A 56,029-nucleotide genomic window follows, 5' to 3' on the forward strand; every position below is an offset into this window, starting at 1 on the left:
AACGCTTCCAGCCACCAAAGCTGTGGTAGGCCACCGGTACCGGCAGTGGAACATTGACCCCGACCATCCCCACTTCAATCTCGTCACAGAACAGACGCGCCGCTTCGCCATCGCGGGTAAAGATGCAGGTGCCGTTGCCATATTCGTGATCGTTGATCAGTTGCATGGCCTGCTCAAGGCTGTCCACGCGCACGATGCACAGCACCGGCCCGAAAATCTCTTCTTTATAGATACGCATCTCTGGCGTTACGCGATCGAACAGGCAGCCACCCATGAAGAAGCCCTGTTCATGCCCGGCAACCTGAAGGTTGCGCCCGTCCACCACCAGAGTCGCGCCCGCCTGCACACCGTCCTCTATATAGCCGCCGACCTTGTCGCGATGCTGCCCGGTGACCAGCGGCCCCATATCCAGGCCACAGGTCGTGCCCGCGCCGATCTTCAGGCTCTGGATTTGCGGAACCAGTTTGGCCACCAATGCATCAGCGATCTGATCGCCAACGCATACCGCGACCGAAATCGCCATGCAACGCTCGCCGCAGGACCCGTAGGCAGCGCCCATCAAGGCACTCACGGCGTTGTCCAGATCGGCATCCGGCATCAACACCGCATGATTCTTGGCACCACCGAGCGCTTGAACGCGCTTGCCCCGCGCTGCGCCTTCCTTATAGATGTACTCGGCAATCGGTGTGGAACCGACGAAGCTCAGTGCCTTGACCTCCGGCGCTTCGATCAGCGCATCGACCGCGACCTTGTCACCGTGAACCACATTGAGCACACCCTTCGGCAGCCCCGCTTCATGCAGCAGCTCGGCAATCAACAATGTGGAGCTGGGATCGCGTTCCGAAGGTTTGAGGATGAAGCAGTTGCCACACGCAATGGCCAGCGGGTACATCCACAGCGGCACCATGGCCGGGAAGTTGAACGGGGTAATACCGGCAACGATACCCAGCGGCTGAAAGTCAGACCACGCATCGATGTTCGGCCCGACGTTGCGGCTGTATTCACCCTTGAGCACTTCAGGCGCAGCGCAAGCGTATTCCACGTTTTCAATACCACGCTTCAGCTCGCCCGCCGCATCTTCCAGGGTCTTGCCGTGCTCTTCACTGATCAATTGGGCAATACGTGACTCATTCTGCTCAAGCAGTTGCTTGAAACGGAACATCACCTGAGCACGCTTGGCCGGCGGCGTATTGCGCCACGCCGGAAAGGCAGCCTTGGCCGAGTCGATTGCCTTCTGGACTGTTTCGCGATCGGCCAGCGCCACGGTGTGGATAACCTGCCCGGTCGACGGGTTGAAGACATTGGCGCTACGACCTTCAGCAGAAACGAACTCGCCGTGGATCAGGTGTTGAATGCTGCTCATGGAAAACTCCGGATAAAGGCAACGGGCGTGAATCAGCTCACACCCGATGCGATAAAGGCACGTATATAAGAAGAGAGCCTGCCAGCGCGGTCAGTCGATCAGGTTGAGGGTTTCGCCGACGGCATCGAACAATCGATCCAGATCCTGCGCCTGGCTGTTGAAGGTCGGTCCGAATTGCAGGGTGTCACCGCCGAAGCGCACGTAGAAACCGGCTTTCCACAGCTTCATGCCTGCCTCGAAGGGCCGCACGATGGCGTCGCCGTCACGCGGTGCGAGCTGGATGGCACCTGCCAGACCGTAATTGCGGATATCGACCACGTTTTTCGCGCCCTTGATACCGTGCAGCGCACGTTCAAAATGCGGCGCGACGGCTGCGGCCTGCTGCACCAGGTTCTCCCGCTGCAGCAGTTCAAGCGCCGCCAGCCCGGCCGCACAGGCTACGGGGTGAGCGGAATAGGTGTAGCCGTGAGAGAATTCGACGGCGTACTCCGGCGTTGGCTGATTCATGAACGTTTGATAGATCTCGCTGCTGGCGATTACCGCGCCCATGGGGATGGCGCCATTGGTGATCTGCTTGGCGATGCACATCAGGTCAGGCGTGACACCGAAACTGTCGGCGCCAAACATCGAGCCCGTACGACCGAAGCCGGTAATGACTTCGTCGAAGATCAGCAGGATATTGTGCTGATCACAAATTTCACGCAGGCGCTTGAGATAGCCCTGCGGAGGAACGATCACACCGGCCGAGCCCGCCATGGGTTCGACGATTACCGCAGCGATGTTCGACGCATCATGCAACTCGATCAACTTGAGCATCTCGTCAGCCAGCGCGATACCGCCCGCCTCGGGCATGCCCTTCGAGTACGCATTGCTGGCCAGCAGGGTGTGCGGCAAGTGGTCGACGTCCATCAACTGGCCGAACATCTTGCGATTGCCATTCACTCCGCCCAGGCTGGTGCCCGCCACGTTCACACCGTGATAGCCGCGTGCCCGACCGATCATCTTGGTCTTGGTCGCCTGGCCTTTCAGCCGCCAGTAGGCACGCACCATCTTCACCGCCGTATCCGCGCACTCGGAACCCGAGTTGGTATAGAAGACGTGGTTGAGATTGCCCGGCGTCAGGTCGGTAATCTGTTCTGCCAGCTGGAACGACAAGGGATGCCCGAACTGAAAGCCCGGCGAGTAATCCAGCACACCCAGCTGCCGGGACACGGCTTCCTGAATTTCCTTGCGCGTGTGCCCAGCCCCGCATGTCCATAGACCTGAGAGTGCATCGTAGATCTTGCGCCCCTTGTCGTCTGTCAGATAGCTGCCATGCGCGGCCACGACCATGCGCGGGTCGCGCTGGAAATTTCGATTCGCGGTGTAGGGCATCCAGTGAGCATCAAGCTTCAACTGATGGGTGACAGGCACATCGGACACTTCGAACATATTCATGGGAGCAAGCCTCGCAGGCGCTAAACGAAAGGTCATTGCAGCCAAGGTGCCACGCGGCTAAAGTTCATGAAACCCGCCTTTTATGATCTTTGGTTTGGTAATCACTAAACAATGAATATCCGTCGTTCCGATCCGGTGTCGCAGGTCAGTGATTTTGATATCCGCTTGCTGCGCCTATTCAAAAGCGTCGTCGAGGCGGGTGGCTTTTCTGCGGCTGAAAGCGTGCTTGGCATTGGCCGATCAGCGATCAGCCAGCAGATGAGTGATCTGGAGCAACGCCTCGGCCTGCGCCTGTGCCAGCGAGGCCGCGCCGGCTTTTCACTGACCGACGAAGGGCGCGAGGTCTATCAGTCGTCATTGCAATTGCTAAGCGCGCTGGAAAGTTTCAGGACAGAGGTCAACGGCCTGCACCAGAACCTGCGCGGCGAGCTGAACATCGGCCTGACCGACAACCTGGTCACCCTCCCCCACATGCGCATCACCCATGCCCTGGCCCGGCTGAAAGAGCGCGGGCCGGGCGTGCACATCAACATCCGCATGATCGCCCCCGCCGAAGTCGAGCGCGGTGTACTCGACGGCGGCCTGCATGTCGGCGTCGTGCCGCAGGCCAGTGCCTTGCCGGGGCTTGAGTATCATCCGTTGTACAGCGAGCGTTCGCTGCTCTATTGCGCGGTCGGGCATCCCCTGTTTTACGCCGAGAATGCCACGCTGGATGACGCACGTCTCGCACAGCAGGAAGCCATTGCCCCGACCTTTCGCCTGCCCAACGAGATCCAGGACCACTATCAGGCACTGACCTGCACGGCCAGCGCGTCCGACCGGGAGGGCATCGCCTTCCTGATTCTGACCGGCCGCTACATAGGCTACCTGCCCGATCATTACGCCAATGCCTGGGTGCAGGAAGGCAGGCTACGCGCATTGAAACCGGATTCGAAGTTCTACGACCTCAATCTGGTGACCGTCACCCGCAAGGGCCGACGCCCTCATTTGGTGCTGGAGAGCTTTCTGGAAACACTTGCCGCTACCCGATGACACATTTCTGCCCTGCACCTGGCCGGTTCGCCGACGCTGCAGAGCGCGTTGAAAGCGCTATCCGGCTGATATTTATTGAAATAAATGGACTCAAATAAAAATAAGCTGAGCAACTGGACAGTTTTTTGCAGTAGTCCCGAACAACGACACGCCAGCACATGGCATTTCCCCGTCCGAGAACTCGCCATGCAGCCTGAAACACTCGACAACGATGATCTGATCTACGGCCTGAACGACCGCCCCAAACCCTGGACGGCGATATTGGCCGCGTTCCAGCACGTTCTCGCCAGCTTCGTGGGGATCATCACCCCGCCCCTGATCATCGGCTCGACCCTTAGCCTGACACAGTACATGCCGTACCTGATCAGCATGGCCTTGATGGTCTCGGGCACCGGCACCTTCATCCAGGCACGCCGCCCGTTCGGTATCGGCGCGGGCATGATCTGCCTGCAAGGCACCAGCTTCGCCTTCCTGGGCGCAGTGTTGTCCGCAGGTTTTCTGGTCAAGCAGCGCGGCGGCAGCCCGGAGGACATCATGGCGATGATCTTCGGCGTGTGCTTTTTCGGTGCCTTGGTGCAGATCGCGCTGAGTCGCTGCATTGGCCAGTTGCGAAGGGTCATCACGCCACTGGTGACCGGTATTGTCATCACGCTGATTGGTGTAAGCCTGATCAAGGTAGGCGTGACAGACCTGGGCGGCGGCTTCAACGCACCGGACTTCGGCGCCCCGGTGAACCTGGCGCTGGGCGCGTTCGTGCTGGCCGTGATCATTGTGCTCAATCGCTCGAATACGCCCTGGGTGCGTTTGTCAGCCATCATCATCGGCCTGGCGGTGGGCAGTCTGGCCGCATGGTTCAGCGGCAAACTGGTGCCGCAACCCCTTCACGACCTGCCGTTGATCAGCGTACCGGTGCCGTTCCGCTTCGGCTTCAATTTCGACTGGAGCGCTTTCCTGCCTGTCGCGCTGATTTATCTGATCAGCAGTATCGAGACGGTCGGCGACCTGACCGCCAACTGCATGCTCGCGCGCCAGCCCATCAGCGGCCCGAGTTACCTGGCGCGCCTCAAGGGCGGTGTACTGGGTGATGGCGTGAGCTGCATGATCGCCGCGACCTTCAGCGCATTTCCCAATACCACCTTTGCGCAGAACAACGGCGTGATCCAGTTGACCGGCGTTGCCAGTCGCTATGTCGGGCTGTACATCGGCGCGGTGCTGTTCGTGCTCGGGCTGTTTCCGCACATTGGTGCCATCGTCCAGCAGATCCCCAAGCCGGTGCTCGGCGGCGCAACGCTGGTCATGTTCGGCAGCGTCGCGGCCGCCGGGGTACGCATTCTGGCCCAGTCACCGCTGGACCGACGCAGCATGCTGATCATTGCCACCTCATTGGGTGTCGGTCTGGGTATTGCGGCGCAACCTGCGCTGCTGCATCAGTTGCCGAAACTGGTGCAGAACCTGTTCGATTCGGCCATCACCAGCGGCGGTATCACGGCCATTGTCATGTGCCTGCTGATTCCGGAAGGCAAAGTCGCCGCCGTTCCGACCGCCGATGCAGCGGAACCCAAACCTGTGGAGCAACCACGATAACTTTACTTGCCGCGCCCGCACCGACGCTTGCGAGATGCTCGCCGGTGCGCTATCTGTTCATTCGTCGCGCCCTACGACCTGTCCGGAATTGCCCATGACCCTTGAAGTCCCCGCACACAGCGCTCACGTCACCAAGCCTGCAAGCCGTATTCGTCAGAAGAACGAAGAAGCGATCATCCAGGCAGCCGAAGATGAATTTGCCCGCCACGGTTTCAAGGGCACCAGCATGAACACCATCGCGATCAAGGCCGGGCTGCCGAAAGCCAATCTGCATTACTACTTCACCAACAAACTCGGCCTGTATGTCGCAGTGCTCAGCAACATCATCGATTTGTGGGACAGCACCTTCAACCACCTCAGCGTCGAAGACGATCCGGCAGAGGCGCTGGCCCGCTATATTCGCGCCAAGATGGAATTCTCGCGCCGCCAGCCACAGGCTTCGCGGATCTTCGCCATGGAGATCATCAGCGGCGGCGAATGCATGAGCGAGTATTTCAGCCAGGATTACCGCCTGTGGTTCCAGGGCCGGGCAGCGGTCTTTCAAGCCTGGATCGACGCCGGCAAGATGGACCCCGTCGACCCGGTGCACCTGATCTTTCTGCTATGGGGCAGCACCCAGCACTATGCCGACTTCGCCTCGCAGATCTGTCGCGTCACCGGTCGTTCTCGACTGACTCGCCAGGACATGGATCAGGCCAGCAACAATCTCATTCGAATCATTCTCAAAGGTTGTGGGCTCACCCCGCCAGCCTTGTAGAATCGTCGCCCTGACGTCAGCTGGACACACGCATGCCTTTTACCCTGATCGGCCCTTGCGAGTTTCGTGAAGAAATCCGCAAGAGCCGCTTCATCACCCTCGCCGCCCCCATCGCCAGCCCGGCCGACGCACAGGCGTTCATCGAGCAGCACAGTGACCTGAACGCCACCCACAATTGCTGGGCCTGGAAGCTCGGTGGCCAGTATCGCAGCAACGATGACGGCGAACCGGGCGGCACTGCAGGCAGGCCGATTCTGGCCGCCATCGAAGCGCAGGAGTTCGATCAGGTCGTGGTGCTGGTGATCCGCTGGTACGGCGGCATTCAACTGGGGACCGGCGGCCTGGCCCGCGCCTATGGCGGCGGTGCCAACAAATGCCTGCAGCAGGCCGAGCGTCTGCCGCTGATCCAGCGCGCGTCGTTCCACCTTGAATGCAGCTTCAGCGAGCTGGCGCTGGTCAAGCTGCGTCTCGGCGAACTGAACGGTCTGGTGGAAAGCGAAAACTTCATGGCCAACGGTGTGCAGATGTCCATCGCCATCGGCCCCGAGCACACCGACACCCTGCAGCGCCAACTGGCCGATCTGAGTCGCGGCAGAATCCTTCTGCACGCAGCGCCGGAGCAATAGCCGGAGCCTCTGAGCCACATGTCACAATTGCCCACATCTACTGTGCATCCGGCTGTGGATAAGCTGAGCACACTCCAACGCGAGCCTTGCCGGGCTTGCGTTTCAGGCGAATGATCGTTTTTTGAGCAATTGCCGGGCGTGGATCCATAAAGAGTGCAAAAACAGCCTGTTAGCGCTTCTTAGTGCCTTTGGATGTTAACCGCCGCCGCATTATTCTCACTCAACCGGCTTGCGCACAGTATCTGTGGAAGAACCTGTGGATAACAGGTGCAAGGGTCGCGCATTGCTTCAGCGCACCGCCCTCGACGTCCGCTGTACATTTTTTGTTCAAATCAAAGGGCCACATTGGCCCGCGCCAGGCAAGCACGCCCCGAACTGGTGCTGAAACGAGCGCCGTCGATAGGCGAAGACCGGTGACAGAGCCGAAAACTCCGTGCCTGGCCTTGATTCAGCGCACCGGACGCGAATCCTGACTCCTTGGCCAGGATTTTGCTTTATCCACACGCGACCCACTTCTGCCTCAGAGCCTTTCATGTCAAACCACGCGATAGCTGCGCGCCTGCAACTGCGCCACATCACCAAACGGTATCCCGGCTGCCTGGCCAACGACGCTGTCGACCTGACGATTCAGCCCGGAGAGATTCACGCCCTGCTGGGTGAAAACGGTGCGGGCAAAAGCACGCTGATGAAGATCATCTACGGCGTGACGCAGCCCGACACCGGGACGATCATCTGGCAAGGCCAGGCGCAGACCATGCGCAATCCGGCACAGGCCAGAAGCCTGGGCATCGGCATGGTGTTCCAGCATTTTTCGCTGTTCGAAACCCTCAGCGTCGCGCAAAACATCGCGCTGGCGATGGGCGCAGCGGCGGGCACGCCCAAGCAACTCGAACCGCGCATCCGCGAGGTCTCACAACGCTACGGCATGGCAGTGGAACCCCAGAGGCTAGTCCACAGCCTGTCGATTGGTGAGCGGCAGAAAGTCGAGATCATTCGCTGCCTGATGCAGGACATTCGCCTGTTGATCCTCGACGAGCCCACGTCGGTGTTGACGCCTCAGGAAGCCGATGAGCTGTTCGTGACTCTGCGGCATCTGGCCCGAGAAGGCTGCAGCATTCTGTTCATCAGTCACAAGCTGGGCGAAGTGCGCGCGCTGTGTCACAGCGCGACTGTACTGCGCAACGGCCGGGTCTCCGGGCACTGCATTCCCGCTGAATGCTCCGATCTGGAACTGGCGCGCTTGATGGTCGGTGATGCCGAAGGGCTGACCGCGCAGTATGAGAAAGTCAGCGGCAGCACGGCCTTTTTGCGCATCGACAAACTGTCCTGGCACAACCCGGACCCGTTCGGCTGCTCACTCAAAGACCTCAGCCTGGACGTACGCAGCGGCGAAATCGTCGGTATCGCGGGCGTGGCCGGGAATGGTCAGGATGAGTTGCTGGCGCTGCTCAGCGGCGAACAGACCTTGCCCCATGCCCAGGCGGCGACCCTGCGTTTTGAGGATGCCCCGGTCGGCAACCTGCGGCCCGATGCGCGGCGCAAGCGTGGCCTGGCATTCGTCCCGGCCGAGCGCCTGGGGCATGGCGCAGTGCCGGAACTCAGTCTTGCCGACAACGCGCTGCTTACCGCCTTTCAGCAAGGGCTGGTGAACAATGGCCTGATCCAGCGCAGCAAGGTGCGCGCACTGGCTGACGAAATCATTCGACGCTTTGCGGTCAAGACCCCGGATGCCCAGGCCCCGGCGCGCAGTCTGTCGGGCGGCAACCTGCAGAAATTCATCCTCGGTCGGGAAATCCTGCAAAAGCCGAAACTGTTGATTGCCGCGCATCCCACCTGGGGCGTGGATGTCGGCGCTGCGGCGGCGATCCATCGGGCGCTGATTGCCTTGCGCGACGCGGGGGCCGCCATTCTGGTGATCTCCGAAGACCTGGACGAGTTGTTCCAGATCAGCGACCGACTCGCCGCCCTGAGTGGCGGACAGCTTTCCGACCTGATCCCCACTGAACAGACCAGCACCGTGCAAATCGGCGGCTGGATGGCGGGACAGTTCGATCATTCTCAAACCCAAGCCCACGTGCCTGGTTAACGGAGCAAAACATGCTGCTTTCTCTGGAACCGCGCGGCCAGCAATCGCGCGCGATGTTGTGGTGCTCCCCTTTACTGGCTGCGGTGCTGACCCTGGTCTGCGGTTCACTGCTGTTCATCGGCCTGGGCCTGAACCCTTGGGTGACGCTGCACACCTTGCTGATCGCGCCGGTCAGCGACTGGTACGGCCTGTCGGAATTGATGGTCAAGACCCTGCCGATTCTGCTCTGCGCGCTGGGCCTGGCGGTCGCCTATCAGGCGCGTATCTGGAACATCGGGGCGGAAGGCCAGTTGCTGCTCGGCGCATTGGCGGGCAGTGCCGTGGCGGTGAATATCATCGAGATGGAGAGTCGTTGGTCACTGGTCATGGTGCTGCTGGCCGGCACCCTCGCCGGCGCGGCCTGGGCGGGCGTGACCGCCTGGCTGCGCACGCACTTCAACGCCAATGAAATCCTCACCAGCATCATGCTCAACTACATCGCCCTCAACTTGCTGCTGTACTTCGTCCACGGGCCGCTGAAGGACCCGGCCGGCATGAACTTCCCGGAGTCAGCGACCTTCGGCGACGCCAGCCGTCTGCCGCTGTTGATGGAGGATGGCCGCGCGCACATCGGCGTGTACTTCGCTCTGTTTGCGCTGGTCGCGGTGTGGGTGCTGCTGCAACGCAGTTTCGTCGGTTTTCAGATCAAGGTGCTGGGCCTGGACAAGCGTGCTGCCGGGTTTGTCGGCTTTCGAGAAAAACGCCTGGTCTGGCTCGCACTGTTGATCAGTGGCGCGCTGGCCGGGCTGGCCGGCGTATCGGAAGTGACCGGGCCGATCGGTCAACTGGTGCCGCAGGTCTCGCCAGGTTACGGCTATGCCGCGATCACCGTGGCCTTTCTCGGCCGCCTCAACCCCATCGGCATTCTGTTCTCCAGCCTGTTGATCGCCCTGCTGTATCTGGGCGGAGAAAGCGCGCAAATGACCTTGAACCTGCCGTTGGCAATCACGCAGTTGTTTCAGGGGATGATGCTGTTTTTCCTGCTGGCCTGTGATGTGCTGATTCTCTATCGCCCACGTTTGAAACTGCACTGGGCCAAGCGCCAGATGACAGCCGTCACAGGAGCCGCATGATGGATATCGACCTGTTGAGCAACATTTTCTACGCCATGGTCCGCTGCGGAACCCCCTTGCTGCTGGTGGCGCTGGGCGAACTTATCTGCGAAAAAAGCGGCGTCATCAACCTGGGTCAGGAAGGCATGATGCTGTTTGGCGCAGTGATCGGTTTCATCGTCGCCCTGAACACCGGCAACCTCTGGCTGGGTGTGCTGCTGGCGATGCTTGCAGGCATGCTGCTGTCGGCACTGTTTGCCCTGGTGGCACTGGTGTTCAACGCCAATCAGGTCGCGACCGGGCTGGCGCTGACCATCTTCGGCGTTGGCCTTTCCAGCTTTGTCGGGGCCGCCTGGGTCGGCAAACCGTTGAGCGGTTTCGAACCGGTGGCCATCCCGCTGCTCAGTGACATTCCGCTGATCGGCCGCATGCTGTTTGCCCAGGACTTGCTGGTCTACCTGTCCTTCGCCTTGTTCGCTTTGGTCGCCTGGGCGCTGCTGAAAAGCCGCGTCGGGCTGATCATTCAGGCCGTCGGCGAAAACCCTGACGCCGCCAGCGCCATGGGCTTGCCGGTATTGCGCGTGCGCACCCTTGCGGTGCTGTTCGGCGGCGCAATGGCCGGGCTGGCCGGGGCTTATCTGTCACTCGCCTACACGCCGATGTGGGCAGAAAACATGAGCGCCGGACGCGGCTGGATTGCCCTGGCACTGGTGGTTTTCGCCAGCTGGCGTGTGTGGCGCCTGCTGCTGGGTGCCTACCTGTTCGGTCTGGCCAGCATTCTGCATCTGGTCGCGCAGGGCATAGGCCTGGCCATCCCGTCCAACCTGCTGGCGATGCTGCCTTATGTGGCCACCATCATCGTGCTTGTCCTGCTCTCCCGCGACGCCTTGCGCACCCGGCTGTATGCGCCGGTATCGCTGGGCCAGCCGTGGCGGGCGGGGCATTGAGGGAGCTCGCGGCGCAGATGGTTGACGCAGAGCGTCATGAACGGCATTCCCACGCTGGAGCGTGCGGAACGATAATCCTGAAACTATCAGGCATGCCGTTCTAGTGATTCCCCTGAACGTTTTCGGCTCGCGAAGATTCCAACAGGTCATGGGCAGGAGTACGCTGCAAGGTCGAAACTTTCGAGAGGCCTTGCTGGCACTGCCATGGAGTCTGTCTCTCAATCTGCCAAGGAATCATTCATGACCACTACCAAGAAAACCGCCCTCATTATCGGTGCTTCGCGTGGCCTCGGGCTCGGGCTGGTGCAGCGCTTGACCGAACAGGGCTGGCAGGTCACCGCCACCGTACGTGATCCGCAAAACGCTGAAAACCTGAAAGCGGTCGAGGGCGTGCGCATCGAAGCGGTGGATCTGGACGAAACGGCCTCGCTTGAAGTGCTGGTCCAGAAGCTGCGCGGTGAAGTGTTCGACGTGCTGTTCGTCAATGCCGGCATCAGTGGCGCGGCACACCAGAGCGCTGCGAAGTCGACCGCTGCCGAACTCGGGCAGTTGTTCCTGACCAACGCGGTGGCACCGATTCGTCTGGCCGAACGCTTCGTCGATCAACTTCGTCCCGGCACGGGCGTCCTGGCGTTCATGAGTTCGTGGCTGGGCAGCGTCACTTGCCCGGACGGCGCAAACCTTGCGTTGTACAAGGCCAGCAAGGCTGCACTCAATTCGATGACCAATACCTTTGTCACCGAGCTGGGCGAGAGCCGTCCTACCGTTTTGTCTATGCATCCGGGCTGGGTGAAGACCGACATGGGCGGCGAAAATGCCGCCATCGACGTGATGACCAGCACCACTGGGCTTGTCGAACAGCTCAATGCCTACGCCGGCAAGGGCGGCCATCACTTCATCGACTACCAGGGCAAGACGATTGCATGGTAATCGACTGCTCGACTAGAATCGCCGTCCTTCGCCGGGGCGCACCCGACCCCGGCGACCCTGGATCAGCAGACAGGGCAACACTGAGCTGGCTAACCTGAACCTGTCTTTCAGAGGAGCCGGCCCATGCCTGCGATCCGTATCTGGTTGAAAAATCCCCTTGCCGTGTTCACTGCCAATGACCTGGACGCCCGTGGCGGTCTGGTGATCGAAGGCGGCGTCATCACTGAAGTGCTGGCCGCCAGGCAGCTCCCGTCAAAGCCCTGCACTCAGACGTTCGATGCCCGTGAGCATGTGTTGCTGCCGGGGTTGATCAACACGCACCATCACTTCTATCAAACCCTCACGCGGGCCTGGGCACCAGTGGTCAATCAGCCTTTGTTCCCTTGGCTGAAAACCCTGTACCCGGTATGGGCGCGCCTGACGCCGGAGAAGCTCGCGGTCGCCAGCAAGGTGGCGCTGGCCGAGTTGCTGCTGTCCGGGTGCACAACCGCTGCCGACCACCACTATCTGTTTCCCGATGGGCTTGAACACGCTATCGATGTTCAGGTGCAGAGCGTTCGGGAGCTGGGCATGCGCGCGATGCTGACGCGCGGTTCGATGAGCCTGGGCGAAGCGGATGGAGGCTTGCCGCCGCAGCAAACCGTGCAGCAGGGCGAGGTGATTCTGGCCGACAGCCAGCGTTTGATCGAGACCTACCATGAGCGTGGTGACGGCGCGCAGATTCAGATCGCCCTAGCGCCCTGCTCACCGTTTTCGGTCACGCCGCAGATCATGGCCGAGAGTGCGGCCATGGCCGAAAAACTCGACGTACGCCTGCACACCCACCTGGCCGAAACCCTCGACGAAGAAGACTTCTGCCTGCAACGCTTCGGCCTGCGCACCGTGGATTATCTGGACAGTGTCGGCTGGTTGGGACCGCGTACCTGGCTGGCCCATGGCATCCACTTCAACCCCGACGAAATCGCCCGTCTCGGCGCAGCAGGTACGGGTGTCTGCCACTGCCCGAGCTCGAACATGCGCCTGGCCTCCGGCATCTGTCCGACCCTGGACCTGCTCGCCGCTGGCGCGCCGTTGGGGCTTGGGGTCGATGGTTCGGCGTCCAACGACGCATCGAACATGATCCTGGAAACCCGCCAGGCGCTTTACCTGCAACGCCTGCGCTACGGCGCCGAAAAAATCACTCCGCAGCTCGTGCTGGGCTGGGCCACCAAGGGGTCGGCGCAATTGCTGGGACGCACAGACCTCGGTGAACTGGCGGTGGGCAAACAGGCTGATCTGGCGTTGTTCAAGCTGGACGAACTGCGCTTTTCCGGCAGCCATGATCCGCTGTCAGCGCTGCTGCTGTGCGGCGCGGACCGTGCCGATCGGGTGATGATCGCAGGACAATGGCGAGTGATCGACGGCCAGGTCGAAGGCCTGGACATCAAGCAGTTGATTGCCGATCACAGCCAGGCCGCGCGGGAGTTGATTCGGGGCTGAACGTGCGGGGAGATAATCTCAACTATCGTGCGACGCTCCGCGTCGGCATGCCGTTCAGGACGCTCTGCGTCCTCTTGCGACGCAGAGCGTGGGAGCGATAGGCAATAGGCCCTAAAGCCCCAGACACGAGAGCATGATGAACGTCGCGAACAGCACGAAGTGGGTCATGCCTTCGATGGCATTGGTTTCGCCATCGTTGAGGTTGATGGCGGACACCAGCAGGGTGATGAAGATCATCACGGTCTGCACCGGAGTCATGGCCATCTGGAAAGGCTGGCCACTGTAAAGCGCCATGGCTTCCATGACCGGAACGGTCAGGATCACGGTCGACAGCGACGCACCCAGGGCGATGTTGACCACCGACTGCATGCGGTTGGCCAGCGCGGCACGCAGGGCCGTGAGGATCTCCGGCGCGGCAGAGATGGCGGCGACCAGGATGGCGGTCATCACCGGCGGTGCACCGGTGCCTTCCAGGCCCAGGTCAACCGTCTTCGACATCACTTCGGCCAGCGCGCCGATCACCACCACGCCGACAACCAGTGTGGCAATTGAGCGGGTCAGATTGACCGGTTCTGCATGCTCTTCAGCCGTATTGGGACCCTGGCTCTGACGCTTCTTCTTTTCCGGATAGCTGTAGCTGAAAAAGTAACTGTGCGGCCCGACCTGCATGCGCAGGAACAGGGTGTAGAGCAGGATCATCGCGCCGATGGTAAACGCCGAATAGATCTTCCAGTCACCCTTGGGAATGAACTCGGGTACGACCATCGACACGCCCATCGCGGTGAGGATCATCACGCTGTAGGTGCGCGCCGAATCATCGTTGTAAGACTGCTCGCCGTGCTTGATACCGCCCATCAGCGCCGCAAGACCGAGGATGCCGTTGATGTCGAGCATCACCGCCGAATAAATCGTGTCCCGCACCAGCGTTGGCGACGGCTCGTTGCTCATCATGATCGCCAGGATCACCACTTCGACCGTCACCGCCGACAGCGTGAGGATCATCGTGCCGTAAGGATCGCCGACCTTTTCCGCCAGCATCTCGGCATGGTGGGCAACGCGCATCGAGGCGCAGATGATGAACGCGACCAGCGCCAGCCCGGACACCAGCGCCACGACCTGACCGTTGCCTACCAGCACGTGCTCCAGTGGATAAGCGACGAACATGGCAATGATTGCCAGCAACAGAAACTTTTCTTGCTTGAGCAATGCGCCCATTTTTATTCCCCAAACCTTGCGACATCGCCGCGGATGTACATGAAGGTGGCCAACAGTGAAGCGTGTCAGAGTAGCTTGTGTGACAAAAGGTTTCATAAAATAGCCCGAATGCGAACCGCACCCACGCGTAAATGACTTTTGATCCCGTCGCCACGATGTGAAATAGTGCCCGCCGTTTTCAACAATAGTGCCTGCCGTTTTCTTCGCGGCCTTCAGGGCGCGCCTGTTTTTCCTGATTCCGTTTTGTTAGAAAGGACCTTTGCCATGCGTGCTTTTCGACTTCCGAATCTGCTGGCTTGCGGCCTGCTGACCCTGATGGCGAGTGCAGCCCAGGCCGCGCCTATCGACATCGATGACGGCCAACACAAAGTTCACCTGCCTGACACCCCCAAGCGCGTGGTGGTACTGGAGTTTTCGTTTCTCGACGGACTGGCTTCGGTCGGTGTGACGCCGGTCGGTGCCGCCGACGATGGCGATGCCAACCGCGTACTGCCCAAGGTGCGCAAGGCCGTCGGCGAATGGCAGTCTGTGGGCCTGCGCTCGCAACCCAATATAGAAGTGATCGCGCGGCTCAAGCCGGACCTGATCATTGCCGACCTCGGTCGCCATCAGGCGCTGTACAACGACCTCGCCAGCCTGGCACCGACGCTGATGCTGCCGTCACGCGGCGAGGATTATCAGGGCAGTCTGAAATCTGCCGAGCTGATCGGCGTGGCGCTCGGCAAAGGCCCAGAGATGCAGGCGCGGATCGCGGAGAACCGCCAGCACCTGAAGACTGTTGCCGAGCAGATTCCGGCCAACACCAACGTGCTGTTCGGCGTCGCCCGCGAAGACAGCTTCTCGGTACATGGCCCGCACTCTTATGCGGGCAGCGTGTTGCAGGCGATCGGTCTGAAGGTCCCGGAAGTACGCAAAGACGCCGCGCCCACCGAATTCGTCAGCCTGGAGCAGTTGCTGGCATTGGACCCGAACTGGTTGCTGGTCGGTCATTATCGTCGCCCGAGCATCGTCGACAGCTGGAGCAAGCAGCCGCTGTGGCAGGTGCTTGGCGCAGTACGTAACAAGCAGGTGGCCGAAGTTGACGGCGACAGCTGGGCGCGCAATCGCGGGATCATGGCGTCCGAGCAGATCGCCGACGATGCGCTTGCCGTACTCAAGGGCGGCAAGGCCGTGCTGAACCCGTAAATGCGCCGCTGGCTGATGGCGGGCGTGATCACCGCGACCTGCCTGGGACTGTTCTGGGTGTCGCTGTTCGCCCTGTCTTCGTTCAGCATTCGTCAGGTGGATGCCTGGAACGGGCTGATCACGCAGGGCCGCGAGGGCGGCAATATCGCTTATATCGTTGCGCAATTGCGCGTGCCACGCGCCTTGTGCGCGGCGCTGGTCGGTGCCTGCCTCGGCGTGGCCGGGGCCTTGATGCAGGGCATCACCCGCAACCGTCTGGCCTCCCCGTCATTGTTTGGCGTCACGGCGGGCGCAGCGTTGGGGCTGGCGCTGTTTTCCACAGGTCTGGTCGCTCTGCCCTTCCCCGGTGGCGCTCTTTTAATGACCTGCCTCGGCGGTGCACTGGCATGGATCACCGTGTTCAGTCTTGGAGGTGCATGGTCACCCGCCACGGCTCAGGGCCGACTGGTGCTGGCGGGTGTCGCCGTCGCCGCGCTGTGCGCAGCCTTGACCCGTCTCACCGTAATTCTTGTCGAAGCGCAGGCGCAAAGTGTCCTCAACTGGCTGGCTGGATCGCTGGCCAATGTCGGCGCGGCGCAATTGCAACTGCTCTGGCCGTGCACGCTGATCGGCGTGGTGCTGGCGATTGCCTGTGCGCCGCGCTTGAACCTGATCAACCTCGGTGAAGACGCTGCGCGTTCGCTGGGCGTGCGCATCGGTGCGTTACGCCTGCTGGTATTCGTGCTCAGTCTGCTGCTGGTTGGCGCCAGTGTCTGTGCAGTCGGGCCGATCGCCTTTGTCGGCCTGATCGCGCCGAACATCGCTCGCCAGTGGCTGGGCAATGACTACCGCTGGCTGATCCCGATCAGCGCCGGACTGGGTGCGGCTATCGTGCTGGCCTCGGACCTGATCAGCCGCGCCGTGGCATTCCCCGTGGAAACGCCGGCCGGCGTGGTCACGGCGTTGATTGGCGCGCCGTTCTTTCTGTTTCTGGCGAGGCGTGCGCTATGAACCACCCGCGCTCGAGGCTGTTGTTGCTGATGACTCTGCTGGCACTCGCCCTGCTGCTGAGCCTCAGTGCTGGCACCGTGTGGCTGACACCCGGCGCCGTGCTCGATCACCTGATCGCCCACGACAGCAAGGACTTCGAAGTCTGGAATCACCGCCTGCCACGCGGCCTGATCGCAATCATGACCGGCTGCGCCTTCGGCCTGGCGGGCGCCATTGTTCAAGGCGTGATTCGCAACCCGCTGGCCTCGCCGGAAATCCTCGGCGTCACCCAGGGTGCCGGGCTGGCGCTGACCATTGCGATTATCGGCCTGCCACAGTTACCGGTATCGGCGCTGCCGTTTGTGGCGTGTCTGGGCGGCGCGGCGGGTGCGCTGCTGCTGGCGCTGTACAACACCGGCGTGCAGTTTTCCGGGGTGCGTTTCGCGCTGTCCGGGGTGGCGATTGCGGTGACGCTGTCGAGCATCACCGAGTTCCTGATCCTGTCCAACCCGCTGGATATCAACACCGCCCTGCTGGCGCTGACCGGCAGTTTGTGGAGCCGCAACTGGCACCACGTCTTGCTGGCCACGCCGCTTCTGCTGCTGATCCCGCTCAGTCTGCTGCTGGCCAAACCACTGAACCTGATCGGCCTGGGTGACGAGGCGGCGCAGAGCATGGGCACCGGCCTCACGCGTACGCGCTGGCTGTCGATGGGCAGTGCCGTGCTGTTGACCAGCCTGGGGGTGGGCATTATAGGCCCGGTGAGCTTCGTCGGCCTGGTCGCACCACACATGGCCCGTCGTCTGGTCGGCGGTCATCATCAGTACCTGCTGCCCGCCTCGATGGTGCTGGGTGCGTTATTGCTGGTGCTGGCAGACACGCTGGGACGCACGCTGATCGCGCCCAGCGAAATTCCGGCCGGGATTCTCACGGCGGTGATCGGCGCTCCGTATTTCCTCTGGCTGCTGGCCCGATTCAAAGGTTGATCCCATGACTATTCTGAAGGCGCAGCAACTCGACATCGGCTACGGCGCAACGCGCATCGTGCAAGACCTGTCGTTCAGCCCGCCGCCTGCGCAGGTCACTGCGCTGATCGGCCCCAATGGCTGCGGCAAATCCACCCTGCTCAAGGCCTTCGCCCGAATTCTCACCCCGCAATCGGGCAGTCTCAGTCTGGATGGCACGGCCTACCGTCAGCTGTCGGCCAACGAGCTGGCGCGCAAGGTGGCTTTTCTGCCGCAAGTGCTGCCGATTCCGGAAGGCGTCAGCGTGCGCCAGCTGGTGGCGTACGGCCGCAGTCCGCACAACAGTCTGTGGGGTCGCCTGAGTGGCGCCGATCAACGCAGTGTCGATCAAGCCTTGCAGCGCATGGAGCTGGACACACTGGCCGAGCGTCCGCTGTCGGATCTGTCCGGCGGGCAACGACAGCGCGCCTGGCTGGCGATGATCCTTGCGCAGGACGCGGCCATCGTCCTGCTCGACGAGCCGACCACCTATCTGGACATCAGCCATCAGGTCGAGCTGCTGGACCTGATGCGTGAACTGAGTGCCGAAGGCAAGACGGTGATTACCGTGCTGCATGACATCAATCAGGCCTGCCGCTACGCCGACCACCTGGCGGTCATGCAGGGTGGACGTCTGGTGACCTGCGGCGCGCCGGGCGATGTACTGACGGCCGAGCTGGTCTGCCAGGTGTTCGATGTGCAGGTGCAGATCATGCGCGAACCCGTGGCAGGCACGCCGATGTGTATCGTCGAGCGCAGCACGCGCTGCACCAGTTAGCGGCGTAACCTGCAGCGTCTGCACCTTCCCGCTGCATGGTGAAACAGGCAGGCAAGCGGCAAAGCGCGCCAGCATCGTAAGTTGTCCTGTTGGTCAGTTATTTGCATTGTCGGGGTATGCACTCCAACAAGACCGCAAGGAGCTAGACCCGATGCACCTGACCAACCCACGTCGTCCTCTGAAAAAACTGCTGTGTGCCATGGCCGCCGTTGTCGGCATCGGCTCCAGCCTGCTCGCCTCGGCAGCCGATCCGCTGAAAGTCGGATTCGTCTACATCGGCCCCATCGGCGACCACGGCTGGACCTATCAGCATGAACAGGGCCGTCAGGCGATGGTCAAGGCGCTGGGTGACAAGGTGACCAGCAGCTACGTGGAAAACGTGCCGGAGGGCGCGGACGCCGAGCGGGTTATCCGCAACATGGCCAAGGGTGGTTATGACCTGATCTTCAGTACCTCGTTCGGCTACATGAACCCCACTCTGAAAGTCGCCAAGCAGTTCCCCAAGGTGAAGTTCGAGCACGCGACCGGCTACAAGCAGGACAAGAACATGGGCACTTATCTGGCCCGTACCTATGAGGGTCGCTACGTGAGCGGCTACATCGCTGCGAAGATGACCAAGACCAAGAAGATCGGTTATGTCGCTTCGTTCCCGATTCCTGAAGTGCTGCGCGACATCGACGCCATCCAGCTGGCGCTGAACAAATACAACCCGGGCACCGAGATCAAGGTGGTGTGGGTCAACTCCTGGTTCGATCCGGGCAAGGAAGCCGATGCGGCCAATGCGTTGATCGATCAGGGCGTGGACGTGGTGTTCCAGCACACCGACAGCCCTGCGCCGATCCAGACCGCCGAGCGTCGCGGCGTGTATGCCGTCGGTTATGCCTCGGACATGGCTCACTTCGGACCGAAAGCAGTGCTGACCTCTATCGTAAACAACTGGGGCCCGCACTACATTCAGGCCGCCGAAGGCGCCATCGCAGGGACCTGGAAACCACAGGATTACTGGGGCGGCCTGAAGGAAGGAACGGTCGAATTGCCGATCAGCGACGTGGTGCCTGCTGACGTGAAGGCCGAAGCGCAGAAGATCATTGCCAGTATTGAAAGCGGCGAATTCCACCCGTTCACCGGCCCGATCAAGGACCAGAACGGCACCGTGAAAATTGCTGACGGTGTGGTCGCGACCAACGCCGAGCTGGCATCGATGAACTACTACGTCGAAGGCATCAAGGCCGAGCTGCCCAAGTAATCAGTCCGCCACTTGCCTGACCATCGTGCCTGCTGCGCCAGGCACGATCATCGACACCCGACACTTCCTTTCAGGACCGGTTAATGGACCAGCTTCCCGTCATCGACATCGCCCCGCTCTACGGCACGGACACTCAGGCCTGGCAGGATGTTGCCGGGCAAATCGACAGTGCCTGTCGGGCATGGGGCTTCTTTTACATCAAGGGCCACCCGATCAGCGCGCAACGCATCGAGCAGGTGCAATCGGCGGCAAAGGACTTCTTCGCCCGGCCGGCAACTGAAAAGCTCATGATCGATATCACCCAAAGCACCCATCATCGCGGCTACGGCGCCATCGCCACCGAACAACTGGACCCCAGCCTGCCGAGTGACCTCAAGGAAACCTTCGACATGGGCCTGCACCTGGATGCCCGTCATCCCGACGTGCTGGCGGGCAAACCGCTGCGTGGGCCAAACCGGCATCCGGACATTCCCGGCTGGGAAGCGCTGATGGAGCAACACTATCTGGACATGCAGGCGCTGGCGCAAACCCTGCTGCGCGCCATGACCCTGGCACTGGGCATCGAGCGCGATTTCTTCGATCAGCGCTTCAAGGACCCGGTCAGCGTACTGCGCATGACTCATTACCCGCCGCGTGATACGGCGACCTCGGCCGAGCAACAAGGCGCAGGCGCGCATACCGATTATGGCTGCATCACTCTGCTGTATCAGGACACGGCGGGCGGCTTGCAGGTGCGTGATGTGCGTGGCGAATGGATCGACGCGCCACCGCTTGACGGCACCTTCGTGGTCAATCTGGGCGATATGATGGCGCGCTGGAGCAACGATCGTTACCTGTCCACGCCGCATCGGGTCATCAGCCCGCTCGGGGTCGATCGCTACTCCATGCCGTTCTTCGCCGAACCGCACCCCGACACGCGCATCGAATGCCTGCCCGGTTGCCAGAGCGACGATCATCCGGCCCGCTATCCGGTGACCACCTGCGCCGAATTTCTGCTGTCGCGCTTCGCGGACACCTACGCTTATCGCCGCGAACAGGAGGCAAGTTGAACGTTCGGTCAGGTTTTACCCTGCGCAGCGACGTGCATCTGTAGAATGTCCGGGATCTGCACCTGATGAGAAAAGAATATGTACGACTGGTTGAACGCCCTGCCCAAGGCAGAACTGCACTTGCACCTCGAAGGCTCGCTGGAACCCGAGTTGCTGTTCGCCCTGGCCGAGCGCAACAGGATTGCCCTGCCGTGGGATGACGTCGAAACCCTGCGCAAGGCGTATGCCTTCAACAACCTGCAGGAATTCCTCGATCTGTATTACCGGGGCGCAGACGTATTGCGCACCGAACAGGACTTCTACGACCTGACGTGGGCCTACCTGCTGCGCTGCAAGGCACAGAACGTTATCCACACCGAACCGTTCTTCGATCCGCAAACCCACACCGACCGTGGCATCCCGTTCGAAGTGGTACTGGCCGGGATTACCGGTGCGCTGAAAGATGGCAAGTCGAAGCTGGGCGTCGACAGCGGCCTGATCCTGAGTTTCCTGCGCCACCTGTCCCAGGAAGAAGCCGAAAAAACCCTCGATCAGGCGCTGCCGTTCCGTGATGCGTTCGTTGCCGTGGGCCTCGACAGCTCGGAGATGGGCCATCCGCCGAGCAAGTTCCAGCGTGTGTTCGATCGCGCGCGCAACGAAGGCTTCCTGACTGTGGCTCACGCCGGGGAAGAAGGTCCGCCGGAATACATCTGGGAAGCACTGGACCTGCTGAAGATAGAGCGCATCGACCACGGTGTTCGCGCCATCGAAGACGAGCGGCTGATGCAACGCATCATCGACGAACAGATCCCGCTGACCGTCTGCCCGCTGTCCAACACCAAGCTTTGTGTGTTCGACGACATGGCCCAGCACAACATCCTCGACATGCTCGAGCGTGGTGTGAAGGTCACCGTCAACTCGGACGACCCGGCCTACTTCGGTGGCTACGTGACCGAGAACTTCCACGCGCTGTACACCCACCTGGGCATGACCGAAGATCAGGCCAAACGCCTGGCGCAAAACAGCCTGGATGCACGACTGGTCAAGCCCTAAAGAGGGAATGAGCGGGTGACACCCATCGCTGCTCATGCTCTGCGTCGCAGAGGACGCAGAGCGTCAGGAACTGCATACCAACGCGGAGCATTGGCACGATAGTGGTGGGGCAGGCGCCTCCATCGTTCCTCACGCTCCGCGTGGGAATGCCTTTCGCGACGCTCGGCGTCGCAAGAGGACGCGGCGCGTCCGGAACTGCGTGCCGACGCGGACCGGTGGTACGTTAGTGGTGGAGCGCGCCACACCTGCCGCTCCCGTCAGGCCGCCGCTGCGATCTAGCTGATTTCCCGCTGCCCACTGGATGAGACCTGCAAGGTGCTGGACTCTTCAGTGGTGCGCAGCCAGCCCATCTGAATGAAAAGCTGCAACAACCCCGCCCCCAGCGCGCCGCCCAGATGCGGGTTGCTATCGTTCCATTTCGGACAGACACACACCGTTTCGCGCTTGCGTTGCGCCAGTGCGGGAATGTAGATACCGCGTTCGGCAAATCTGGCCACACCCTTGCTGGTAACTTCGACGCGCTTCTCCTGCTGTTCTATCCAGCCCGCCTCCAGCAGGCGCTGATAAAGCTCGGCAGCCATCTCGCCACCCAGATGATCGGAGCAGACTCTTGCGCGGCGCAGCGGCAAGGGCGGCGCAGGCTGGGCAAAGCGACGATTGATCTGTTCAGCACTGGCCAGCGAAGCACAGGCCAAGGCCTCGACCGCCGCCCCCACTTCCGGCGCAGCGAGGCGAAAGAAGCGCTTGCGGCCGCGGACCTCCTGTTTCAACAGACCACCACTGGTCAGCCGCGCCAGATGGGCGCCGGCAGAAGAAGTCGAGAGTCCCGCCAGGATTGCCAATTCGTCGGCAGGGCGAGCAGTACCATCCATCAGTGCCCAGATCATTGCGCTGCGCTTGGGGTCAGCCAGCAAGGTTGCGATCTGGCTGATGCAAGGTCCGTATTCCATGTGTTCACTCCCTGTTGAAACATTCATCTATGGTGATGACTGGGTGAAAGCAATCACGCCTCGATAGAGTTGAACGTGGCTCTTATAGGTAATGACAAGTATAAACTCTATGCCCTCCGCCCCCGTTGGGTGAAAAACGCCTCTTACACACGGCGGGTACACCACGACGCAAAAAATCGCCCAAGTATGGCGTGCTCCATCAACATCAAGTTATTCCCGCGACTACACCGCAACCCCTCTATTCAAGGGGTTTGCAGCGACACTTCAAAAGAGGATTAAAAAGACAAGCGTAATGGCTATGACAAAAATGCCAAATCCACTCAACAACAGTCAGTTTCAACTTTGTTCCGGCAGCGAAACTTCGCGTTATTGAACGGCCTTCGAAAATTATATTTTCCGACATTTCCGAAGGCCATTTCCTACTGGGGCGCGGCGATTAAAACACGCTGGCGGACGACAGACTTACAGCATGTTGCTTACACCGTGACCTGAGCATTTCCAGTAACAGAATGACAGGCTTGCTGAGTTGCGCCCGATGCGCGCACAACAGGTTCAATGGCGCACGCTCCCCGATCAGGTCGGGCATCAACACTTTCAGGTGCCCGGCCCGCACATCAGCGGCCACGTCCAGCCAGGATTTGTATGCCACACCTTCGCCCGCAACGGTCCTGGCTGCTGGCCAGCAAACGCCGCCCCTCCTCAAGGCTGCCCAGCGCAGCACGCGCGTATTCCAGAAACCCCTCGCCTTCGGCAGTCAGGCGCAGGCTGCGCGTCGAACGGGCCAGCAAGCGCGCGCCCAACTGCCGTTCGATACGCTTGAGCGCCGCGCTGGCAACCGCCGCAGACAGGTCCATGACCCGCGCTGCGGCAGAAAGGCTGCCCAGATCCGCTGCACGTACGAACAACTGCAAGTCATCAAAACGCAGCATCAAGGCCCCGTATTATCAAAATAAAATTGAAAGAGCCTGCCGTTTTAGCGGGTTTTATCTTTGCTGGAAATAGCCAATGATCTCTTCATCATTTTCTTTCGGAGAGGCCCCTGACATGAAAGCCATTGCGTACTATCAGTCCCTGCCCATCAGCAACGTGAAATCATTACAGGATATCGAGCTGCCCGAGCCGGTGGCTGGCGATCGCGATCTGCTGGTCGAGGTCAAGGCTATCTCCGTCAACCCGGTGGACACCAAGATCCGCCAGAACGTCCAGCCTGAGGACGGTGCAGGCAAGGTGCTGGGCTGGGACGTGGCCGGAGTGGTCAAAGCCGTCGGCAGCCAGGTCACGCTGTTCAAGCCGGGCGACAAAGTGTTCTATGCAGGCTCTCTGACCCGGCCAGGTGCCAATAGCGAGTTGCACGTGGTGGATGAACGCATCGTTGGCCACATGCCCAAGACCCTGAGCTTCGCCCATGCGGCGGCGCTGCCGTTGACAGCCATCACCGCCTGGGAACTGCTGTTCGAGCGACTGCAGATCCCGCAGCAAAAAGGTGAAGGCGCACACAGCCTGCTGATCGTCGGTGCTGCCGGTGGCGTGGGTTCGATCCTCACCCAACTGGCGCGCAAACTGACCTCGCTGAAAGTCATCGGCACCGCCTCGCGGCCCGAGACCGAAAGCTGGGTCAGCGAACTGGGCGCGCACCATGTGCTGGATCACAGCAAGCCGCTGAGCGAAGAACTCAAGCGCGTCGGCCTGAACCACGTGACTCATGTGGCCAGCCTGACCCAGACCGAACAGCATCTGGATCAGCTCGTCGAGGCACTCAAGCCACAAGGCAAGCTCGCGCTGATCGACGACCCCAAATCGCTGGATGTGTCGAAACTCAAGCGCAAGAGCTTGTCGCTGCATTGGGAGTTCATGTACACCCGGTCGATGTTTGAAACCGAGGACATGATCGAGCAGCACAACCTGCTCAACCGGGTTGCCGAGCTGATCGACGCCGGTACGCTGAAAACTACCTTTGGCGAGCACTTCGGCACCATCAATACCGAAAACCTGCGCCGCGCTCATGCCCTGCTGGAAAGCGGCAAGGCCAAGGGCAAGGTCGTACTGGAAGGTTTCTGAGCCACAGAGGCCTGAGCCGTGTGAAGTCGATGGTATCAGTCACGCCCGGCGCGACTGACACCACCGCTTTGGCGATCAGGCGGTCTGGAGCGATGCTTCGCGCCGTGCCTGCGCACGGCGCGTCAGCACCGAGATGCCCACAGTCAGCACGCCGCACAGGCTGATGACCAGCGCCATTGGTGTGGCCGTGCCATCATGCAGCAAGCCCACCAGACTGGCGGCGACGGCGGCAACGCTGAATTGCAGGCATCCCAGCAACGCCGACGCACTGCCCGCGCGCGCCCACTGGCCATTCATGGCGCAGGTCGATGCATTGGGGATGATGCACCCAAGACTCGCCACACAAATGAACAGCGGCACCAGCAGCGGCCAAAGCGCTTCGGTGCGCAGCAAGCTGATCGCCAGCAACACCAGCCCCGCAGCCAGGTAGATCCAGACCGTGCGCGACAGCAAAAACGCCGGACCGGTCTTGCGCAGAATACGCGCATTGATCTGCGCCACCAGAATGAAGCCCGCCGCATTCATCCCGAACAGCCAGCCGTAATGCTCGGCAGGCACGCCGTACAGCTTGATGAACACAAACGGCGAGCCCGCGACGTAGGCGAACATCCCGGCCATGGCGATGCCACCGGTCAGCGCATGACCAATGAACACGCCGTCCTTGAACAGATTGAGGTACTGGCCCAGCGCGCCGCTCAACGGCTGGCGCGGCGTGGTGGCCGGCATGCTTTCCGGCAACCCCAGTGCGACGGCCGCCAGACAGGCACCGCTGAACAGGGCCAGGCTGACGAAGATCGATTGCCAGCCAAAGGTGCTGACCAGCACGCCGCCCAGCATGGGAGCCAGAATCGGTGCCAGGCCCATGACCAACATCAGTTGCGAGAAGACCTTGGCCGACTCGACAGCGTTGCACTTGTCGCTGACGATGGCGCGCGACAAGACCATTCCGGCACAGCCACCCAGCGCCTGCACGAAGCGTGCAGCGATCAGCCATTCAAGACTCGGCGCAAAGGCGCAGGCGACCGAGGCCAGCATGAACAGGGTCACGCCGACCAGCAGCGGAATGCGCCGACCGAACCGGTCAGCCACCGGACCATAGGCCAGTTGTCCCAGGGAAAGCCCCAGAAAGTAGGCCGCCAGGGTCAGCTGTACGTGTTTTTCATCGGTCCCGAAATACGAGGCCATGGCCGGAAAGCCAGGAAGATAGAAGTCGATGGCCAGAGGGCCGAAGGCGCTCAATGAGCCAAGGATAAGAATCGTTCGTAGATTCATCGGGTGTCCATTAACGGATGCAGAGCAACGGGCTAGTTTACCCGGCTTACCTTGCAGAGAACGACGGACGGGGGAATTAATTCAAAATTTTTCAATGTTTACAGACCGGGAGACCGCATTGATCTCCCGGGTCTGGATCATGCCGGCTGCGCCTGATAACCCTCTTCGCCGATCAGGCTGACAATCCGCTCGGGCGACAAACTGCTTTGCACCTTGACCTGCTTACTGGCCAGTTCGACCTGAACATCGGCGCTCGGATCGTCATGCTTGATGGCCTCGGTCACCGCGCGAACACAGTGCCCGCAGGTCATGCCTTGAACGTTGAATAACTGCATGGTGTCACTCCTTCAGTGATGAACAGTGAGCATCTTCAACCTTGTCATCATGGCAAGGTCAAGTTTCTGTCATTGCTGCCGGGCTGGCATTCGGCGTAATCGTGAGCCAAGCTGAGTGATCGACACCTATACCGTCAGCCACATTTACATCAGGAGTATCAGCGATGCGCTGGTCAGCAGTCAGCCTCTTCAGCATTCTCGGTTTCCTGGCTATCACCCCTGCCACTCAGGCGGCTCAGGACTACGGCATCCTGATCATTTCCCGCGAGCGCCTGGAAGTCGCGACTTCCTGCGAGATCGGCATCTACGTTCAGGACCGCCTGGCCGGCAGGCTGTTTCAGGAAGACTCGGTGTCCTTCAACCTGCCGGCAGGTGAAGTCTCGGTGCGGCTGAGCACCCTGCGCGGCAATGTCGTGGGCTGTGAACCCGGCATGGAAGCGCCGCGCAGCACCAAGATTCAGCTGCGCTCCGGGGATATCCTCAAGTACCGCATTGCGACCGACCTCAACGGGCTGTACCTCAAGAAAGCCGACCTCAACTATTGATTCGCGCTTGACCTTGCCCATATGGCAAGGTTGATCCTTGCAGGCAGCCAGCCTCAGGGAGTGATTCACATGCAAGACACCACCACCTTCGACCTGCCGATCAGCGGCATGACCTGCGCCAGTTGCGCAGGTCGGGTCGAGCGTGCCTTGGCCAAAGTGCCGGGGGTCAACAGCGTAACGGTCAACCTGGCCAATGAACGCGCCCATGTAGACACCGCAGCGCACACCGATCCGCAAACCCTGATCGACGCCGTCAGCCGCGCCGGTTATGGCGCCACCCTGAGCCAGGATCGTCACGCCGAAGCCGATCAAAAAGCCCGTCACTTGCATAACGAGCGCTGGGCCTTGCTGCTGGCCATCGCGCTGGCGCTGCCGCTGATCCTGCCGATGCTGCTGACCCCGCTGGGCGTGCACTGGATGCTGCCCGCGTGGGTGCAGTTTGCGCTGGCGACGCCGGTGCAGTTCATCCTTGGCGCACGCTTTTACGTGGCCGCCTGGAAAGCCGTGCGCGCAGGTGCCGGCAATATGGACCTGCTGGTCGCCATCGGTACCAGCGCCGGCTACGGCCTGAGCGTCTATCAATGGCTGCACGCTGCGCCTGGCACAACGCCGCATTTGTATTTCGAAGCATCGGCGGTGGTAATCGCGCTGGTGCTGCTGGGCAAATACCTGGAAAGCCGCGCCAAGCGCCAGACCGCCAGTGCTATCCGTGCCCTTGAAGCACTGCGCCCGGAGCGCGCCCTGCGGGTGGTCGACGGCCTCGAACAGGACGTCGCTATCAGCGCGCTGCAGCTTGATGATCGGGTGCTGGTCAAACCCGGCGAACGCTTTCCGGTGGACGGCGAAGTGGTCGAAGGCCGCAGCCATGCCGACGAAGCGCTGATCACCGGTGAAAGCCTGCCGGTGGTCAAGCAACCGGGCGACAAGGTCACCGGCGGGGCAATCAATGGCGAAGGCCAATTGCTGATCAGGACCACAGCGCTGGGCGCAGAAACGGTGCTGGCGCGCATCATTCGTCTGGTCGAGGACGCCCAGGCAGGCAAGGCTCCGATCCAGAAACTGGTGGATAAAGTCAGCCAGGTGTTCGTGCCGACCGTACTGGTGATTGCCTTGCTCACGCTGGTCGGCTGGCTGCTGGTCGGTGCCTCGCTTGAAGTCGCGCTGATCAATGCCGTCGCTGTACTGGTGATCGCCTGCCCTTGCTCGCTGGGCCTTGCGACGCCGACAGCGATCATGGCCGGGACCGGCGTGGCTGCGCGCTATGGCATTCTGATCAGGGACGCCGAAGCGCTGGAACGGGCTCACGAGGTCGATGCCGTGGTGTTCGACAAAACCGGCACGCTGACCTCGGGCACGCCGCGTATCACCAACATGAGCGCGGTGCTGGGCAATGAAGAACACCTTCTGCAACTGGCGGGGGCGCTGCAACGCGGCAGTGAACACCCCTTGGCCAAAGCAGTGCTGGATGTGTGTCATGAATGGCAACTCAAGCCTGATGCCGCGCAAAACAGCCGCGTCCTGAGTGGTCGGGGCATCGCTGGCAGCGTTCAGGGCCGTGAACTGGCGCTGGGCAATCGACGTTTGCTGGAGGAAAGCGGCCTGCCGATGGGCGATCTGGCCGAGTCCGCGCGCATCTGGGAAGCCGAGGGGCGCACGCTGTCCTGGCTGATCGAGCAGGCTCCAGAGCCAAAGGTGATCGGCATGTTTGCCTTTGGTGACACGCTCAAGCCCGGAACCGATCAGGCGATCAAAGCGCTGAATGCGCGGGGCATCACCAGCCATCTGCTGACTGGCGATAACCGTGGCAGCGCCCAAGTGGTTGCCAGGACATTGGGGATACACGACGTGCATGCCGAAGTGCTGCCTGTCGACAAGGCGGCCACCGTCACTCAACTGAAAAGCCACCATGTGGTCGCGATGGTCGGTGACGGCATCAACGATGCTCCGGCGCTGGCGGCGGCGGATGTCGGTATCGCGATGGGCGGCGGGACCGATGTCGCCATGCATGCAGCGGGCATCACCCTGATGCGCGGCGATCCGCGACTGGTTCCGGCCGCCCTCGACATTAGCCGAAGGACCTACGCGAAAATCCGCCAGAACCTGTTCTGGGCGTTCGTCTACAACCTTATCGGCATTCCGCTCGCGGCGCTGGGCTATCTCAATCCGGTACTGGCGGGCGCGGCCATGGCGCTGTCGAGTGTCAGCGTGGTGAGCAATGCGCTGCTGCTGAAAACCTGGAAACCCCGCGACCTGGAGGACGCACCATGAATATCGGTCAAGCGGCGAAAAACAGTGGCTTGAGCGCCAAGATGATCCGCTATTACGAATCCATCGGCCTGTTGCAGGCGGCGCATCGCAGCGACAGCGGCTATCGCGTGTACAGCGCGGACGATCTGCACACGCTGGCGTTCATCAAGCGCTCAAGAGACCTGGGGGTTTTCGCTGGAAGAAGTCGGCAAACTGCTGACCCTCTGGCAGGACCGCCAGCGGGCCAGCGCCGACGTCAAGGCACTGGCCCGGCAACACATTGCCGAGCTGAACAAGAAGATCGAAGAACTGGCGAGCCTGCGCGATACGCTTCAGGAACTGGTGGAACATTGCCAAGGCGACGACCGCCCCGACTGCCCGATCCTCAAGGACCTGGCGTCGGGCGGGTGCTGCTAGCCACACCGCAAGGGCCCTTACTGCATCCGCACGCACTCCCGAGAGAGCGAGCTTGCCCGCGAAAGGGCCCATACAGACTCCAAAAACAGCGCGCCTGATTCATCGTCTTCGCGAGCAAGCGAAGCGTCGCCCGGCTCGCTCCCACAAAAGCTTTACTGCATCCACGACGGCGGTGGTTCTTCGGTGGACCTAATCAGTACAGCGCCTGCCGTACTCACCCCGTGGGAGCGAGCTTGCTCGCGAAAGGGCCCGTACAGGCTCCGAAAACTACGCGCCTGATCCATCGCCTTCGCGAGCAAGCGAAGGTCGCCCGGCTCGCTCCCACAAGGGTCTTACTGCATCCACGGCGGTGGTGGTTCTTCGGTGGATTTGCTTGGTGGCGCATCGTCTGCCGCGCGAGCTGCCTGGCGACGGGCTTCGTCGAGGCGGGCGGCTTCGATTTCGCGCAGTACGCCGCCCACATCGGCTTCGTCCTCCGGCTCATCGAATTCGCCGGTCAGCACCGTGGCGGGCGACAAGGTGCCTGCCTCGTAGTACGACCACATTTCCTTGGCGTACTTGGTCTTTCTGAGCTCCGGCGCGAAGCGGCCGAAGTACAGCGCCATGTTGCCGACGTCGCGCTCCAGCATGCTGAACGCGTGGTTGTTGCCCGCGGCATCGACCGCTTGCGGCAAGTCGATGATGACCGGGCCGGACGGCGCCAGCAGCACGTTGAACTCGGACAGGTCACCATGCACCAGACCGGCACACAACATCAGCACGATCTGCTCGATCAGGAATGCGTGATACTCGCGCGCCTGATCCGGCTCCAGCACGACGTCGTTCAGACGCGGCGCTGCATCGCCGTACTCGTCGGCCACCAGTTCCATGAGCAGCACGCCTTCCAGGAAGTCGTACGGCTTGGGCACCCGGACACCTGCGCTGGCCAGACGAAACAGCGCAGCCACTTCGGCATTCTGCCAGGCGTCTTCGGTTTCCTTGCGCCCGAACTTCGAGCCCTTGGCCATGGCGCGGGCCTGTCGGCTGTTGCGTACCTTGCGGCCTTCCTGATACTCGGCCGCCTGACGGAAACTGCGTTTGTTAGCCTCCTTGTAAACCTTGGCACACCGCAGCTCATTGCCGCAACGCACCACATAAACAGCTGCCTCTTTACCACTCATCGAGCGGGCGCAGCACCTCGTCGACCAGACCGTCTTCGATCAGGGGTTCAATGCGTTTAGGAGTTTTCATCAGCTTTTATTGTGGGTCCTTTGTTGCCAGATACGCGATTGTTGCCGTTATACGGCAATCCTCCGCCAGCGAGTAGGGGTAACCCCCTGTGGATTGAAAGGTTTTTTAAGAAAAAACCACGCAATCCCCCGGTTTAAAGCACCTTTCGTGCCGTACAGCAGGTCGAAGATATTCCGGGACAAAACATGTAAAAGCAGAAAAACCCGCGTTAGATGCACTCATTAGTGCACAAGGCATCCCGGCCTTACTTGAACAAGTCGCCAGGGGTGTGACCGAACAACCCCTTGAACGCAGCGATGAATGCTGACGTCGAGTCATAACCGCAGGCCAGCGCGGTATGCGTCACACTGGCGCCCTCTTCCAGTGCAGAAAGCGAAGACAGTAACCGTGCCCGCTGCCGCCAGCCGCGAAAGCTCAATCCGGTTTCCCGCTGAAACATTCGCATCAGGGTTTTCTCGGAGGTCCCGAGACGGGCAGCCCAGTCATGCAGGGTGATCAACCGACCCGGCTCCTCGATCAACTCGTTGCACAGCCCCAGCAAGACGCGGATGACGCGGCAACGGCAGTGAAAAGCCGACTTCGGGCAACTGCGCCAGTTGATCCAGCAGGACCTGCACCAGCCGCGCCTCATGGCTGTCCTGCTCGGGATAATCCACAGGGCAGCAGGCAGAAGCTCTTGATCAGCTCACGGGCCAGTGGCGTGACTTCCAGCACCCTGCAGCGCTGCGGTGCCCACCCCGAATCTGCCGTGCGAATGTACAGGCTGCGCATTTCGGCGCGCATGGAGGTCACCACCTCATGCTCAAGCCCGGCAGGCACCCAGACGCCCCACTGCGGCGGCGCAAAGAAACTGCCCTCGGCGGTATGCACCCCCAGAACCCCACTGATGGCATAGGAAAACTGCACCCAGTCGTGGCGATGGGGCGGCGTCCACGAACCGGCAGTGAGGCTTTCAGCACGGGCATACAGCGGGCGCGGCAGGCCGGCCAATGCCGGTATCTGCCGTTCGCCCGTAGGCTGCCGCTGATTGATCTGTCCGTTACTCGGCATCTTATGGCCTTATGTCGCAAGACGGCTATGGCGCAACAGAGTAGCCTGCACGCATCTCTGTGTACAAACGTTCTACGGACCCCGCATGCAATCACTCAAACACTTCAAACGCGTCGCTACCGACTGGTTCCTCTGGGGCATGGTTCTGGCGACGGTGCTCGCCTACTTCTTCCCGCGCTTCGGCGCTACCGGCGGCAGCATGCACGCTGAATACGTCATCAAGGTCGGCGTGTTCGTGGTGTTCTTTCTGCATGGGGTAAACCTGTCCAGCGAGCAGATCAAGAAAGGCCTGACCAACTGGCGCCTGCACGTGATGATCCAGGTCTTCACCTTCGTGGTGTTCCCGCTGATCTGGCTGGCGTGCCAAAAGCTGCTGGGCTCGTATGTGCCGGCGCTGCTGATGCTGGGTTTTCTCTACCTGTGCGCCCTGCCCTCGACCATTTCGTCTTCGGTGGCACTGACCGGCAGCGCAGGCGGCAATGTCCCGGCAGCGATTCTCAACGCCAGCATGTCCAGCGTCATCGGGATTTTCATCACCCCGTGGCTGGTCAGCCTGGTGGTCGGCACCGGTGCTGGCGGAATCGATCTGGGCGATACGCTGCTCGACCTGTGCGCCATGCTCCTGCTGCCACTGGTGCTTGGCCAGCTAATGCGGCCGTTGCTGGGCAAGTTTTTCGCCCGTCACAAGAAGTACACCAACCTGATCGACAAGCTGGTGATTCTGCTGCTGGTGTACGCGGCGTTCTGCAACTCGATGATCTCCGGCATGTGGCAAAGCCAGGGCAACAGCGTGATCCTGACGGCGTTCGTCGGCACCGCGCTGCTGCTGGCGGTGATCCTGTTGATGACCACCCGCACGGCGCGGGTACTCAAGTTCGATCATGCCGACAAGGTCGCGGCGGTGTTCTGCGCCACCAAGAAATCCCTCGCCGCGGGCGCGCCGATGGCTGCACTGATTTTCGGCAGCAACCCGGGGCTTGGCCTGATTCTGTTGCCGATCATGATCTACCACCCGATGCAGTTGATCGTGTGCTCGATCATCGCCGAGAGCTACGCCAGTCGCCATCGCCAAGAGCTTTCGGCCGCCGCGCTGGAAGAGGCTCGCGCCGCGTGAATGCGGCTTACATCAGCGCGTCATCATCCAGTGTGACGCGCGCATAGAAGACGATCGCCACGGTAGGGATCAGTGCGGAATAACCCGGCCGCAGCGCAGTGCCGAAGTGCGTCAGCAAGCGTTGCACCGGGGCCTGGCGAATCGCGCCCAGCAAGCCCTTGACCGCGCCGGGCGCCTCGTCGGGCTGCGCGGTCTTGAAAAACGCTGCCACGGTCAGGCGCTCGGCCAGTGCATCGACATGCGCGGCATAGATATCCCAGCTCATCGCGCGGACACTGGCGCGCGGCATCTGCACCAGCGGGTGCGCGCTGTTGAACGCATGGCGAAAGAACGTTCTGAGCAGCAGCTCTTCCACTTCAACCACCGTCGCACATTGGTGCAGCGCGTCGCCCAGACCGTATTGCCGCGCCAGCATGCCCAACACTCACGTATAGGGCACGCCGCGACGCCGGGCGGCATTGATCAGAAAATGCCCGGCGACCAGCTGGAATTCACGCACGAATGCGTACGTACGGTCGGCTACAGTGGCCTTGAGGCGCGTCCAGCGACTGCTGCGCAAGTGCTTGATGGCCGCCTCCAGCACGTAGTCAGGCGAACGGGCCAGAACGCTGTGCAACCAGACGTCCTGCAAAACCGGGTCGCGGGTCATGGTCGGTAGCACCGCAACGCCGGTTTCCAGCCCTTCACAGCCACTGAAGCGGGTCGCAATCAGCACTTCCTGCAAGCGCTGCCAGTAATGGTGATGGCGATAACCCTGCATGCGCACGTTCTCGAAGTGCTCGACCGGCGTGCGTCCCAGGCTCTTCTCGCCCAGGTTCAGCAAGAGCACATGATCTTCCGTGGAATACGCATTGATCAGCCGTCCGCTGATTCTCTGCTTGAGCAGCTCGGCCTCGGCGGCATCGATACGAACGGCAGCGGCCATCAGCAATACATCGCCCACCACCAGCCCGTGCTCGGGTGTCTGCTGCAGGTCCTTGAGCGCGCTGACCAGCAGCCGGCCGCCCAGTGAATGCCCGATCAGATTGACCCGCCTGACGTCGGGATGGTGCTCGAACAGGTAGCGATCCAGCTGTGCAAACAGCACCTTGCCCATGTCGCGGGCACGGTTGCGGATGCGCGCGAAGTGAACGACCCGGTCCCCCGCCAACGCCGCCGCGCCCGCGAGCGGGTGCACACGGGCAGCAGCCATGAGCAGGCCACGGGAACGGTTGTCCATCTGGGTGAAATGGCTGGATGGCCAGAACGCCAGAATGTTCACGCTCTGGCGCAATGCACCGGGGATGCTGTTGGCCAACAGGCGTCGGTCATCCAGATCATGCCCTGACGAATAGCCGTGAATGAAGACGTTGGCGACCTCGCCCGATGTCTTGGGCAGGGTCAGAAATTTGAAGTGATTTTCCACGTTGTCCTGTCACACATGGGCGGTTTACACGCTCAATTTCTGGCGATGAAGCGCTTGGCGATCAGTACGATCAGTCGCAGGCAGAACATGATACCGGTCACCGCGATGACCCATTTGGCCACCAGCAGGAAGTAAACCTCCGTTTCATCGGAGACCAGCCCCACCAGCAAGCCCATCCCGCCGATCAGCAAACCGATCAGCATCAGCCCGATATAGGGCCTCAGCCAGCGAGTCCGCGCGCCTTTGTCGAACAGATAGAGCACGGTGCCGATCAGAATCAGAAGTACCGATACCCCAATGATGAACCCCATGCCTTACCTCAACGTTACAGGCCAACAATGCTGATTGATCATCCCGCGCACGGATGCGACGCAGAGCGTCACGGCATGCATTCCCACGCTGGAGCGTGAGGAACGATAGGTGCCCGGAAGAACACTTATCGTGCCAGTGCTCTGCGTAGTTCAGTTGTGGATTATGCCCATGACCCCAGCCATTTGCCTAACGCTCCAGAATTGCCGTCACGCCCTGGCCGCCTGCGGCACAGATCGAGATCAGGCCACGTCCGCTGCCTGCCGCATCCAGCAGCTTGGCCAGGTTGGCGACGATGCGGCCTCCGGTTGCGGCGAACGGGTGGCCGGCAGCCAGTGAGCTGCCCTTGACGTTCAGTTTGCTGCGATCAATAGACCCCAACGGCGCATCCAGCCCCAGACGGGTCTTGCAGTAATCGGCGTCTTCCCAGGCCTTGAGGGTGCACAGCACCTGCGCGGCGAAGGCTTCGTGAATTTCGTAGTAATCGAAGTCCTGAAGGGTCAGGCCATTGCGGGCCAGCAGACGCGGAACGGCGTAGACCGGTGCCATCAGCAGCCCTTCTGCTCCGTTGACGAAGTCCACCGCCGCAGCTTCGCCATCGCGCCAATAGGCCAGCACCGGCAGGTCCCGCTCGCGAGCCCATTCCTCGCTGGCCAGCAACACCACCGATGCGCCATCGGTCAGCGGTGTCGAATTGCCCGCCGACAAGGTGCCCTTGGCGCTGCGCTCGAACGCGGGCTTGAGGCTGGCCAGTTTTTCAAGCGTCAGGTCCGGACGCAGGTTGTTGTCACGGATCAGCCCCAGATACGGCGTCATCAGATCATCCTGCCAGCCCTCGGCGTAGGCTGCCGCCATTTTCAGATGGCTCTCGAGCGCCAGTTGATCCTGCGGCCCGCGCTCTATGCCCCAGGTCTGCGCCATCAGCTCGCAATGTTGACCCATCGACAAGCGTGTACGTGGCTCGCCGTTACGCGGCAGCTCCGGTTTGAGGTGGTGTGGACGCAACTGCATCAGGGCCTTGAGCTTGTCACCGGGCGTCTTGCTGCGGTTTACCTGCAGCAGGATTTTGCGCAGCCCCTCGTTGACGCCGATCGGTGCATCGGACGTGGTGTCCACGCCGCCGGCAATGCCGCACTCGATCTGCCCCAGAGCGATCTTGTTGGCCACCAGCAACGCCGCTTCCAGCCCCGTACCGCACGCTTGCTGAATGTCGTAGGCCGGGGTCTGTGCCGAGAGCCGCGAGCCGAGCACGCATTCGCGGGTCAGGTTGAAGTCTCTGGAGTGCTTGAGCACCGCGCCCGTCACCACCTCGCCCATGCGCAGCCCGTGCAGATTGAAGCGCTCGATCAGCCCTTCCAGAGCAGCCGTGAGCATGTCCTGATTGCTGGCCGTGGCGTAAGGGCCATTGGAGCGCGCGAACGGAATGCGGTTACCGCCGACGATGGCGACCCGACGAGGATGCGTCATGGAAAACTCCCTTTCTTCAAGCGAATGAATGAGCCGTGCCGATCGCAAGAACAAACGTCATGCCACCGTGGTCCATTCCTTTGAACCCCGACTTCAGGAGAGTGTTCCATGCCGTCAGATCGCTACATTGATTTCGCCAACTCCGACATGGGTCGGCGCCTGGTGAAGGCCACCGGTCTGCCCGCCCCCACTCACCTGGAGCGCTGGCAGGCCGGACGTCTGCGGCCCGTCGAAGGGACGCTGCTGATCAGCGCCGGGCCGCTGGGGGATCAGGTCCGCCAGTTCGCCAGCCGCCTGACCGACTCGCTGTACAGTTTCGGCAGCGAGATGCCCGGCGCCACGACGTGGGTGTCCAACCAGGGGCCGCGCCTGAAAGCAGTCGTGTTCGACGCCAGCCAGATCCTGCGCACCGAGCAGCTCAGGCAGTTGCGGGACTTCTTTCAGCCGCTGCTGCGCAATCTCGATCACTGCGCACATGTGGTCATTCTCGGTAAATCCCCCGAGACACTCGCTGATCCGCTGGCCGCCAGCACTCAACAGGCCATCGAAGGTTTCAGCCGCTCACTGGCCAAGGAAGTGCGCAACGGCGCCACGGTCAAACTGCTGCAAGTGGATGACGACGCGCAGGATCAACTGGAGGGCGCCCTGCGCTTTTTCCTCACGCCCAAGGCTGCGTTCATCTCCGGCCAGTTTGTCCACCTGAGTGCCTGCCCGAGCAAGGTGCAGGACTGGACCCGCCCGCTGGCCGGGCGCAAGGCAGTGGTAACGGGCGCTGCACGCGGCATTGGCGCGTCTATAGCCGAAACCCTGACACGTGATGGTGCGCAGGTCATTCTGCTGGATGTACCGCAGACCAAAAACGAGCTGGAGGCACTGGCCTCGCGGCTTGGCGGTCAGGCTCTGGCGCTGGATATCTGCTCGGCGGATGCTCCGGCACAGTTGCTCGAACACCTGCCCGATGGCGTCGACATACTGGTGCACAACGCCGGCATCACGCGCGACAAGACGCTGGTCAACATGCCGGAAGATTTCTGGGACTCGGTACTGGCGGTCAACCTCAATGCGCCGCAAGTGCTGACTCAAGTGCTGCTCGACGCGGGCGCCTTGAAGGACAACGCCCGCATCGTGCTCATGGCCTCGATCAGCGGTATCGCCGGTAATCGCGGGCAAACCAACTACACCACCAGCAAGGCCGGTCTGATCGGTTTTGCACGGGCCATGGCCCCCGGACTCAAGTCACGCGGCATCAGCATCAACGCCGTCGCGCCGGGCTTCATCGAAACGAAAATGACCGCGCACATGCCGTTCACCCTGCGTGAAGCCGGGCGGCGCATGAGTTCGCTGGGTCAGGGCGGCTCGCCACAGGACGTTGCCGAAGCAGTGGCGTGGTTCAGCCAACCGGGCAGCGGCGCGGTGAGCGGTCAGGTTCTACGTGTATGTGGTCAAAACGTGATCGGGGCTTAAGCACCCGCATCGAATTCAAGGAGATGGATGATGACGGCTCACTGGCGCTACCTCAATTCCCTGCAGCCCCTGTCCAACCTGTTCATCCAGGCTGCGCTCAGGCGCAAGGTCACCGGGATGCAGCTACCCGATCTGGGCTTGCGCAGCTGGATCGCGGTCGATACCGATAAGCTCGAGGCATACCGCAAGGTCTGCGGCTTCGAAGAAAGCAGCCTGCTGCCTCCGACCTACCCGCATGTGCTGGCGTTTCCGCTGCAAATGCAATTGATGACCTCCGAGGACTTTCCATTCCCGCTGCTGGGGTTGATTCACCTCGCCAATCGCACCCGCACGCATCGTCCACTGGGCGGTGTGAGCCAGTTGTACATCAGCGTACAGGCCACTGATCTGCGCCCGCACGCCAAGGGCGCGACGTTCACCCTGGTCACTCAGGCCGAAGACGGCATGGGGCTGTTGTGGGAAGAAGAAAGCACCATGCTGTGCACCGCCGTGCACCTGGAAGACAGCCCTGTGAGCTATCCCGAAGCCGCGCCGCTACCGCTCAGCGAGCTGCAAGGCTGGCGGGCGACGGCGCAAATAGGCCGCGAATATGCCAAGGTGTCGGGCGACTACAACCCGATTCACCTCAGCGCCCCCAGCGCCAGGCTGTTCGGTTTTCCACGCGCCATCGCCCACGGCATGTGGCTCAAGGCCCGTGCGCTCGCGGCGCTGGGCGAGCATTTGCCGGCCTCGAATGTCGAGATCAGCGTGCAGTTCCAGAAGCCTGTACGCCTGCCTGCCGACGTGACGCTGTCGACCAGTGCCGCCGGCTCGCATGGCCAGTTCCGTGTCGAAGGCCAGGAGGGCATCGTGCATATGGTCGGTAGCTGGCAGCCTGTCAGCGAGTGACGCACAGCCGGATGAACACCTCTGACGGGAGCATTGCTCCCATCAACGGCTGAACAAACCTCAACGCCCACTTGCCTGGCGAACCGTTCCCCCTGAAGCTATGCGTCTTCAGGAGAACACGATGAACCTCGACGAGTTGACCCAACGCCTGCACCGCATCCGCGACCAGAATGACTGGAAGCCATTTCACAGCCCGAAAAACCTGGCCATGGCCGCCAGTGTGGAGATGGCCGAGCTGGTGGAAATATTCCAATGGCTGCGCGAAGACCAGTCCCGCGAGCTGCCTGCCGAACAGTTGGAGCACGCCGGCCAGGAAGTCGGCGACATCGTCCTCTACCTGTTGCTGCTGTGCAGCGAACTGGGGCTGGACATGGACACGGTGGTGCGTAACAAGCTGGCTGACAGCGAGCGGAGATTTGCCAAGTGAGTGATCGGCATTTCGACCAGTTGGCGACCCGCTTTGCGGAAAAGATCTATGGCGGTGCCAAGGGAGCCATTCGTCTGGCGGTGCTGCAGGCCGACCTGACCGAGACCCTGCCCGCACGACCGCTTCGTGTACTGGATATCGGCGCCGGGCTGGGACACATGTCACTGTGGCTGGCCGAACAGGGTCATCAGGTAACCCTGGCCGAACCCGCCGAGCCGATGCTCGAAGGCGCACGTCAGCGCTTCGCCGATGCCGGACAGACGGCAACCTTCATTCAGGCTCCGTGGCAGGCGCTGCCGGAGTTACTGAGCGACACTTATGATCTGGTGCTGTGCCACGCGGTGCTGGAATGGCTGGCCGAGCCGCATACCATCCTCCCGGTGCTACGCCAGCTGACCAGGGACGATGGCTGGCTGTCACTGGCGTTTTACAACCGCGATGCGTTGATCTATCGCAACCTGTTGAAGGGCCATTTCCGCAAGATGCGCAAGAATGACATGGCCGGGGAAAAACAGAGCCTGACGCCTCAGCAACCGCTCGACCCCCGGGAACTGGCGACGCAACTTGAAGGCCTGTGGCAAGTCGAAACCCGTAGCGGGGTGCGGGTATTTCACGATTACATGCCGGTTGAATTCCAGGCTCGGGCCGAGCTGACGGATCTGCTGGAAATGGAACTGGCGCATCGGCGTCATCCAGCCTTTGCCGGGCTGGGTCGATACCTTCACTGGATGTGCCGTCCGGCCTGACATCACTGCGGAGCCCACCATGAAACACCGTTCTGCCTTGTTTGCCGTGCTGCTGGGGACCAGTCTGTTCGGGATCAGCGCCTGCCAGAGCGACAACCCGTATGTCGCCAGCTCTCTGCCCATGCCGCCCGCTCCTGCGCAGGCGGCAAGGACGCTGGACATTAGCGCCTACCCTGCGCCGCCGCGGGACTATGGGCGTTATCGGTCCTGGGGCTGGCTCAACGGCCAGCTGCCGCCCGGTACGGCGTGGGTGGATTCGGCGCAGGTGGTCGAAGCCGTGAGCAACGGTCTGGACCAGCGTGGTTTGCGACCGGCTCGCGGCAATCAGCCGGCAGACTTGTACGTCACTGCCACGACCCGCCAGGAAACCCGGCTGCGTCAGGTGCGTGAAGATTACGATCCCTACTATGGGCGCGGCATGGGCTATGGCCGCTACGATGGCTACCGGCCCGGTTACGGCGGCTACGCCAGCGTGCCGGTGGTACGCACCTATCAGGAAAAGGTCATGGTGGTGCAGATCAACCTGATCGACGCGCGCAGCAACCAGCCGGTATGGAGCGCCAGCGCCGATGCGCGCGCCAGCAATAATCTGGCCGACCGCAGCAGTGCGTTGCGCCAGGCCGTGCAACAGGCTCTGGCGGCCTACCCGCCTTCGTAACCCTTTCGGAGAACTGCCATGTTTCGCCGTATCGTTCTGCTGACCTGTGCCGTGCTGCTGACGGCCTGTCAGAGCAACTCGATCAATCGCGACTTCGATGCCCAGCGGGATTTCGGCGGCTATCGCAGCTGGAGCTGGAAGGAGCCCGCCGTTCAGTATCAGCCTGACAATGATCCGCGGCTCAAGAGCGACCTGACCGAGCAGCGCCTTCGCCAGTCGATCGGCGACCAGCTGGACCAGCGCGGTCTGCGCATGGCAACAGCCGGTGCCCGGCCGGATTTGAAAGTGCAGGCCTGGCTGATTGTCGAAAACCGTCAGCAGACGGTCAGCACCAACTATGGCGGGGGCTGGAACCCCTGGGGTGGTTATGGCTACTGGAACGGGCCGATGAACACCGAAACCCGCAGCGTCGACTACAAGGTCGGCACCGTGCAGATCGATATGTTCGACGGCAAGGACGGCAAACTGGTCTGGCGTGGAAGCACCGAGCGCATTCTCAACGACAATGCCGGCAGCCCGTCCGAACGCGATCAGGCCATGCGCACCACGGTGGCGAAAATTCTGGAGCAGTATCCACCGCGCTAACCGCAACTGACGTGCAGATGCGCCGCGTCGGCATGGCGTTCCAGACACTTTGCTGCCCTGGGCAATGAACAGCGCGATCCGGGCTCAGGCCTGCAGATCGCCCTGCATTTCATCGAGCAATTCCTGAATCGCGTCGAGACGCTCTTCGGGATCGTCGATTTCCAGCAGTTCCACTTTGTCTTTTTCGGTGAACGGCAGCAGGTAGGCAAGCTGGTTGGACAACGCGTATTGCCCACCGGCAGACATGCCCATGTTCAAGGAAGCCACCATCGGATGCTCGGCCAGCGCTTCGAGCAGGGCCACGAGGTCAGCATCTTCCTCCTGCAACGGGCGCTCCACGGGCTCTTCCAGCCATTCAACCTCGGCCACCAACAGTTGATCGCGCTGAACCTCAGCGGCAACGACGCGGAAGCGACGCCCGCCGACGACCCGAATGCCCAGCAAGCCGTTCTCCTGCTGCTGAAAATCGGTAACCAGCGCTTCGCAGCCGATCATCGAGTAGCCGCCCGGCACTGGGCCGATTTCACTTCCCTCGGTGATACACACCACACCGAACCCTTCTCCCTGCTTCATGCAGCGGCCGATCATGTCCAGGTAACGGGCCTCGAACAGCTGCAGATCAAGCACGCACCCCGGAAACAGCACAGCGTTCAGTGGAAACAATGGCAGCGTCATAGAAAAGCCTCCTTTTAAATGGCCAGCGACATTGCCAGCGGCAGGAACAACGCCGTCGCAACGCCCATCAGACTCATTGCCAACGCAGCAAAAGCCCCCGATTCCTCGCCCTCCTGCAATGCCACGGATGTGCCTACCGCATGTGCAGTGAGCCCCAGCGCCATGCCTCGGGCAGCAGGATTATCCACCCCGATCAGCGACAGCAGACCGGGGCCGAAAATGGCACCGAATACGCCAGTAATCAACACAAAAACCGCCGCCATGGCGGCAACCCCGCCGATCTGCTCGGCGACCAGCATGGCAATGGGCGATGTCACCGACTTCGGTGCCATGGTCATCAGAATCATGTGGTCGGCACCGAACAGCACCCCGAAGCCCACGCACAGGCCGGTGGCAAACACCCCGCCGACTACCAGCGTAGTCAAGACCGGCCAGAACAACTGTCGGATCCGTCGCATATTCAGATAGAGCGGGACCGCCAGCGCGACGGTTGCAGGACCCAGCAGCGTGCCCAGAATCTCGGTGCTTTTGCGGTACTCGGTGTACTCAAGGTCGCAGAACAGCACGACCCCGATCACCACCACCATCGAGACCAGCACGGGCTGCAGAAACAGCCAGCGGGTTCTTTCATAAGCCGCCATCGCCAGTTGATAGGCACCCAGGGTGATCGCGATGCCGAAAAGCGGGTGATGAATCACCGACAGCCATGCACCGTGCCAGTCAAGACTCATGGCAACTCCCGGCGCTGAGCCTGACGCTTGATCAGGGTCTGCATCAGCCAGCCGACGAAGGTCACGGAAATCATCAGCGACAGGGTCAGCGTGCCGAAGATCGCCCAGAAGTCCTCGGCAATCGCCGACGCGTAAACCATCACCCCGACCGCAGGCGGCACCAGCAGCAACGGCAGATAGCGCAACAGACTGCTGGCAGCAGTGCTGATCGGCTCGCTGACTTCACCGCGCCACATCAGATAGCCCATTAACAGCACGAGGCCGATGATCGGCCCCGGCAAAATCGACAGAAACAGATGGTTGAGCGCGGTCCCCAGCAATTGGAACAGCACCAGCCATGTCAAACCCCTTAACAGCATGAGGACTCCAGCAGATAAACGAACCCGGCGAACGATCGGCGTCATTATAAACACGCTGCGCCAGAGGTCATGAGTGGGTATTCGCATTGCCGCAGTTGCTTGACCGGGCAACCGCCCTCTGCTGATCTGGTCATTCGCCCGCAGGCATCAGCGGATGCGGGCAGTGGCAGCTCCATACCCCCTCATCAGACAAGGAGAGCGGCATGCCTTTTGTACCCGTCGAAGAGCTCAAACAATACATCGGCAAGGACGCAGTCTATTCAGACTGGCTGACCATCGACCAGCAGCGTATCAACCTGTTCGCCGACGCCACAGGGGATTTCCAGTTCATCCATGTCGACCCGGTCAAAGCAGCGCAGACCCCGTTCGGCACGACTATCGCACACGGCTTCCTGTCTTTGTCGCTGATCCCCAAGCTCATGGAGGGCATCATGGTACTGCCCGAAGGCTTGAAGATGGCGGTCAATTACGGGATGGACAGTGTGCGCTTCGTTCAACCGGTGACGGTCAACTCGCGGGTGCGCCTCAAGGTCCAGTTGACCGGCGTAAGCGAGAAAAAACCCGGTCAGTGGTTGCTCAAGGCAATGGCCACACTGGAGATAGAAGGTCAGGAAAAACCCGCTTTTGTGGCCGAGCCTTTAACGCTGTGTTTCGTATAAGGCGTTTAAAACATGAAACAGTCGTAACAGACTGTTTCATCCCGCTGACCCGCTGCGGCATACTCCCCTGCGGTCGTGCCCCATAACATCTGCTCAAGCGGAGCCGGGCTCGCCCCTGAATCATTCTTCCGGGATCTCACATGCGCGCGCTCGCTCCATTGGCTTTGACACTCTTGATCGCAGGTTGCGGTGATGGCGAATCAATTTTGCCGCCAGACGGCCGCCTGCCCGACGGCGGACGCTACCGGGGCGATCTGGTCAATGGCGTTCTACAGGGCCAGGGCCGCATCGATTACCCCAACGGCAGTTGGTACGCAGGTCAGTTCGAAAACGGCCTGCGTCAAGGTCAGGGCGAATGGCACTCCAGCACCGGCGACGTCTACAAGGGTGGCTTCGAGCAAGGTCTGTTCAATGGCCAGGGGCGCCTGACCACCCGCGCTGGCGCGAGTTATGTCGGCAACTTCAAGCTTGGCATGCGCGACGGCGAAGGCACCCAGAAAGACAAGGGCGTGCTTTACCGTGGCCAGTTCAAGGCCGGCGTGTACGACGGGCCCGGTCGCCTGGAACTGGAAGACGGCAGCCAGCATCAGGGCATGTTCGCCAATGGCAAGGCCAATGGCGAGGGTTCGCGCAGCGACGCCAGCGGCAACCAGTACAGCGGCAATTTCATCGACGGACAATTGCAGGGCACCGGCAGCTTCACCAGCGCTGACGGCGATCAATACGTCGGCAATTTCCACAACAGCCAGCTGGATGGCAAGGGTCGCTACGAAAACAGTGACGGCGACGTCTGGAGCGGTGAATTCAAGGAAGGCGCGCTGACCGGCAAAGGCGAGTTGATCGGCTCTGACGGCAGCCGCTATCAGGGTGATTTCGACAACTGGCGCTTCATGGGTCAGGGCCAGTTGCTGTTGGCCGATGGCAGCCGTTACATCGGCCAGTTTGCCGATGACACTTACCAGGGCGACGGTGTGCTGATTTCCGCCGATGGCAAGGAGCAGCGCGGCATCTGGGCCAATGGTCAGCGGATCCGTGATGCCAAAGGCAAATTGCTGCCGGACCCACTGGAAGCCGGGCTGCTGGTCCAGGGTTCGCTGCTGGACAAGGCACTGGCAGCCGTGCCGGCGTCGACACCCGCTACCGAGCTGTACACGCTCGTGGTAGGTGGCGACGGCAAGCAGAGCGTGTTCATGCGCGAGGCGGACTACGTGAGCAACCTGCTCAAGTCGCGTTTCGGGGCCGTCGGACAGGTCAGCCTGGTCAATCATCGCGATCACATGGACGACCGGCCGATGGCGACGCGTGAAACCATCACCCGCGCAGTACAGACACTCGCCCAGCGCACCGGCCCGGAAGATCTGGTGTTCATTTACCTGACCAGCCACGGCACTCAGGATCATGAACTGGTGCTCGACCAGCCGCGCCTGTCGCTGGCAGACCTGCCCGCCGACGCCCTGGCAGCAGCCCTCGCGCCATTGAAGAACCGTGACAAGGTCGTGGTGATTTCAGCCTGTTATTCGGGCGGGTTCATTCCCGACCTCAAAGATGAGCGCACGCTGATCATGACCGCCTCGCGCGCCGACCGTGTCTCGTTCGGCTGCTCGGAAGAAGCGGACTTCACTTATTTTGGCGATGCACTATTTGCCAGGGCATTGGTCGAAACCGATGACCTGCAACACGCTTTCAACGAAGCGAAGGCCTATGTTGCGCAACGTGAGACCGAAGACAACTTCGAAGCCTCCGAACCGCAGATATGGGCACCCAAAGGAGTCCTGGCGCGCTGGCAGCAGTTGCGCAAGAGCCAGGCCGAACGCGCGTTGAGTACGGCGTTGAACCGCACGGAAGCGAAGACTTCGACTAGCCGCTAGGCTTATGTGTATTAAGGGAGAAGCCACATGTACCTGACGCCGCAACACATCCTGCTCGCAGGAGCCACAGGCCTTACAGGCGAGCATTTGCTGGACCGGCTGCTCAGCGAGCCGACCGTCAGCCGCGTGTTGGCACCGACCCGCAAGCCGCTGGCCGAGCACTCGCACCTGGAAAACCCGATCGGCGAGCTGGCGACCTTGCTGCCAACGCTGTCCGGCCGGGTGGACATCGCATTCTGTTGCCTGGGCACCACGATCAAACAGGCCGGTTCACAGGAAGCCTTCAAGGCCGTCGATCTGGACATGGTCACGGCGTTCGCCAGCCGCGCCCGCGAACTCGGTGCTCGCCACTTGCTGGTGATCAGCGCAGTCGGCGCAGACCCGGCTTCCAGTACCTTTTACAACCGTGTCAAAGGCGAAATGGAACAGGCGCTTCGTGCGCAAGGCTGGCCGCAACTGACCATAGCCCGCCCTTCCCTGCTGGTGGGCAGCCGTCCTGAAACCCGCTGGGTCGAGCAACTGGCGGCACCTATCGCCAAACTGATCCCCGGCAAATACGGCGCAATCGAAGCCTGCCAACTGGCCCGCGCTCTGTGGCGGCTGGCGCTGGAAGAGCAGAACGGCGAACGGATCGTCGAATCGGATGAGCTGCGCAAGCTGGGCAAGTAGGTGATGATCGCCGGGGCCCAGCGCTGATCGTTCCCGCGCTCCGCGTGGGAATGCAGTTCGTGACGCTCTGCGTCACCCAAGGGAGCCTTACCCGATAGCCCAGGTGTCGCTCCGCCCCCCTAAAGCCCGCCTGTAGCCTGAACCCCCAGTCCCGCCGCGGTCAGCAATGACAGTGGCAGCAGCAGGGTGTCGAGCAGCGCACTGCCAGGCAGGTCCAGGCCCGGGTAGCTGGGAGCGTCTGCGCCGAATCGGTCGGCGGCACAGCAACCACCCTGCAGCGCGTACATATTCAACCGCGTACCGGCATACACCACCGGCGCACCAGGTTTGGCCGCATTGAGCGTGCGTGCCGTTGCGCATCCGGTCAGCGCCAGCGCAAGCGCTACCAGCAGCAGCTTATTCATCGCCGCCAATATGGTGCTCGCCCCAGCGCGGCAACATGTCCTGAGGAATATTCAGCAGGTTGAGGATCCGCGCGACGATAAAGTCCACCAGGTCGTCGATGGTCTGCGGCTGGTGATAAAAGCCGGGAGACGCCGGCAGGATCACTGCGCCCATGTTCGACAGCTTGAGCATGTGTTCCAGATGAATGCTGGAATACGGCGCTTCGCGCGGCACCAGAATCAACTGGCGCCGCTCCTTCAGCGTGACGTCAGCGGCGCGCTCGATCAGATTGTTGCAAGCCCCGGTGGCAATCGCCGACAGCGAACCGGTGGAACACGGCACCACCACCATCGCGCTGGGCGCACCCGAGCCGGAGGCCACTGGCGACATCCAGTCATCGCGTCCATAGACGCGAATCTGCCCGGCAGACGCACCGGTGTACTCCGTCAGAAACGCCTGCATCATCATCGCCTTGGGCGGCAGGCGCACGTCGGTCTCGGTGGCCATCACCAGTTGCGCCGCCTTGGAGATCAGGAAATGTACTTCCCGGTCCTCACGCACCAAACAATCCAGCAGGCGCAGGCCATATTGCGCGCCTGATGCACCGGTCATCGCGACGGTGACGCGCTCCGGGCCGCTCATTGCAACGACTCCGCCAGTTTGCCATGCAGACCGCCAAAGCCGCCGTTGCTCATGATCACAATGTGCGTGCCGGGCTGCGCCTGGCTTTTGACCCGGGCGATGATTGCCTCGAGGGAATCACAGACCAACGCTGGCACAGTGCCTCCCGCGACTGTTGCCGCCAGGTCCCAGCCCAGATTGGGCGGCGCATACCAGACCACCTGATCCGCCTGACTCACGCTTTCCCGCAGGCCTTCGCGATGCGCGCCAAGCTTCATCGAGTTGGAGCGCGGCTCGATGACTGCAATGATCGACGCATCACCGACCTTTTTGCGCAGGCCGTCCAGCGTGGTGGCGATGGCCGTGGGGTGATGAGCGAAGTCATCATAAATAGTGATGCCGCGCACGTCGGCGACCTTTTCCATACGCCGTTTGACGCTCTTGAATGCACTGAGCGCCTGCACACCCAGCAGCGGCACCACGCCAACATGGCGAGCGGCTGCCAGCGTCGCCAGGGCGTTTGCTACGTTGTGCTGACCGGTCATGTCCCAGTCGACGGTGCCTTGAAGCTCGCCTTCGAACAGCACTTCAAAGCGCGAGCCGTCTTCGCTCAACAGTCGTGCCTGCCACTGACCGTTCTGGCCCGTGGTCTGTACCGGCGTCCAGCAGCCCATCTCGATGACCCGCGACAACGCGGGCTCGGTAGTCGGATGGATCACCAGGCCTTCGCTCGGGATAGTACGCACCAGATGGTGAAACTGGCGTTCGATGGCCGGCAGATCGGGGAAGATGTCGGCATGATCGAACTCAAGATTATTGAGGATCGCTGTCCGTGGGCGGTAGTGAACGAACTTGGAGCGTTTGTCGAAGAACGCGCTGTCGTACTCATCGGCCTCGACCACAAAAAACGGGGTCTCGCCCAGACGCGCCGACACGGCGAAGTTCTGCGGGATGCCGCCGATCAGGAAGCCGGGGCTCATGCCCGCGTGTTCCAGCACCCAGGCCAGCATGCTGCTGGTGGTGGTCTTGCCGTGCGTGCCGGCCACGGCCAGTACCCAGCGGCCTTGCAGCACATGGTCCGCCAGCCACTGCGGGCCAGACACATACGGCAAACCGGTGTTGAGCACATATTCAACCGCAGGGTTGCCACGCGACAGCGCGTTGCCGACCACTACCAGGTCCGGCGCGGGAATCAGTTGCACGGGATCATAGACTTGGGTCAGCTCGATGCCCTGCGCCTGGAGCTGGGTGCTCATCGGTGGATAGACATTGGCGTCGGAGCCCGTGACCCGGTGCCCCAACTCTTTGGCGAGCACCGCCAGAGACCCCATGAACGTGCCGCAGATACCAAGGATATGAATATGCATGACCAACCTCTCAGAACATCTGCGCAGGTTAACGTAGGGACGGTGAAATGGCACCCTGAGTTTGTCCGTCGTCTCGCGCGCGCAAGCCATTTCAATGCCAGGCAGATAAGCCTAAAGTCCTAGCCACGGCCGAATGCAAATGGCCTATTCTTGAACGCTTATTGCCAGATACCCGAAAGCAGAATCGACACAGACTCCCTCACAACAAGAACCAGGAGACATACCATGCGTTACGCTCATCCCGGTACCGAAGGCGCTATCGTCAACTTCAAGGAACGCTACGGTAACTACATCGGCGGCGAGTTCGTCGCACCGGTGAAAGGCCAGTATTTCACCAACACCTCGCCGGTCACCGGCAAGGCCATTGCAGAATTTCCGCGCTCCACCGCCGAAGACATCGACAAGGCACTCGACGCCGCGCACGCTGCCGCTGCGGCCTGGGGCTCGACCTCGGTGCAGGCACGCTCGCTGGTCCTGCTGAAGATTGCCGATCGCATCGAAGCCAATCTGGAAGTCCTGGCCATCACCGAAACCTGGGACAACGGCAAGGCAATCCGCGAAACCCTCAACGCCGATATCCCGCTGGCTGCCGACCATTTCCGCTACTTCGCCGGCGTGCTGCGTGCGCAGGAAGGCAGCGCCGCCGAAATCGACGGCAATACCGTGGCCTATCACATTCATGAGCCGCTGGGCGTGGTCGGGCAGATCATCCCGTGGAACTTCCCGCTCCTGATGGCCGCCTGGAAACTCGCCCCTGCGCTGGCTGCCGGTAATTGCATCGTGCTCAAACCTGCCGAGCAGACGCCGCTGGGCATCAGCGTGCTGATCGAACTGATCGGCGACCTGCTGCCTCCCGGCGTGCTGAACATCGTGCAGGGTTATGGCCGCGAAGCGGGTGAAGCGCTGGCCAGCAGCAAACGCATCGCCAAAATCGCCTTTACCGGCTCGACACCGGTCGGCTCACACATCATGAAACTGGCGGCGGACAACATCATCCCGTCCACCGTGGAACTGGGCGGCAAGTCGCCGAACATCTTCTTCGAAGACATCATGAGCGCCGAGCCGGAGTTCATCGACAAGGCCGCCGAAGGCCTGGTGCTGGCGTTCTTCAATCAGGGCGAAGTCTGCACCTGCCCGTCTCGCGCGCTGGTGCAGGAGTCGATCTATCCGCAGTTCATGGAAGCGGTGATGCGCAAGGTCGAGAAGATCAAGCGCGGTGACCCGCTGGACACCGACACCATGGTCGGCGCGCAGGCATCCGAGCAACAATTCGACAAGATTCTTTCGTACCTGGACATCGCCAAGGGCGAAGGTGCCGAACTGTTGACCGGCGGCAAAGTGGAGAAGCTGGAGGGCAACCTGTCCACTGGCTACTACATTCAGCCGACGCTGCTCAAAGGCAACAATAAAATGCGCGTGTTCCAGGAAGAGATCTTCGGCCCGGTGGTCAGCGTCACGACCTTCAAGGACGAAGCAGAAGCCGTGGCCATCGCCAACGATACCGAGTTCGGTCTGGGCGCAGGCCTGTGGACCCGCGACATCAACCGCGCCTACCGCGTGGGCCGGGCGATCAAGGCCGGACGCGTGTGGACCAACTGCTACCACCTGTACCCGGCACACGCCGCGTTCGGTGGCTACAAGAAATCCGGCGTCGGCCGCGAAACCCACAAAATCGCGCTTGAGCATTATCAACAGACCAAAAACCTGCTGGTGAGCTACGACACCAACCCGCTGGGTTTCTTCTAGCACCAGCCCGCGATATGACGCAAAGCGTCACGAACTGCATGCCAACGCGGAGCATTGGCACGATAGTCGTCTCAAGATGTTTATCGCTCCCGCGCACTGCGCGATAGTCATCTCAAAAACATCGCGCACCAACCCTGTGCATCGCGCCCTGGCCCACCGCCCTGGCGTGATGCATCTTTGTTCTGAATCCTCCGTTCATAGTTGCAAACTCGCACTCCCGGTCAGGATGGAGTATTAATTGCTTGCATCGCTTCCCACAGTCGTTTGAACCGGGACGTATCCGTTTCAGCGAAAGACTACGTCCGACGCAAGCAGCGCGACGTCATGGAGAATCTGTATGGCGAGCTTTTCCCATTCTGTCGGTGCGCAGACGTACCGCTTCGACAGCCTCAAAGAAGTCATGGCCAAGGCCAGTCCTGCGCGCTCCGGTGACTATCTGGCCGAAGTCGCGGCGCAGAACGACGGCGAGCGAGTCGCCGCGCAGATGGCGCTGGCGAACATTCCGCTCAAGCACTTTCTTGAAGAAGCCCTGATCCCTTACGAACAGGACGAAGTTACCCGGCTGATCATCGACACCCACGACAAACTGGCGTTTGCCCCGGTCAGTCATCTGACAGTCGGCGGCTTTCGCGACTGGCTGCTCAGCGACAAGGCCGACGAAACCAGTCTGCGCGCGCTGGCCCCCGGCCTGACCCCGGAAATGGCCGCTGCCGTTTCAAAGATCATGCGCGTGCAGGATCTGGTGCTGGTGGCGCAGAAAATCCGCGTGGTCACGCGCTTCCGTAACACCATGGGCCTGCGCGGCCGGCTGTCGACACGCCTGCAACCCAATCACCCCACCGACGACCCGTCCGGCATTGCCGCCAGCGTGCTCGACGGCCTGCTGTACGGTAACGGCGATGCCATGATTGGCATAAACCCGGCCACTGACAGCACCTCGTCCATCGTTGCTCTGCTGGAAATGCTCGACGCCATTGTCCAGCGCTATGAAATCCCCACGCAATCCTGCGTGCTGACCCACGTCACCACCTCGATTGAAGTGATCAACCGTGGCGTACCGGTCGATCTGGTGTTTCAGTCGATCACCGGCACTGAAGCCGCCAACGCCAGCTTCGGCATCAGTCTCAAGCTGTTGCAGGAAGGCTATGAAGCGGGCCTAAGCCTGAACCGCGGCACCCTCGGGCAAAACCTGATGTATTTCGAGACCGGGCAAGGCAGCGCGCTGTCGGCCAACGCGCACCATGGCATCGACCAGCAGACCTGCGAGACCCGCGCCTATGCCGTCGCCCGGCATTTCAATCCGTTTCTGGTCAACACCGTGGTCGGCTTCATCGGCCCCGAGTACCTGTACAACGGCAAACAGATCATCCGCGCCGGTCTGGAGGATCACTTCTGCGGCAAACTGCTGGGCGTACCGATGGGCTGTGACATCTGCTACACCAACCACGCAGAGGCCGATCAGGACGACATGGACACTCTGCTGACATTGCTGGGCGTCGCGGGGATCAACTTCATCATGGGCATTCCCGGCTCCGACGACATCATGCTCAACTACCAGACCACCTCGTTCCACGACGCGCTGTACGCCAGGCAAAGCCTGGGCCTGCGTCCTGCACCGGAATACGAAGCCTGGCTGGAGAAAATGGGCATCTTCACCCAGGCCGACGGTCGTGTGCGCTTCGGCGACAGCCTGCCGCCTGCCTTCCGTCAGGCGCTGGCGCATCTAGCATGAGTGACGAGCCGATGAACGAACTACAAGACAGCGCCGCCCCCACCAATCCCTGGCTGGAACTACGCCGCCTGACCCCTGCGCGTATTGCGCTGGGTCGTACCGGCACCAGCCTGCCGACCTCTGCGCAGTTGGACTTTCAAGCCGCCCATGCGCAGGCACGCGACGCGGTGCATCTGGCCTTCGACCATGCCGCGATCAGCGCACAACTGACGGAAAAGGGTCGTGAAACCCTGTTGCTGCACAGCGCCGCGGCCGACCGGGACAGCTACCTGCAGCGCCCGGACCTGGGCCGTCGCCTGAATGACGAATCAGCGCAGACGTTGCGTGACTATGCTGCGGCTCATCCGGGCGGTCTCGATCTGGCGGTAGTGGTCGCCGACGGTCTGTCCGCCCTGGCGGTGCATCGGCATGCGGTACCTTTCCTCATTCGCCTGGAAGAACAGGCCAGTGCCGAGGGCTGGTCGCTGTCGCCAGTGATCATGGTCGAACAGGGCCGCGTCGCGGTGGCCGATGAGGTCGGCGAACTGCTCGGTGCGAAGATGGTGGTCATTCTGATCGGCGAGCGCCCCGGTCTCAGCTCCCCGGACAGTCTGGGCCTGTACTTCACCTACGCGCCGAAGGTCGGGCTGAACGACGCGTACCGCAACTGTATTTCCAATGTGCGCCTGGAAGGCTTGAGCTACGGCATGGCCGCTCATCGGCTGCTGTACCTGATGCGCGAGGCCGGCAGGCGGCAGATTTCCGGGGTCAATCTGAAGGACGAAGCTGAGCTGCAGATTCTGGAATCAGACGGCACTGATGATCATTCAGACAAACCCATCGGCAACTTCCTGCTCGACGGTCCTGCAGCGCAGCATTAGGCCCCATGCAGGCTTATGCCATTCCAAGCCGCCGGGCCGATTCGCGTAATCAGCCCGGCGTATGGCATCAGCCCGGATGAACGTTGCGGCCTGTTCATCCCTTCTGAAGACGTACCGCTCACCCCCCATTCAACCCCGCCGCTTATTCCGAAGCCCCTTCTGCGCATTCTGCTTCTATAATGCCGCGCATACGCACAGTCGTTTCTTCCGCATGCGACCCCGGACAGGGTTCTCGCCTCAGGTGCTTTAATGGAATTCAACCCGCTCGACCTTATTCTGCATCTCGACGTTTACCTTGACCTGTTGGTGACCAACTACGGCACATGGGTTTACGCGATTCTGTTTCTGGTGATTTTCTGCGAGACCGGGCTGGTGATCATGCCCTTCCTGCCGGGCGACTCGCTGCTGTTCATCGCTGGCGCCGTGGCTGCCGGTGGCGGCATGGACCCGGTCCTGCTGGCCGGGTTGCTGATGCTCGCAGCGATTCTGGGCGACAGCACCAACTACGTGATTGGCCGCACGGTTGGCGAAAAACTGTTCAGCAATTCGTCATCGCGCATCTTCCGCCGCGACTACCTGCTGCGCACCCAGGATTTCTACGCACGCCACGGCGGCAAGACCGTCACGCTGGCGCGCTTCCTGCCGATTATCCGCACCTTCGCGCCATTCGTGGCCGGTGTGGGCAGGATGTCCTATCCGCGCTTCGTGGGCTTCAGCGTGCTGGGTTCGGTGCTGTGGGTCGGCAGTCTGGTGACCCTGGGCTTCTTCTTCGGCAACGTGCCATTCATCAAGCACAACCTGACCTTCCTGGTACTGGCAATCATCCTGCTGTCACTGGTGCCGATGGTCATCGGCGTGGTGCGCAGCCGCACCGCGCGTCCGGTCGACGCGCGCTGAACCATGTGGTCATTCAGCCACTGGCGCAGGCAGCGCACGCTGGCCCGACACCCGGTTGCTGAAGAACTATGGCAGAAGGTCTGCGCACGTCTGCCGATCCTTGATGGCCTGAGCAGCGGGCAAAACGCGCAACTGCGTGACGCCTGCGTGCTGTTTCTGCATGACAAACACCTCAGCGCACTGCCGGGCGTTGATCTGGATGACGAACAACGGCTGGTCCTCGCCGCCCAGGCGCAACTGCCGCTGCTGAACCTGGGCGAACTGAACTGGTATCAGGGTTTTCATGAAATCGTGTTGTACCCCGACGACTTCGTCAGCCCGCAGCGCCATCGCGATGCCAGCGGCGTCGAACACGAGTGGGATGGCGAGCACAGTGGCGAGGCCTGGCTGCAGGGCCCGGTGATTCTGGCCTGGCCCGGCGTATTGAGCAGCGGCGACTGGGATGGCTACAACCTGGTGATCCATGAACTGGCGCACAAGCTCGACATGCTCAACGGCGACGCCAATGGCCTACCGCCGCTGCACAGCGATATGCAGGTGACCGAATGGGCTCGCGTCATGCAAAGCGCGTTCGATGATCTCAACCGGCAACTGGACCACAACCCCGACGCCGAGCCCGCCATCGATCCCTATGCCGCCGAAGACCCCGCCGAATTCTTCGCCGTGACCAGCGAATACTTCTTCAGCGCACCCGATCTGCTGCACAGCAGTTACCCGGCAGTCTACGAACAACTGAAAGCGTTCTACCGCCAGGACACCCTGGCGCGGCTCGACCTGCTGCGTCGACAGGACCCGGCTTACCGGGATACCTGACGGCCGCCAAGGCCATGCGTGGCAACCAAAACAGAATATGCCTATAATCCGGACCACTTTATTGCGGTTCGCGCCACAATCTGTCTGGTCAACTAGGGGGGCAATGCCCAATGAGCTACAGCAAGATTCCGGCGGGTAAAGACCTGCCGAACGACATCTACGTCGCGATCGAAATCCCGGCCAACCACGCGCCGATCAAATACGAAATCGACAAAGATTCCGATTGCCTGTTCGTTGACCGTTTCATGGCCACCCCAATGTTCTACCCGGCCAACTACGGTTTCATCCCCAACACCCTGGCTGACGACGGCGACCCGCTGGACGTGCTGGTGGTAACCCCATACCCGGTTACTCCAGGCTCGGTTATCCGCGCACGCCCGGTCGGCATCCTGCACATGACTGACGACGGCGGCGGCGATGCCAAAGTTATCGCGGTGCCACACGACAAGCTGTCCCAGCTGTACGTCGACGTGAAAGAGTACACCGATCTGCCGCCGCTGCTGCTGGAGCAAATCAAGCACTTCTTCGAGAACTACAAGGATCTCGAAAAAGGCAAATGGGTGAAGATCGAAGGTTGGGGCAACGCTGACGCTGCCCGTGCCGAGATCACCAAATCGGTTGCAGCGTTCAAAGGCTGATCATCGATTGGCGTTTCAGGGCACGCTACACCCGTGCCCTGAAACACGCTCCCCCCCTCCTCGCTGCACCTCCCCGCACACCTCTCTTGCTGAAACGAAATCGCCCGTTTTTTGCAGCACGCACGTTTAAAAATGCGCCCGCCTTTTAGACATTCAATGAACAGTTCGTTAATGCCCGTATAGCGGGGGTAAACGCGCAATACCTCGTTTAGCGCCAAAAGCGCTATTACGGAATCCACCTACACGACATTCATTCCATCCGTAGTCCGGATAGCCACGCCCACCCTGGGATAACGTCGACGTCAACACCTCGTTCATTTAAACGCCCAGACGACGCCCGTAGACTTCGCCACTATGAATACATCAGGTGATCGACTCCGCATCCTCCTTCGGGAGTGCCATCTCACAGCGACTGATTTTGCCGCCAACCGCAAAATCACGCCGCAACACGTCAATAACTGGTTCAAGCGTGGCGTGCCCATGGCGCGGATTGACGAGGTGGCTGAACTGTTGACCGTTAACGCCCGCTGGCTGCGCACCGGCGAAGGCCCCAAACACCCTAACGAATGCGCCAATGAAAACACCGGCGGCGATACCCGCGTCATCATTCATCAGGCCAGAAACGTGTCGCGCGGCGACGTGGAAATCCAGATTTTCATGGAAGCGGAATCCACCCAAGGCCTCGGCAAGACCGTCCTCGCCGAAGCCCCCGGACAGAAAATCCGCCTGCCCCTGCAAGTCCTGCAGAACATGGGCATCGACCCGAAAAACTGCATGTGCGTCGCCATGGTCGGCAACAGCATGGCCGACAAGATCCAGGACGGCTCGATCCTCGGCGTCGACCGCGAACTGACCCAGGTCATCGACGGCGAAATCTACGCCCTCGAACACGGCGGCATCCTGCGCGTCCGCTACCTCTACCGCCTGCCCAACGGCGGCCTGCGCCTGCGCAGCCACAACGACGCCGAATACCCGGACGAACTGTTCAGCGCCGAAGACATCGACAGGGAAAAAATAAGGATTCTGGGCTGGA

50 protein-coding genes and 5 pseudogenes (2 of these 55 running past the window's edge) are annotated in these 56,029 nt (G+C 61.4%); 37 read left to right on the top strand and 18 right to left on the bottom strand.

The features are described 5' to 3' along the window. Positions 1-1,363 carry the 5' portion of a CoA-acylating methylmalonate-semialdehyde dehydrogenase gene (locus PCPL58_RS25075; protein WP_003366570.1) on the bottom strand. The gene continues 131 nt to the left of window position 1, outside the view, so the window shows 1,363 of its 1,494 coding nt (coding positions 1-1,363); it begins with the start codon at positions 1,361-1,363; its stop codon lies off the left edge, out of view. Between the two features lie 90 nt (positions 1,364-1,453). Then, positions 1,454-2,800, bottom strand: coding sequence for an omega-aminotransferase AptA (gene aptA / locus PCPL58_RS25080; protein WP_065350701.1), 1,347 nt, complete (start codon positions 2,798-2,800; stop codon positions 1,454-1,456). Between the two features lie 111 nt (positions 2,801-2,911). On the opposite strand from aptA, the gene PCPL58_RS25085 reads away from it, so the two are divergent. The 9 genes from PCPL58_RS25085 to PCPL58_RS25125 all read left to right on the top strand — a co-directional run bounded on the left by PCPL58_RS25085 (position 2,912) and on the right by PCPL58_RS25125 (position 13,332). Then, on the top strand, positions 2,912-3,832 hold the full coding sequence (locus tag PCPL58_RS25085; protein WP_003431839.1) for a LysR family transcriptional regulator: 921 nt from the start codon (positions 2,912-2,914) through the stop codon (positions 3,830-3,832). Positions 3,833-4,018: 186 nt separating this feature from the next. Beyond that, positions 4,019-5,416, top strand: a complete 1,398-nt coding sequence (locus tag PCPL58_RS25090) for a uracil-xanthine permease family protein (protein WP_065350702.1) — start codon at positions 4,019-4,021, stop codon at positions 5,414-5,416. A 94-nt stretch (positions 5,417-5,510) separates the two neighbouring features. Further along, positions 5,511-6,173, top strand: a complete 663-nt coding sequence (locus PCPL58_RS25095; RefSeq protein WP_003318629.1) for a TetR/AcrR family transcriptional regulator — start codon at positions 5,511-5,513, stop codon at positions 6,171-6,173. A gap of 32 nt (positions 6,174-6,205) precedes the next feature. Further along, complete coding sequence (locus tag PCPL58_RS25100) at positions 6,206-6,799, top strand: IMPACT family protein (RefSeq protein WP_003366563.1); 594 nt, start codon at positions 6,206-6,208, stop codon at positions 6,797-6,799. A gap of 532 nt (positions 6,800-7,331) precedes the next feature. Further along, a complete protein-coding gene (locus PCPL58_RS25105; RefSeq protein ID WP_065350703.1) occupies positions 7,332-8,885 on the top strand; it encodes an ABC transporter ATP-binding protein in 1,554 nt (517 codons plus the stop codon). An 11-nt stretch (positions 8,886-8,896) separates the two neighbouring features. Beyond that, complete coding sequence (locus PCPL58_RS25110; protein WP_065350704.1) at positions 8,897-9,997, top strand: ABC transporter permease; 1,101 nt, start codon at positions 8,897-8,899, stop codon at positions 9,995-9,997. Further along, a complete protein-coding gene (locus PCPL58_RS25115) occupies positions 9,997-10,923 on the top strand; it encodes an ABC transporter permease (RefSeq protein ID WP_003414641.1) in 927 nt (308 codons plus the stop codon). The genes PCPL58_RS25110 and PCPL58_RS25115 overlap by 1 nt, the downstream gene beginning before the upstream one ends. Positions 10,924-11,163: 240 nt before the next feature. Then, entirely contained in the window at positions 11,164-11,853 is a 690-nt protein-coding gene (locus tag PCPL58_RS25120) for an SDR family oxidoreductase (protein ID WP_065350705.1), read from the top strand. A gap of 123 nt (positions 11,854-11,976) precedes the next feature. Further along, positions 11,977-13,332 (top strand): 8-oxoguanine deaminase, encoded by a 1,356-nt coding sequence (locus PCPL58_RS25125; protein ID WP_065350706.1) that lies wholly within the window; start codon positions 11,977-11,979, stop codon positions 13,330-13,332. A 111-nt stretch (positions 13,333-13,443) separates the two neighbouring features. Here PCPL58_RS25125 and PCPL58_RS25130 read toward each other — a convergent pair whose 3' ends face one another. Continuing rightward, positions 13,444-14,547 (bottom strand): calcium:cation antiporter, encoded by a 1,104-nt coding sequence (locus PCPL58_RS25130; protein WP_065350707.1) that lies wholly within the window; start codon positions 14,545-14,547, stop codon positions 13,444-13,446. A gap of 264 nt (positions 14,548-14,811) precedes the next feature. Here PCPL58_RS25130 and PCPL58_RS25135 point away from each other — a divergent pair, with 264 nt between their 5' ends. The 7 genes from PCPL58_RS25135 to PCPL58_RS25165 all read left to right on the top strand — a co-directional run bounded on the left by PCPL58_RS25135 (position 14,812) and on the right by PCPL58_RS25165 (position 21,810). Beyond that, on the top strand, positions 14,812-15,732 hold the full coding sequence (locus PCPL58_RS25135; RefSeq protein ID WP_065350708.1) for a Fe(3+) dicitrate ABC transporter substrate-binding protein FecB: 921 nt from the start codon (positions 14,812-14,814) through the stop codon (positions 15,730-15,732). Continuing rightward, positions 15,733-16,722 carry an iron-dicitrate ABC transporter permease FecC gene (gene fecC, locus PCPL58_RS25140; RefSeq protein WP_003431851.1) on the top strand — a complete coding sequence of 330 codons (990 nt, stop codon included), beginning with the start codon at positions 15,733-15,735 and terminating at the stop codon, positions 16,720-16,722. It begins immediately after the preceding gene. After that, complete coding sequence (locus PCPL58_RS25145; protein WP_065350709.1) at positions 16,719-17,687, top strand: iron chelate uptake ABC transporter family permease subunit; 969 nt, start codon at positions 16,719-16,721, stop codon at positions 17,685-17,687. The genes fecC and PCPL58_RS25145 overlap by 4 nt, the downstream gene beginning before the upstream one ends. 4 nt (positions 17,688-17,691) lie before the next feature. Continuing rightward, on the top strand, positions 17,692-18,483 hold the full coding sequence (gene fecE / locus PCPL58_RS25150) for a Fe(3+) dicitrate ABC transporter ATP-binding protein FecE (protein WP_003431853.1): 792 nt from the start codon (positions 17,692-17,694) through the stop codon (positions 18,481-18,483). A gap of 151 nt (positions 18,484-18,634) precedes the next feature. Further along, the gene (locus PCPL58_RS25155) at positions 18,635-19,729 is read left to right on the top strand and encodes a BMP family ABC transporter substrate-binding protein (RefSeq protein WP_003366477.1); all 1,095 of its coding nucleotides are present in this window, start codon (positions 18,635-18,637) and stop codon (positions 19,727-19,729) included. A gap of 83 nt (positions 19,730-19,812) precedes the next feature. Further along, positions 19,813-20,778 carry a 2-oxoglutarate and iron-dependent oxygenase domain-containing protein gene (locus PCPL58_RS25160; protein WP_065350710.1) on the top strand — a complete coding sequence of 322 codons (966 nt, stop codon included), beginning with the start codon at positions 19,813-19,815 and terminating at the stop codon, positions 20,776-20,778. A 78-nt stretch (positions 20,779-20,856) separates the two neighbouring features. Continuing rightward, positions 20,857-21,810 carry an adenosine deaminase gene (locus tag PCPL58_RS25165; protein ID WP_003366473.1) on the top strand — a complete coding sequence of 318 codons (954 nt, stop codon included), beginning with the start codon at positions 20,857-20,859 and terminating at the stop codon, positions 21,808-21,810. A gap of 275 nt (positions 21,811-22,085) precedes the next feature. Here PCPL58_RS25165 and PCPL58_RS25170 read toward each other — a convergent pair whose 3' ends face one another. Together PCPL58_RS25170 and PCPL58_RS25175 are read right to left on the bottom strand one after the other, a co-directional pair. Then, positions 22,086-22,760, bottom strand: coding sequence for an ArsR/SmtB family transcription factor (locus tag PCPL58_RS25170; RefSeq protein WP_065350711.1), 675 nt, complete (start codon positions 22,758-22,760; stop codon positions 22,086-22,088). 436 nt (positions 22,761-23,196) lie between these two features. After that, positions 23,197-23,689: pseudogene (locus tag PCPL58_RS25175) on the bottom strand (LysR family transcriptional regulator). A 115-nt stretch (positions 23,690-23,804) separates the two neighbouring features. Between PCPL58_RS25175 and PCPL58_RS25180 the strand changes: the two are divergent. After that, positions 23,805-24,818 carry a zinc-binding alcohol dehydrogenase family protein gene (locus tag PCPL58_RS25180; protein WP_065350712.1) on the top strand — a complete coding sequence of 338 codons (1,014 nt, stop codon included), beginning with the start codon at positions 23,805-23,807 and terminating at the stop codon, positions 24,816-24,818. Between the two features lie 75 nt (positions 24,819-24,893). Here PCPL58_RS25180 and PCPL58_RS25185 read toward each other — a convergent pair whose 3' ends face one another. After that, complete coding sequence (locus PCPL58_RS25185; protein WP_065350713.1) at positions 24,894-26,090, bottom strand: multidrug effflux MFS transporter; 1,197 nt, start codon at positions 26,088-26,090, stop codon at positions 24,894-24,896. A gap of 137 nt (positions 26,091-26,227) precedes the next feature. Continuing rightward, a complete protein-coding gene (locus tag PCPL58_RS25190; protein ID WP_044309505.1) occupies positions 26,228-26,425 on the bottom strand; it encodes a heavy-metal-associated domain-containing protein in 198 nt (65 codons plus the stop codon). Positions 26,426-26,589: 164 nt separating this feature from the next. Between PCPL58_RS25190 and PCPL58_RS25195 the strand changes: the two genes are divergently transcribed. From PCPL58_RS25195 to cueR, 3 genes and pseudogenes are all read left to right on the top strand, one after another. Continuing rightward, positions 26,590-26,970, top strand: a complete 381-nt coding sequence (locus PCPL58_RS25195) for a hypothetical protein (protein WP_003366459.1) — start codon at positions 26,590-26,592, stop codon at positions 26,968-26,970. Positions 26,971-27,039: 69 nt separating this feature from the next. Further along, the gene (locus tag PCPL58_RS25200; RefSeq protein ID WP_065350714.1) at positions 27,040-29,238 is read left to right on the top strand and encodes a heavy metal translocating P-type ATPase; all 2,199 of its coding nucleotides are present in this window, start codon (positions 27,040-27,042) and stop codon (positions 29,236-29,238) included. Next, positions 29,235-29,634 (top strand): annotated as a pseudogene (cueR, locus tag PCPL58_RS25205) (Cu(I)-responsive transcriptional regulator). Before PCPL58_RS25200 ends, cueR begins: the two are co-directional and overlap by 4 nt. A 332-nt stretch (positions 29,635-29,966) precedes the next feature. On the opposite strand, the pseudogene PCPL58_RS25210 reads toward cueR, so the two are convergent. Together PCPL58_RS25210 and PCPL58_RS25215 are read right to left on the bottom strand one after the other, a co-directional pair. Next, positions 29,967-30,864: pseudogene (locus PCPL58_RS25210) on the bottom strand (PA4780 family RIO1-like protein kinase). 244 nt (positions 30,865-31,108) lie between these two features. Then, positions 31,109-31,914 (bottom strand): annotated as a pseudogene (locus PCPL58_RS25215) (AraC family transcriptional regulator). A gap of 85 nt (positions 31,915-31,999) precedes the next feature. On the opposite strand from PCPL58_RS25215, the gene PCPL58_RS25220 reads away from it, so the two are divergent. Further along, the gene (locus tag PCPL58_RS25220) at positions 32,000-33,028 is read left to right on the top strand and encodes a bile acid:sodium symporter family protein (RefSeq protein ID WP_065350715.1); all 1,029 of its coding nucleotides are present in this window, start codon (positions 32,000-32,002) and stop codon (positions 33,026-33,028) included. A 7-nt stretch (positions 33,029-33,035) separates the two neighbouring features. Here the strand turns inward: PCPL58_RS25220 and PCPL58_RS25225 are convergent. The 3 genes and pseudogenes from PCPL58_RS25225 to PCPL58_RS25235 all read right to left on the bottom strand — a co-directional run bounded on the left by PCPL58_RS25225 (position 33,036) and on the right by PCPL58_RS25235 (position 36,209). Further along, positions 33,036-34,433, bottom strand: a pseudogene (locus tag PCPL58_RS25225) (DUF726 domain-containing protein). Between the two features lie 32 nt (positions 34,434-34,465). After that, positions 34,466-34,744 carry a hypothetical protein gene (locus PCPL58_RS25230; RefSeq protein WP_003431860.1) on the bottom strand — a complete coding sequence of 93 codons (279 nt, stop codon included), beginning with the start codon at positions 34,742-34,744 and terminating at the stop codon, positions 34,466-34,468. Between the two features lie 187 nt (positions 34,745-34,931). Further along, complete coding sequence (locus PCPL58_RS25235) at positions 34,932-36,209, bottom strand: acetyl-CoA C-acetyltransferase (protein ID WP_044310530.1); 1,278 nt, start codon at positions 36,207-36,209, stop codon at positions 34,932-34,934. 108 nt (positions 36,210-36,317) lie between these two features. Here PCPL58_RS25235 and PCPL58_RS25240 point away from each other — a divergent pair, with 108 nt between their 5' ends. The 6 genes from PCPL58_RS25240 to PCPL58_RS25265 all read left to right on the top strand — a co-directional run bounded on the left by PCPL58_RS25240 (position 36,318) and on the right by PCPL58_RS25265 (position 40,977). Beyond that, positions 36,318-37,673, top strand: coding sequence for a 3-oxoacyl-ACP reductase (locus PCPL58_RS25240; protein ID WP_065350716.1), 1,356 nt, complete (start codon positions 36,318-36,320; stop codon positions 37,671-37,673). 30 nt (positions 37,674-37,703) lie between these two features. Then, positions 37,704-38,561, top strand: coding sequence for a MaoC family dehydratase (locus PCPL58_RS25245; protein ID WP_058397703.1), 858 nt, complete (start codon positions 37,704-37,706; stop codon positions 38,559-38,561). A 121-nt stretch (positions 38,562-38,682) separates the two neighbouring features. Beyond that, a complete protein-coding gene (locus PCPL58_RS25250; RefSeq protein ID WP_003366436.1) occupies positions 38,683-38,988 on the top strand; it encodes a MazG-like family protein in 306 nt (101 codons plus the stop codon). Then, a complete protein-coding gene (locus PCPL58_RS25255; RefSeq protein WP_065350717.1) occupies positions 38,985-39,734 on the top strand; it encodes a methyltransferase domain-containing protein in 750 nt (249 codons plus the stop codon). Before PCPL58_RS25250 ends, PCPL58_RS25255 begins: the two co-directional genes overlap by 4 nt. A 19-nt stretch (positions 39,735-39,753) precedes the next feature. Continuing rightward, positions 39,754-40,392 carry a DUF4136 domain-containing protein gene (locus PCPL58_RS25260; protein ID WP_065350718.1) on the top strand — a complete coding sequence of 213 codons (639 nt, stop codon included), beginning with the start codon at positions 39,754-39,756 and terminating at the stop codon, positions 40,390-40,392. 18 nt (positions 40,393-40,410) lie between these two features. Continuing rightward, entirely contained in the window at positions 40,411-40,977 is a 567-nt protein-coding gene (locus PCPL58_RS25265) for a DUF4136 domain-containing protein (RefSeq protein WP_065350719.1), read from the top strand. 84 nt (positions 40,978-41,061) lie between these two features. Here the strand turns inward: PCPL58_RS25265 and PCPL58_RS25270 are convergent, their stop codons facing one another. Genes PCPL58_RS25270 through PCPL58_RS25280 form a run of 3 tightly spaced genes read right to left on the bottom strand, consistent with a single transcriptional unit; the run spans position 41,062 to position 42,742 of the window. Further along, positions 41,062-41,652, bottom strand: a complete 591-nt coding sequence (locus PCPL58_RS25270) for an LON peptidase substrate-binding domain-containing protein (protein ID WP_003366428.1) — start codon at positions 41,650-41,652, stop codon at positions 41,062-41,064. Positions 41,653-41,666: 14 nt separating this feature from the next. Then, positions 41,667-42,383 (bottom strand): LrgB family protein, encoded by a 717-nt coding sequence (locus PCPL58_RS25275; RefSeq protein WP_065350720.1) that lies wholly within the window; start codon positions 42,381-42,383, stop codon positions 41,667-41,669. Continuing rightward, positions 42,380-42,742, bottom strand: a complete 363-nt coding sequence (locus PCPL58_RS25280) for a CidA/LrgA family protein (protein ID WP_003431869.1) — start codon at positions 42,740-42,742, stop codon at positions 42,380-42,382. The genes PCPL58_RS25275 and PCPL58_RS25280 overlap by 4 nt, the downstream gene beginning before the upstream one ends. Before the next feature lie 203 nt (positions 42,743-42,945). Here PCPL58_RS25280 and PCPL58_RS25285 point away from each other — a divergent pair, with 203 nt between their 5' ends. The 3 genes from PCPL58_RS25285 (at position 42,946) to PCPL58_RS25295 (ending at position 45,938) form a co-directional block, all read left to right on the top strand. Next, positions 42,946-43,401 (top strand): MaoC family dehydratase, encoded by a 456-nt coding sequence (locus PCPL58_RS25285; RefSeq protein ID WP_003366420.1) that lies wholly within the window; start codon positions 42,946-42,948, stop codon positions 43,399-43,401. 140 nt (positions 43,402-43,541) lie between these two features. Continuing rightward, positions 43,542-45,269, top strand: a complete 1,728-nt coding sequence (locus tag PCPL58_RS25290) for a C13 family peptidase (protein ID WP_003366418.1) — start codon at positions 43,542-43,544, stop codon at positions 45,267-45,269. A gap of 27 nt (positions 45,270-45,296) precedes the next feature. Then, complete coding sequence (locus PCPL58_RS25295) at positions 45,297-45,938, top strand: NAD(P)H-binding protein (RefSeq protein ID WP_003431871.1); 642 nt, start codon at positions 45,297-45,299, stop codon at positions 45,936-45,938. Between the two features lie 119 nt (positions 45,939-46,057). Here PCPL58_RS25295 and PCPL58_RS25300 read toward each other — a convergent pair whose 3' ends face one another. The 3 genes from PCPL58_RS25300 to mpl are packed head-to-tail and all read right to left on the bottom strand — an operon-like array spanning position 46,058 to position 48,310. Continuing rightward, the gene (locus PCPL58_RS25300; RefSeq protein WP_003366412.1) at positions 46,058-46,342 is read right to left on the bottom strand and encodes a YceK/YidQ family lipoprotein; all 285 of its coding nucleotides are present in this window, start codon (positions 46,340-46,342) and stop codon (positions 46,058-46,060) included. After that, positions 46,335-46,964, bottom strand: coding sequence for a flavin prenyltransferase UbiX (gene ubiX / locus PCPL58_RS25305; RefSeq protein WP_003366410.1), 630 nt, complete (start codon positions 46,962-46,964; stop codon positions 46,335-46,337). The genes PCPL58_RS25300 and ubiX overlap by 8 nt, the downstream gene beginning before the upstream one ends. After that, positions 46,961-48,310 (bottom strand): UDP-N-acetylmuramate:L-alanyl-gamma-D-glutamyl-meso-diaminopimelate ligase, encoded by a 1,350-nt coding sequence (gene mpl, locus PCPL58_RS25310; protein ID WP_065350721.1) that lies wholly within the window; start codon positions 48,308-48,310, stop codon positions 46,961-46,963. The genes ubiX and mpl overlap by 4 nt, the downstream gene beginning before the upstream one ends. 225 nt (positions 48,311-48,535) lie before the next feature. Between mpl and exaC the strand changes: the two genes are divergently transcribed. The 7 genes from exaC to PCPL58_RS25345 all read left to right on the top strand — a co-directional run. Further along, the gene (gene exaC / locus PCPL58_RS25315) at positions 48,536-50,056 is read left to right on the top strand and encodes an acetaldehyde dehydrogenase ExaC (RefSeq protein ID WP_044310536.1); all 1,521 of its coding nucleotides are present in this window, start codon (positions 48,536-48,538) and stop codon (positions 50,054-50,056) included. A gap of 337 nt (positions 50,057-50,393) precedes the next feature. Continuing rightward, the gene (locus PCPL58_RS25320; protein ID WP_044310537.1) at positions 50,394-51,788 is read left to right on the top strand and encodes an ethanolamine ammonia-lyase subunit EutB; all 1,395 of its coding nucleotides are present in this window, start codon (positions 50,394-50,396) and stop codon (positions 51,786-51,788) included. After that, positions 51,785-52,648 (top strand): ethanolamine ammonia-lyase subunit EutC, encoded by an 864-nt coding sequence (gene eutC / locus PCPL58_RS25325; RefSeq protein ID WP_065350722.1) that lies wholly within the window; start codon positions 51,785-51,787, stop codon positions 52,646-52,648. Before PCPL58_RS25320 ends, eutC begins: the two co-directional genes overlap by 4 nt. Before the next feature lie 249 nt (positions 52,649-52,897). Beyond that, complete coding sequence (locus tag PCPL58_RS25330) at positions 52,898-53,545, top strand: DedA family protein (protein WP_003366404.1); 648 nt, start codon at positions 52,898-52,900, stop codon at positions 53,543-53,545. A 3-nt stretch (positions 53,546-53,548) separates the two neighbouring features. Next, positions 53,549-54,358 (top strand): M90 family metallopeptidase, encoded by an 810-nt coding sequence (locus PCPL58_RS25335; protein ID WP_065350723.1) that lies wholly within the window; start codon positions 53,549-53,551, stop codon positions 54,356-54,358. Between the two features lie 110 nt (positions 54,359-54,468). Continuing rightward, complete coding sequence (gene ppa, locus PCPL58_RS25340; protein ID WP_003366402.1) at positions 54,469-54,996, top strand: inorganic diphosphatase; 528 nt, start codon at positions 54,469-54,471, stop codon at positions 54,994-54,996. Between the two features lie 354 nt (positions 54,997-55,350). Next, positions 55,351-56,029: the 5' portion of a LexA family transcriptional regulator gene (locus tag PCPL58_RS25345; protein WP_042930418.1), read on the top strand. 53 nt of this gene lie beyond the right edge of the window; 679 of the gene's 732 nt are visible here — the first part of the coding sequence; its start codon is at positions 55,351-55,353; the stop codon falls past the right edge of the window.

Origin of the sequence: Pseudomonas cerasi (assembly GCF_900074915.1) — a bacterium.
GTDB classification, from domain to species: Bacteria; Pseudomonadota; Gammaproteobacteria; order Pseudomonadales; family Pseudomonadaceae; genus Aquipseudomonas; species Aquipseudomonas cerasi.

What these genes read in the sequence shown, in the direction of transcription:
- aptA (WP_065350701.1), bottom strand. Translation starts at nt 2,800, where the DNA reads ATGAATATGTTCGAAGTGTCCGATGTGCCTGTCACCCATCAGTTGAAG.
- PCPL58_RS25085 (WP_003431839.1), top strand. Translation starts at nt 2,912, where the DNA reads ATGAATATCCGTCGTTCCGATCCGGTGTCGCAGGTCAGTGATTTTGAT.
- PCPL58_RS25090 (WP_065350702.1), top strand. Translation starts at nt 4,019, where the DNA reads ATGCAGCCTGAAACACTCGACAACGATGATCTGATCTACGGCCTGAAC.
- PCPL58_RS25095 (WP_003318629.1), top strand. Translation starts at nt 5,511, where the DNA reads ATGACCCTTGAAGTCCCCGCACACAGCGCTCACGTCACCAAGCCTGCA.
- PCPL58_RS25100 (WP_003366563.1), top strand. Translation starts at nt 6,206, where the DNA reads ATGCCTTTTACCCTGATCGGCCCTTGCGAGTTTCGTGAAGAAATCCGC.
- PCPL58_RS25105 (WP_065350703.1), top strand. Translation starts at nt 7,332, where the DNA reads ATGTCAAACCACGCGATAGCTGCGCGCCTGCAACTGCGCCACATCACC.
- PCPL58_RS25110 (WP_065350704.1), top strand. Translation starts at nt 8,897, where the DNA reads ATGCTGCTTTCTCTGGAACCGCGCGGCCAGCAATCGCGCGCGATGTTG.
- PCPL58_RS25115 (WP_003414641.1), top strand. Translation starts at nt 9,997, where the DNA reads ATGGATATCGACCTGTTGAGCAACATTTTCTACGCCATGGTCCGCTGC.
- PCPL58_RS25120 (WP_065350705.1), top strand. Translation starts at nt 11,164, where the DNA reads ATGACCACTACCAAGAAAACCGCCCTCATTATCGGTGCTTCGCGTGGC.
- PCPL58_RS25125 (WP_065350706.1), top strand. Translation starts at nt 11,977, where the DNA reads ATGCCTGCGATCCGTATCTGGTTGAAAAATCCCCTTGCCGTGTTCACT.
- PCPL58_RS25130 (WP_065350707.1), bottom strand. Translation starts at nt 14,547, where the DNA reads ATGGGCGCATTGCTCAAGCAAGAAAAGTTTCTGTTGCTGGCAATCATT.
- PCPL58_RS25135 (WP_065350708.1), top strand. Translation starts at nt 14,812, where the DNA reads ATGCGTGCTTTTCGACTTCCGAATCTGCTGGCTTGCGGCCTGCTGACC.
- fecC (WP_003431851.1), top strand. Translation starts at nt 15,733, where the DNA reads ATGCGCCGCTGGCTGATGGCGGGCGTGATCACCGCGACCTGCCTGGGA.
- PCPL58_RS25145 (WP_065350709.1), top strand. Translation starts at nt 16,719, where the DNA reads ATGAACCACCCGCGCTCGAGGCTGTTGTTGCTGATGACTCTGCTGGCA.
- fecE (WP_003431853.1), top strand. Translation starts at nt 17,692, where the DNA reads ATGACTATTCTGAAGGCGCAGCAACTCGACATCGGCTACGGCGCAACG.
- PCPL58_RS25155 (WP_003366477.1), top strand. Translation starts at nt 18,635, where the DNA reads ATGCACCTGACCAACCCACGTCGTCCTCTGAAAAAACTGCTGTGTGCC.
- PCPL58_RS25160 (WP_065350710.1), top strand. Translation starts at nt 19,813, where the DNA reads ATGGACCAGCTTCCCGTCATCGACATCGCCCCGCTCTACGGCACGGAC.
- PCPL58_RS25165 (WP_003366473.1), top strand. Translation starts at nt 20,857, where the DNA reads ATGTACGACTGGTTGAACGCCCTGCCCAAGGCAGAACTGCACTTGCAC.
- PCPL58_RS25170 (WP_065350711.1), bottom strand. Translation starts at nt 22,760, where the DNA reads ATGGAATACGGACCTTGCATCAGCCAGATCGCAACCTTGCTGGCTGAC.
- PCPL58_RS25180 (WP_065350712.1), top strand. Translation starts at nt 23,805, where the DNA reads ATGAAAGCCATTGCGTACTATCAGTCCCTGCCCATCAGCAACGTGAAA.
- PCPL58_RS25185 (WP_065350713.1), bottom strand. Translation starts at nt 26,090, where the DNA reads ATGAATCTACGAACGATTCTTATCCTTGGCTCATTGAGCGCCTTCGGC.
- PCPL58_RS25190 (WP_044309505.1), bottom strand. Translation starts at nt 26,425, where the DNA reads ATGCAGTTATTCAACGTTCAAGGCATGACCTGCGGGCACTGTGTTCGC.
- PCPL58_RS25195 (WP_003366459.1), top strand. Translation starts at nt 26,590, where the DNA reads ATGCGCTGGTCAGCAGTCAGCCTCTTCAGCATTCTCGGTTTCCTGGCT.
- PCPL58_RS25200 (WP_065350714.1), top strand. Translation starts at nt 27,040, where the DNA reads ATGCAAGACACCACCACCTTCGACCTGCCGATCAGCGGCATGACCTGC.
- PCPL58_RS25220 (WP_065350715.1), top strand. Translation starts at nt 32,000, where the DNA reads ATGCAATCACTCAAACACTTCAAACGCGTCGCTACCGACTGGTTCCTC.
- PCPL58_RS25230 (WP_003431860.1), bottom strand. Translation starts at nt 34,744, where the DNA reads ATGGGGTTCATCATTGGGGTATCGGTACTTCTGATTCTGATCGGCACC.
- PCPL58_RS25235 (WP_044310530.1), bottom strand. Translation starts at nt 36,209, where the DNA reads ATGACGCATCCTCGTCGGGTCGCCATCGTCGGCGGTAACCGCATTCCG.
- PCPL58_RS25240 (WP_065350716.1), top strand. Translation starts at nt 36,318, where the DNA reads ATGCCGTCAGATCGCTACATTGATTTCGCCAACTCCGACATGGGTCGG.
- PCPL58_RS25245 (WP_058397703.1), top strand. Translation starts at nt 37,704, where the DNA reads ATGACGGCTCACTGGCGCTACCTCAATTCCCTGCAGCCCCTGTCCAAC.
- PCPL58_RS25250 (WP_003366436.1), top strand. Translation starts at nt 38,683, where the DNA reads ATGAACCTCGACGAGTTGACCCAACGCCTGCACCGCATCCGCGACCAG.
- PCPL58_RS25260 (WP_065350718.1), top strand. Translation starts at nt 39,754, where the DNA reads ATGAAACACCGTTCTGCCTTGTTTGCCGTGCTGCTGGGGACCAGTCTG.
- PCPL58_RS25265 (WP_065350719.1), top strand. Translation starts at nt 40,411, where the DNA reads ATGTTTCGCCGTATCGTTCTGCTGACCTGTGCCGTGCTGCTGACGGCC.
- PCPL58_RS25270 (WP_003366428.1), bottom strand. Translation starts at nt 41,652, where the DNA reads ATGACGCTGCCATTGTTTCCACTGAACGCTGTGCTGTTTCCGGGGTGC.
- PCPL58_RS25275 (WP_065350720.1), bottom strand. Translation starts at nt 42,383, where the DNA reads ATGAGTCTTGACTGGCACGGTGCATGGCTGTCGGTGATTCATCACCCG.
- PCPL58_RS25280 (WP_003431869.1), bottom strand. Translation starts at nt 42,742, where the DNA reads ATGCTGTTAAGGGGTTTGACATGGCTGGTGCTGTTCCAATTGCTGGGG.
- PCPL58_RS25285 (WP_003366420.1), top strand. Translation starts at nt 42,946, where the DNA reads ATGCCTTTTGTACCCGTCGAAGAGCTCAAACAATACATCGGCAAGGAC.
- PCPL58_RS25290 (WP_003366418.1), top strand. Translation starts at nt 43,542, where the DNA reads ATGCGCGCGCTCGCTCCATTGGCTTTGACACTCTTGATCGCAGGTTGC.
- PCPL58_RS25295 (WP_003431871.1), top strand. Translation starts at nt 45,297, where the DNA reads ATGTACCTGACGCCGCAACACATCCTGCTCGCAGGAGCCACAGGCCTT.
- PCPL58_RS25300 (WP_003366412.1), bottom strand. Translation starts at nt 46,342, where the DNA reads ATGAATAAGCTGCTGCTGGTAGCGCTTGCGCTGGCGCTGACCGGATGC.
- ubiX (WP_003366410.1), bottom strand. Translation starts at nt 46,964, where the DNA reads ATGAGCGGCCCGGAGCGCGTCACCGTCGCGATGACCGGTGCATCAGGC.
- mpl (WP_065350721.1), bottom strand. Translation starts at nt 48,310, where the DNA reads ATGCATATTCATATCCTTGGTATCTGCGGCACGTTCATGGGGTCTCTG.
- exaC (WP_044310536.1), top strand. Translation starts at nt 48,536, where the DNA reads ATGCGTTACGCTCATCCCGGTACCGAAGGCGCTATCGTCAACTTCAAG.
- PCPL58_RS25320 (WP_044310537.1), top strand. Translation starts at nt 50,394, where the DNA reads ATGGCGAGCTTTTCCCATTCTGTCGGTGCGCAGACGTACCGCTTCGAC.
- eutC (WP_065350722.1), top strand. Translation starts at nt 51,785, where the DNA reads ATGAGTGACGAGCCGATGAACGAACTACAAGACAGCGCCGCCCCCACC.
- PCPL58_RS25330 (WP_003366404.1), top strand. Translation starts at nt 52,898, where the DNA reads ATGGAATTCAACCCGCTCGACCTTATTCTGCATCTCGACGTTTACCTT.
- PCPL58_RS25335 (WP_065350723.1), top strand. Translation starts at nt 53,549, where the DNA reads ATGTGGTCATTCAGCCACTGGCGCAGGCAGCGCACGCTGGCCCGACAC.
- ppa (WP_003366402.1), top strand. Translation starts at nt 54,469, where the DNA reads ATGAGCTACAGCAAGATTCCGGCGGGTAAAGACCTGCCGAACGACATC.